49 protein-coding genes (1 of these 49 only partly in view) are annotated in these 57,671 nt (G+C 51.7%); 20 read left to right on the forward strand and 29 right to left on the reverse strand.

What is annotated here, in order from left to right; translation table 11 throughout:
• Nucleotides 1-111: 111 nt before the first annotated feature.
• Both BOC67_RS12425 and xerD read left to right on the forward strand, forming a co-directional pair.
• Nucleotides 112-528: a nucleoside-diphosphate kinase gene (locus BOC67_RS12425; RefSeq protein ID WP_073080495.1), complete on the forward strand. Its 417-nt coding sequence runs from the start codon at nt 112-114 to the stop codon at nt 526-528.
• Nucleotides 529-1,155: 627 nt separating this feature from the next.
• On the forward strand, nt 1,156-2,055 hold the full coding sequence (gene xerD, locus BOC67_RS12430) for a site-specific tyrosine recombinase XerD (protein ID WP_291910649.1): 900 nt from the start codon (nt 1,156-1,158) through the stop codon (nt 2,053-2,055).
• 240 nt (nt 2,056-2,295) lie between these two features.
• Here xerD and BOC67_RS12435 read toward each other — a convergent pair whose 3' ends face one another.
• Nucleotides 2,296-3,207: a hypothetical protein gene (locus BOC67_RS12435; protein WP_291910650.1), complete on the reverse strand. Its 912-nt coding sequence runs from the start codon at nt 3,205-3,207 to the stop codon at nt 2,296-2,298.
• 435 nt (nt 3,208-3,642) lie between these two features.
• Here BOC67_RS12435 and BOC67_RS12440 point away from each other — a divergent pair, with 435 nt between their 5' ends.
• The 4 genes from BOC67_RS12440 to BOC67_RS12455 all read left to right on the forward strand — a co-directional run bounded on the left by BOC67_RS12440 (nt 3,643) and on the right by BOC67_RS12455 (nt 7,227).
• A complete protein-coding gene (locus BOC67_RS12440; RefSeq protein ID WP_291910651.1) occupies nt 3,643-4,059 on the forward strand; it encodes a hypothetical protein in 417 nt (138 codons plus the stop codon).
• Between the two features lie 713 nt (nt 4,060-4,772).
• Nucleotides 4,773-5,579 (forward strand): sensor histidine kinase, encoded by an 807-nt coding sequence (locus BOC67_RS12445; RefSeq protein ID WP_291910652.1) that lies wholly within the window; start codon nt 4,773-4,775, stop codon nt 5,577-5,579.
• Between the two features lie 116 nt (nt 5,580-5,695).
• Nucleotides 5,696-6,355 (forward strand): response regulator transcription factor, encoded by a 660-nt coding sequence (locus BOC67_RS12450; RefSeq protein ID WP_291910653.1) that lies wholly within the window; start codon nt 5,696-5,698, stop codon nt 6,353-6,355.
• A gap of 26 nt (nt 6,356-6,381) precedes the next feature.
• The gene (locus BOC67_RS12455; protein WP_291910654.1) at nt 6,382-7,227 is read left to right on the forward strand and encodes a DUF2911 domain-containing protein; all 846 of its coding nucleotides are present in this window, start codon (nt 6,382-6,384) and stop codon (nt 7,225-7,227) included.
• Nucleotides 7,228-7,309: 82 nt separating this feature from the next.
• On the opposite strand, the gene BOC67_RS12460 is transcribed toward BOC67_RS12455, so the two are convergent.
• The 6 genes from BOC67_RS12460 to BOC67_RS12485 all read right to left on the reverse strand — a co-directional run bounded on the left by BOC67_RS12460 (nt 7,310) and on the right by BOC67_RS12485 (nt 12,941).
• Nucleotides 7,310-8,998 carry a sodium:solute symporter gene (locus BOC67_RS12460; RefSeq protein WP_291910655.1) on the reverse strand — a complete coding sequence of 563 codons (1,689 nt, stop codon included), beginning with the start codon at nt 8,996-8,998 and terminating at the stop codon, nt 7,310-7,312.
• On the reverse strand, nt 8,995-9,126 hold the full coding sequence (locus tag BOC67_RS12465) for a hypothetical protein (RefSeq protein ID WP_291910656.1): 132 nt from the start codon (nt 9,124-9,126) through the stop codon (nt 8,995-8,997). Before BOC67_RS12465 ends, BOC67_RS12460 begins: the two co-directional genes overlap by 4 nt.
• A 63-nt stretch (nt 9,127-9,189) precedes the next feature.
• A complete protein-coding gene (locus BOC67_RS12470; RefSeq protein WP_291910657.1) occupies nt 9,190-9,366 on the reverse strand; it encodes a hypothetical protein in 177 nt (58 codons plus the stop codon).
• A 6-nt stretch (nt 9,367-9,372) separates the two neighbouring features.
• On the reverse strand, nt 9,373-11,859 hold the full coding sequence (locus tag BOC67_RS12475; protein WP_291910658.1) for a PIG-L family deacetylase: 2,487 nt from the start codon (nt 11,857-11,859) through the stop codon (nt 9,373-9,375).
• Nucleotides 11,860-11,950: 91 nt separating this feature from the next.
• Nucleotides 11,951-12,280 carry a DMT family protein gene (locus BOC67_RS12480; RefSeq protein WP_291910659.1) on the reverse strand — a complete coding sequence of 110 codons (330 nt, stop codon included), beginning with the start codon at nt 12,278-12,280 and terminating at the stop codon, nt 11,951-11,953.
• 145 nt (nt 12,281-12,425) lie between these two features.
• Complete coding sequence (locus tag BOC67_RS12485; protein WP_291910660.1) at nt 12,426-12,941, reverse strand: hypothetical protein; 516 nt, start codon at nt 12,939-12,941, stop codon at nt 12,426-12,428.
• A 210-nt stretch (nt 12,942-13,151) separates the two neighbouring features.
• Between BOC67_RS12485 and BOC67_RS12490 the strand changes: the two genes are divergently transcribed.
• From BOC67_RS12490 to BOC67_RS12500, 3 genes are all read left to right on the forward strand, one after another.
• A complete protein-coding gene (locus tag BOC67_RS12490; RefSeq protein WP_291910661.1) occupies nt 13,152-13,694 on the forward strand; it encodes an RNA polymerase sigma-70 factor in 543 nt (180 codons plus the stop codon).
• A 71-nt stretch (nt 13,695-13,765) separates the two neighbouring features.
• Entirely contained in the window at nt 13,766-14,770 is a 1,005-nt protein-coding gene (locus BOC67_RS12495; protein ID WP_291910662.1) for a FecR family protein, read from the forward strand.
• Between the two features lie 21 nt (nt 14,771-14,791).
• Nucleotides 14,792-18,178: a SusC/RagA family TonB-linked outer membrane protein gene (locus BOC67_RS12500; protein ID WP_291910663.1), complete on the forward strand. Its 3,387-nt coding sequence runs from the start codon at nt 14,792-14,794 to the stop codon at nt 18,176-18,178.
• A gap of 111 nt (nt 18,179-18,289) precedes the next feature.
• On the opposite strand, the gene BOC67_RS12505 is transcribed toward BOC67_RS12500, so the two are convergent.
• The 4 genes from BOC67_RS12505 to BOC67_RS12520 form a co-directional block, all read right to left on the reverse strand.
• Complete coding sequence (locus tag BOC67_RS12505; protein WP_291910664.1) at nt 18,290-19,216, reverse strand: aspartate carbamoyltransferase catalytic subunit; 927 nt, start codon at nt 19,214-19,216, stop codon at nt 18,290-18,292.
• 48 nt (nt 19,217-19,264) lie between these two features.
• On the reverse strand, nt 19,265-19,795 hold the full coding sequence (pyrR, locus tag BOC67_RS12510; RefSeq protein ID WP_291910665.1) for a bifunctional pyr operon transcriptional regulator/uracil phosphoribosyltransferase PyrR: 531 nt from the start codon (nt 19,793-19,795) through the stop codon (nt 19,265-19,267).
• A gap of 195 nt (nt 19,796-19,990) precedes the next feature.
• Nucleotides 19,991-20,650, reverse strand: a complete 660-nt coding sequence (locus tag BOC67_RS12515; RefSeq protein ID WP_291910666.1) for an NAD(P)-binding domain-containing protein — start codon at nt 20,648-20,650, stop codon at nt 19,991-19,993.
• A gap of 61 nt (nt 20,651-20,711) precedes the next feature.
• On the reverse strand, nt 20,712-21,464 hold the full coding sequence (locus BOC67_RS12520) for a menaquinone biosynthetic enzyme MqnA/MqnD family protein (protein WP_291910667.1): 753 nt from the start codon (nt 21,462-21,464) through the stop codon (nt 20,712-20,714).
• 36 nt (nt 21,465-21,500) lie between these two features.
• Between BOC67_RS12520 and purB the strand changes: the two genes are divergently transcribed.
• Nucleotides 21,501-22,841 carry an adenylosuccinate lyase gene (purB, locus tag BOC67_RS12525; protein WP_291910668.1) on the forward strand — a complete coding sequence of 447 codons (1,341 nt, stop codon included), beginning with the start codon at nt 21,501-21,503 and terminating at the stop codon, nt 22,839-22,841.
• A 350-nt stretch (nt 22,842-23,191) separates the two neighbouring features.
• Here the strand turns inward: purB and BOC67_RS12530 are convergent, their stop codons facing one another.
• Complete coding sequence (locus BOC67_RS12530) at nt 23,192-23,545, reverse strand: YraN family protein (protein WP_291910669.1); 354 nt, start codon at nt 23,543-23,545, stop codon at nt 23,192-23,194.
• Nucleotides 23,546-23,591: 46 nt separating this feature from the next.
• On the opposite strand from BOC67_RS12530, the gene manA reads away from it, so the two are divergent.
• The gene (gene manA, locus BOC67_RS12535; RefSeq protein WP_291910670.1) at nt 23,592-24,797 is read left to right on the forward strand and encodes a mannose-6-phosphate isomerase, class I; all 1,206 of its coding nucleotides are present in this window, start codon (nt 23,592-23,594) and stop codon (nt 24,795-24,797) included.
• 57 nt (nt 24,798-24,854) lie between these two features.
• Here manA and BOC67_RS12540 read toward each other — a convergent pair whose 3' ends face one another.
• The 5 genes from BOC67_RS12540 to lepA form a co-directional block, all read right to left on the reverse strand.
• The gene (locus BOC67_RS12540; protein ID WP_291910671.1) at nt 24,855-25,805 is read right to left on the reverse strand and encodes an NADP-dependent oxidoreductase; all 951 of its coding nucleotides are present in this window, start codon (nt 25,803-25,805) and stop codon (nt 24,855-24,857) included.
• Nucleotides 25,806-25,847: 42 nt separating this feature from the next.
• Complete coding sequence (locus tag BOC67_RS12545; RefSeq protein WP_291910672.1) at nt 25,848-28,268, reverse strand: AsmA-like C-terminal region-containing protein; 2,421 nt, start codon at nt 28,266-28,268, stop codon at nt 25,848-25,850.
• 161 nt (nt 28,269-28,429) lie between these two features.
• Nucleotides 28,430-28,642, reverse strand: a complete 213-nt coding sequence (locus tag BOC67_RS12550; protein ID WP_291910673.1) for a heavy metal transport/detoxification protein — start codon at nt 28,640-28,642, stop codon at nt 28,430-28,432.
• 29 nt (nt 28,643-28,671) lie between these two features.
• Nucleotides 28,672-30,894, reverse strand: coding sequence for a cation-translocating P-type ATPase (locus tag BOC67_RS12555; RefSeq protein ID WP_291910674.1), 2,223 nt, complete (start codon nt 30,892-30,894; stop codon nt 28,672-28,674).
• 287 nt (nt 30,895-31,181) lie between these two features.
• Nucleotides 31,182-32,981 carry a translation elongation factor 4 gene (gene lepA / locus BOC67_RS12560; protein ID WP_291910675.1) on the reverse strand — a complete coding sequence of 600 codons (1,800 nt, stop codon included), beginning with the start codon at nt 32,979-32,981 and terminating at the stop codon, nt 31,182-31,184.
• Between the two features lie 152 nt (nt 32,982-33,133).
• Here lepA and BOC67_RS12565 point away from each other — a divergent pair, with 152 nt between their 5' ends.
• The 3 genes from BOC67_RS12565 to BOC67_RS12575 are packed head-to-tail and all read left to right on the forward strand — an operon-like array spanning nt 33,134 to nt 35,327.
• A complete protein-coding gene (locus tag BOC67_RS12565; RefSeq protein ID WP_291910676.1) occupies nt 33,134-33,391 on the forward strand; it encodes an acyl-CoA-binding protein in 258 nt (85 codons plus the stop codon).
• Between the two features lie 36 nt (nt 33,392-33,427).
• Entirely contained in the window at nt 33,428-34,651 is a 1,224-nt protein-coding gene (rocD, locus tag BOC67_RS12570) for an ornithine--oxo-acid transaminase (protein WP_291910677.1), read from the forward strand.
• A gap of 34 nt (nt 34,652-34,685) precedes the next feature.
• Nucleotides 34,686-35,327, forward strand: coding sequence for a VIT1/CCC1 transporter family protein (locus BOC67_RS12575; protein ID WP_291910678.1), 642 nt, complete (start codon nt 34,686-34,688; stop codon nt 35,325-35,327).
• Here BOC67_RS12575 and BOC67_RS12580 read toward each other — a convergent pair whose 3' ends face one another.
• Complete coding sequence (locus tag BOC67_RS12580; RefSeq protein WP_291910679.1) at nt 35,328-35,717, reverse strand: hypothetical protein; 390 nt, start codon at nt 35,715-35,717, stop codon at nt 35,328-35,330.
• A 46-nt stretch (nt 35,718-35,763) separates the two neighbouring features.
• On the reverse strand, nt 35,764-37,947 hold the full coding sequence (locus tag BOC67_RS12585; protein ID WP_291910680.1) for a DPP IV N-terminal domain-containing protein: 2,184 nt from the start codon (nt 37,945-37,947) through the stop codon (nt 35,764-35,766).
• Nucleotides 37,948-38,235: 288 nt separating this feature from the next.
• On the opposite strand from BOC67_RS12585, the gene BOC67_RS12590 reads away from it, so the two are divergent.
• The 3 genes from BOC67_RS12590 to BOC67_RS12600 all read left to right on the forward strand — a co-directional run bounded on the left by BOC67_RS12590 (nt 38,236) and on the right by BOC67_RS12600 (nt 39,883).
• On the forward strand, nt 38,236-38,493 hold the full coding sequence (locus BOC67_RS12590) for a hypothetical protein (RefSeq protein WP_291910681.1): 258 nt from the start codon (nt 38,236-38,238) through the stop codon (nt 38,491-38,493).
• Nucleotides 38,494-38,570: 77 nt separating this feature from the next.
• Nucleotides 38,571-39,182, forward strand: coding sequence for a trimeric intracellular cation channel family protein (locus BOC67_RS12595; protein ID WP_291910682.1), 612 nt, complete (start codon nt 38,571-38,573; stop codon nt 39,180-39,182).
• Nucleotides 39,183-39,238: 56 nt separating this feature from the next.
• Nucleotides 39,239-39,883 (forward strand): MarC family protein, encoded by a 645-nt coding sequence (locus BOC67_RS12600; RefSeq protein ID WP_291910683.1) that lies wholly within the window; start codon nt 39,239-39,241, stop codon nt 39,881-39,883.
• 329 nt (nt 39,884-40,212) lie between these two features.
• Here the strand turns inward: BOC67_RS12600 and BOC67_RS12605 are convergent, their stop codons facing one another.
• The 5 genes from BOC67_RS12605 to BOC67_RS12625 all read right to left on the reverse strand — a co-directional run bounded on the left by BOC67_RS12605 (nt 40,213) and on the right by BOC67_RS12625 (nt 47,276).
• Entirely contained in the window at nt 40,213-41,304 is a 1,092-nt protein-coding gene (locus BOC67_RS12605) for an efflux RND transporter periplasmic adaptor subunit (protein WP_291910684.1), read from the reverse strand.
• Nucleotides 41,291-44,527: an efflux RND transporter permease subunit gene (locus BOC67_RS12610; protein WP_291910685.1), complete on the reverse strand. Its 3,237-nt coding sequence runs from the start codon at nt 44,525-44,527 to the stop codon at nt 41,291-41,293. Before BOC67_RS12610 ends, BOC67_RS12605 begins: the two co-directional genes overlap by 14 nt.
• Before the next feature lie 17 nt (nt 44,528-44,544).
• Nucleotides 44,545-45,948 carry a TolC family protein gene (locus BOC67_RS12615; RefSeq protein WP_291910686.1) on the reverse strand — a complete coding sequence of 468 codons (1,404 nt, stop codon included), beginning with the start codon at nt 45,946-45,948 and terminating at the stop codon, nt 44,545-44,547.
• A 48-nt stretch (nt 45,949-45,996) separates the two neighbouring features.
• Nucleotides 45,997-46,356 carry a hypothetical protein gene (locus BOC67_RS12620; protein WP_291910687.1) on the reverse strand — a complete coding sequence of 120 codons (360 nt, stop codon included), beginning with the start codon at nt 46,354-46,356 and terminating at the stop codon, nt 45,997-45,999.
• 113 nt (nt 46,357-46,469) lie between these two features.
• On the reverse strand, nt 46,470-47,276 hold the full coding sequence (locus BOC67_RS12625; protein WP_291910688.1) for a hypothetical protein: 807 nt from the start codon (nt 47,274-47,276) through the stop codon (nt 46,470-46,472).
• A 74-nt stretch (nt 47,277-47,350) separates the two neighbouring features.
• Between BOC67_RS12625 and BOC67_RS12630 the strand changes: the two genes are divergently transcribed.
• Nucleotides 47,351-48,301, forward strand: a complete 951-nt coding sequence (locus BOC67_RS12630) for an aldo/keto reductase (protein ID WP_291910689.1) — start codon at nt 47,351-47,353, stop codon at nt 48,299-48,301.
• A gap of 41 nt (nt 48,302-48,342) precedes the next feature.
• Here BOC67_RS12630 and BOC67_RS12635 read toward each other — a convergent pair whose 3' ends face one another.
• The 4 genes from BOC67_RS12635 to BOC67_RS12650 all read right to left on the reverse strand — a co-directional run bounded on the left by BOC67_RS12635 (nt 48,343) and on the right by BOC67_RS12650 (nt 54,726).
• Complete coding sequence (locus BOC67_RS12635; RefSeq protein WP_291910690.1) at nt 48,343-50,853, reverse strand: LamG-like jellyroll fold domain-containing protein; 2,511 nt, start codon at nt 50,851-50,853, stop codon at nt 48,343-48,345.
• Nucleotides 50,854-51,130: 277 nt separating this feature from the next.
• Nucleotides 51,131-52,156 carry an outer membrane beta-barrel protein gene (locus BOC67_RS12640; RefSeq protein WP_291910691.1) on the reverse strand — a complete coding sequence of 342 codons (1,026 nt, stop codon included), beginning with the start codon at nt 52,154-52,156 and terminating at the stop codon, nt 51,131-51,133.
• A gap of 107 nt (nt 52,157-52,263) precedes the next feature.
• A complete protein-coding gene (locus BOC67_RS12645; RefSeq protein ID WP_291910692.1) occupies nt 52,264-53,445 on the reverse strand; it encodes a hypothetical protein in 1,182 nt (393 codons plus the stop codon).
• 54 nt (nt 53,446-53,499) lie between these two features.
• Nucleotides 53,500-54,726, reverse strand: a complete 1,227-nt coding sequence (locus BOC67_RS12650; RefSeq protein ID WP_291910693.1) for a TCR/Tet family MFS transporter — start codon at nt 54,724-54,726, stop codon at nt 53,500-53,502.
• Nucleotides 54,727-55,016: 290 nt separating this feature from the next.
• On the opposite strand from BOC67_RS12650, the gene BOC67_RS12655 reads away from it, so the two are divergent.
• Complete coding sequence (locus BOC67_RS12655; RefSeq protein WP_291910694.1) at nt 55,017-56,936, forward strand: tetratricopeptide repeat-containing sensor histidine kinase; 1,920 nt, start codon at nt 55,017-55,019, stop codon at nt 56,934-56,936.
• 51 nt (nt 56,937-56,987) lie between these two features.
• Here the strand turns inward: BOC67_RS12655 and BOC67_RS12660 are convergent, their stop codons facing one another.
• On the reverse strand, nt 56,988-57,449 hold the full coding sequence (locus tag BOC67_RS12660; protein WP_291910695.1) for an Lrp/AsnC family transcriptional regulator: 462 nt from the start codon (nt 57,447-57,449) through the stop codon (nt 56,988-56,990).
• 162 nt (nt 57,450-57,611) lie between these two features.
• On the opposite strand from BOC67_RS12660, the gene BOC67_RS12665 reads away from it, so the two are divergent.
• Nucleotides 57,612-57,671: the beginning of a histidine decarboxylase gene (locus BOC67_RS12665; RefSeq protein ID WP_291910696.1), read on the forward strand. The gene runs 1,077 nt beyond the window's last position; only the first 60 of its 1,137 coding nucleotides appear in the window; it begins with the start codon at nt 57,612-57,614; its stop codon lies beyond the right edge, outside the window.

The raw sequence follows: 57,671 nt of genomic DNA on the forward strand, positions 1-57,671 counted from the left end.
GAAAATGAAGTGCGAAGTTCTTTATTTGGGTCAGAATTTCAAAATTTTTTACCACTAAAGAAAATGTAATTACTTTTGCGGCTCAAATCAGTAATCCGGAATAAAAAAACTATGGGTAACAGAACATTTACAATGATTAAGCCTGATGCGGTTGCAAACGGGCATATTGGCGGTATCCTGAACATGATCAACGAAGCAGGTTTCCGTATTGTAGCTATGAAAATGACGCAGCTGTCTGCTGCTAAAGCCGGTGAATTTTACGCAGTACACAAGGAAAGACCTTTCTATGGTGAGCTGGTTGAGTTCATGAGCAGCGGTCACATCGTTGCAGCTATCCTGGAGAAGGATAATGCAGTGGAGGACTTCCGTAAACTGATCGGTGCTACCAACCCTGCGAATGCGGAAGAGGGTACTATCCGTAAGAAATATGCGGAGTCTATCGGTCGCAACGCTGTTCACGGTTCTGATTCCGATGAGAATGCGCAGATCGAAGGCGACTTCTTCTTCAGCGGTCTGGAGAAATTCTAATCTGTAATTACAGGTAAAGATATAGGCCGGCGTCCATAGGGCGCCGGCTTTTTTGGTTTGGGGCAGGTGGTGTGGGATGAGGGAATGGGTGACGGTTGGACGAGGAGGTTATGGCGGTGGTTTAGGGTAGGCTGATGAGGGTCGGCAGTCGGGGTTTAAGCCAGCCGGTATGGGCAGTAATGGATGACTGATGAAAGGTGATTCCAGGCGGTTAGAGCAGGTTCTTCAGTTTCCAAACTGCGACTGGCCACCCAAGTTAAACCTGGAAATAATGAATTCATTTTCAATGACTTTATACCTATTATATGCAGCATCACTTTAATTACTGCAGAAAATTACCGTTATACATTAAAATATTTTTCAATCCAGCATTGTTTTGCAGCCCGTTGCACTCAATTTCCGCTATGGTTCCCGGCAAAAATTGACCAAATTCAATTAAAAATTCAGCAATTAATTTTATTGGTTTATAATAAGTTGCATTAATCTATTTAAACCTAACTATCAAACAATCACTTCACATTAAAAATATTCCACCTGTAAAAAATACCACTACCGTATTTTTCCACATAACTTGCATTTTTACTGCCTGGCCCCTCCTCTTTCAGAAAATGCCCTTATCTTGCCATCATGTGGGAATCATTCCGAAAATTATTCAAGGGTTACCTCCAATTGGAAAGGTCGCTTTCCGCCAATTCCATAGACGCCTATCTCCGGGATGTTGAGAAACTGGAACAATACCTCCTGGCAAACGGCAAGGAAAAACTACGCCCCCAGGATATCACTTTGCAGGATTTACAAGGTTGCGTGCAATGGATTGCACAGCTCGGTATGACTGCCACCTCCCAGGCAAGGATCATTTCAGGAATCAAGGCGTTTTATAAATTCCTGCTCATGGAAGACATGGCTAAAGAAGATCCGAGTCAGCTGCTCGAGGCGCCCAGGCTCCAGCGGAAATTACCGGATGTACTCTCCTTTGAAGAAATTGAAATGATCATCGCCCAGATACAGCTGGACACCCCGGAAGGCCACCGCAACAAAGCCATCCTGGAAACCATGTATAGCTGCGGATTGCGTGTAAGCGAAGTGGTGAACCTGCAAATCACGCAGTTACACTTCGATGTGGGGTTCATCCGGGTATTGGGGAAAGGCAACAAGGAAAGATTGGTACCTATCGGCAAGGAGGCCATGCGGCAGATAGATATGTACCGGCGGAATATTCGTGTACACATGCCCGTTAAGCATGGCCATGAGGACACCCTCTTTCTGAACCGGCGGGGCAGCGGCCTTAGCCGGGTGATGATCTTCCTGGTAATTAAAGAGTTGGTGAAGCTGGCCGGCATAGAGAAGAACGTATCGCCACATACCTTCCGCCATTCGTTTGCCACGCACCTCGTGGAAGGCGGCGCTGACCTGCGGGCGGTACAGGAAATGCTGGGGCATGAAAGTATTACAACCACTGAAATCTACACGCATATCGACCGGGATTACCTGCGGGATACCCTGCAGCGGTTCCATCCCAGGTTTTAAACCGGCGTTCCTCCTTACTACCATTATAATATGAAGTGGCACTTCCACGGAGGGTTTTCAGGAAACGCGTGCCATTAGGATACCTATATTACCCACGGCATACTCCATCGGGCGCCTGTTTGGTAACCGGGCAGTTACTGCCCAGGCGTCATTACATCTCTCCCCCTAAAAATATTTAAACGCGATATAAAAGCGAAGCGGCTCCGTGCATCACGGAGCCGCTCTCAAACATTGGGTAGTTTAATCTTTCACAATAAGCTTTGCATGCGCCATCCGGGCGGGTACGCGGGAGCGGCTGCTGCGGCCGTCCACACGATTGCGCACATGATGGAGCCAGGTGCTGATATGACGGGTAGCCCGGGTAAAGATGCCGGGTTTGTAAATGATATCCAGCTGGGAACAAGGCGCAACGTCCTGGCGGTCCGCCGCCATGGCATGCGATTCGTCCTCCGCCCAGATCAGGTGATCGTGCCGGTAGATTTTGAAATACAGGTCAGGCCCCTGGTTGCTGCGCCCATCGCGGACCAGCTGCAGCCTGCCGGTGTAGAGGTCCCGCCGGGAGAAATGCATGGTATATCTTCCGAATTCGTTGGTATATGTTTCCGCTACCTTTTTACCGGTAACGGCATTGTAGGCGGCTACTTTCAGGTAAGGCTCGCCGCTGTGGCCCGTCTGACTCTTTACCGTACCGGTGATGACCCAGGCGCCGGCTGTCCGGTAGATTTCCGCCCAGGCATCCGGTGGAATGAGGTAGGCGTAGGCCGCCATATATTGTCCGTTCTGTTTTTTCCAATGGGGTACAAGGTAGCTGAGGCGGTAGTTGCGTGACCGGAGGTTACCCGTTTTACCGGGCATCTCATCCAGGCAGAGATTTAATTCCAGGGCTTCGGTGAAGAGGTGAATCTCCTCCCACTGCATGCGGAAGTTACCCATTTCATCCAGGGTAGCTTCAGCAAGGAGGCGGTCCGCCTTCAACAGTACCTCATGCGCCGTAAGCGGACGAAGGTTATTGAAATGCCCCTTGACGATGGTCAGATGGTCGCCGGACTGACCGGCTTCCGGCAGATAGACCCTGATGCGCGCATTAACCAGCGGCTCAATGCAATCGTCGCCAATCAACGCAGAGATGTTGCCAATCAGAAGGTAACTCATAGTTTAAATTTTAAAAAAAGGGGTTAACGAGTTTAACCTAATACTGTTTAAGGGAACAGTAAAACCCTCTGCTAATGCTAACTACAAACAAACATGGTAGAAAGGCCCGTTGCTGTTTTGTGTACTGTCCGTTGATAAAATAGTCCGTCGGTTTAACGACAGTACAAAAATCCGTAAGTTAATCGGGCGAATCAAGCGTTGAACAACTGAATAATGGGAATGCGTATTTATACGCAATTTTATGTCAGTGGTACTATATTATATGATGCGGCGTTTGTGGAGAATGCCGGCGAAAGTCTTTACCAGCAAGGGCTTCCGGTTAACCTGATAAGTTTAAAGCCTTCATCCCGGCCGCTCAGCGATATTGGTAGTGTAAAAATTTATAATAATTTTACCGCAGACTATTTCTAACTCCTAAATCTAAAACTAACGATTATGAGCGCTTCAAAACGCCCTTCCATTTCTGAAGCTGGCGGCTTCATCTCTAAAGAGAGAATGGACACATTGCTCGGCAACTATGCAGCTGAACATGCTGATCAAAAATCTGCCGATTTTGTAAAAGCTATGTGCTTTTCCAAAGACAAAGTACTGGAACTGCTGGCCAGCGACAGAGCTGCCGGCCTGAGAATCTACTACGGTATTCACGTTGATACAGACGGTGATGGCATCAAAGAAAAGAAAATGGTGTTGGTAGCTACTGATGCTGATGGTAACGATATCCTGCCTTCCGGCGCTTCACTGGATGGCGTGCAGTCTAAGGATATGGCATTGATTCTGGATGATGGCTTGCCTTGCCCTAACTACTGCGGCGGTGGCGGCGGTGGCGGTACTACCGACCAACAGCCTGAATAAATACCAGTTACCAAAATAGTCATAAAAGAAAGATAGATTACTTGTGCTTACAATAATGCTCACGGTATTTTGGTGTATGTTGGGGATCGAATTCCTGGTTCTGATCCCCTTCCTATTAAAATACAGACAACTGGACCCTTCTTCGAAATGGATTTTTTATTACATTCTCCTTTCACTCCTATTTTCTGCAGGTTCATACCTGATTATGATGCTGTATAAGAATAACATGTGGTACTTCAACCTGATGCATTTCCTTCAGTTTGTCGTATTGTCCATGTTCTATATGTCATGCATAAAATCCCCCAAACTACGTTACATCATACTCCGCCTGCCTATTGTAATGTTATTTGTTTTTTCCGTCGACTTCTTCCGGATAGATGGAATGAAATTCTATAATTCAGTGTCCACCGGACTTAAAGCTGCCCTCATGATTTTCTATGCTATCTCATTATTCATGCAGCAGCTGAGCGATAAAGAATTGATTGAAAAATCAATATATATAAACTCTTTACCTACATTCTGGTACAATTCAGGATTATTCCTGTACTTTTGCTCGACTATTTTATTCTCAATCAGTCTGAGTCTGTTCCAAAAAACACAGAACGAAAATCCGGACAAAATGGTGCTAGTATCATATAGTATCACATATGCCATCGGCAGTATTTCGATGATCTTGTTTTATATCGGACTAAGCAAGACCAAACTCATGAAGTATGCGGATCACTGATATCATTATTGTGGGGACCACAGTAATGCTGATATTGGCTATTGTGGTAATACTGCTGGTAATGCTCCAACAGAAACAGGTAATTCAACACAAACTGATCATTCGCGATAAAGACCTCCAACTGCAACGGGAACGCCTCGAAGCCATCCTCCAGGGCCAGGAACTGGAACGCAAACGCATTGCCGAAGACCTCCACGATGAAGTGGGCGCGCAGCTCTCCGTCCTGAAGCTCACCATCGGCGGCCTGCAGCCTCTCCTGAAAACAGGCAACGGGGAAACGGAACGGCTGAAGGAAACCAAAGAATTCACTGACACCATTATTCAGCAACTTAGGTTTATTTCACAAAGCCTGCATCCACAAGCCCTCGACAACCTGGGACTGGCCCATGCGCTCGATTCCTTCTGCAACCTGATGAATAAAAACAAACAGGTGGCGATCCATTTCAAAACGCCGGAAAGCACCATCCCGGTGGACCGCTCAAAGGCGCTGCACGTGTACCGGGTGGTACAGGAACTGATCAACAATATCGTGAAGCACGCGGAAGCTACCAGTATTGAAATCACCTATAAAAACACGCCCAATCTCCTGACTGTAGAGGTGGCTGACAACGGGAACGGCAAACTGCTGGATACCCTGAACGAATCAAAGAAGAAGTCGGGCAGCCTGGGACTTAAGAATATAGAGAGCAGACTCAATATCATCAACGGGACGATCAACTATCACAAGCGAAATCCTATTGGAACCGTAGCACAGATCAATGTGGAGAACTATCAGCAATCTGCTCAGAATTAATTGATTCTTATGTAGTTTTATTCTAAATTGCCATCTGATTCATACACCCGGTATGCATCAGTGGGATTTAATAATTCCCGGAACATTAATGTAATTCTCTATAAACTGTCCTTCAGATGACACACCATATAAAAGTGGCAATTGCCGACGATCACAAGATCTTCCGCAGTGGAGTCATTAACACACTTATCCCTTATGAAAATATCAGTGTAATCTTCGAAGCTGATGACGGCCAGCATTTGCTGGACATCATGGAAAAGCAACAACCGGACGTCATCCTCATGGACCTGAAAATGCCCAACATGGACGGCATTGAGGCGACGGTAAAAGTAAAAGCCAAATACCCGGATGTAAAAGTCATCATCCTCACCATGTACGAAGATGACAACTTCATCGTACACCTGGTGGAAAACGGCGCCAACGCCTACCTCCTGAAGAATGCCGAGCCGGAAGAAATCTATGAAGCCATCTGCACGACCTACGACAAGGGTTTCTATTTCAACGAGAATGTAAACCTGGCCCTGCTCAAAAAAGTGCTGCATAAAACCAAGCAGCATGTGAAACCTACACTGAAAAACGAAGTGCAGCTCAACGACCGGGAACTGGAAGTACTCAAGCTGATCTGCAACGAACAAACCACGCAGGAGATTTCAGAAAAGATCTTCCTCAGCCCACGCACCGTGGAAGGCATCCGCCAGAAACTCCTGGAAAAGCTGAACGTAAAAAACAGCGTAGGGATCGTACTCTATGCCTTCAGGAATGGCCTGATCGAATAATGCCACCAATTTTCTCAACATATAACATGAAAACTATCAAAACACTTGCGGTAGCCACCGGCTGCGCAATCGTACTGTACGCAGGCTCCGCTTTCGCCCAGGTTAAAGTACCTGCGCCAAGCCCAAGCCAGACCATTAAACAACAATTTGCACTTTCCAGCGTGGAGCTGAGCTACTCCCGCCCTAACATGAACGGCCGCACCATCCTGGGCGACCTGGTACCTTACGACAAAGTATGGAGAACCGGCGCCAACAGCGCGACCACCATCACTTTCGGCGAAGACGTAAGCTTCGGCGGCAAGGCGGTACCTGCCGGCAAATACGGCCTGGTTACCATCCCGGGCAAACAGTCCTGGACCGTGATCCTCAGCAAAAACCTGAACATCACCAAGCCGGCCGACTACAAACAGGAAGACGACGTAGCCCGCGTAACCGTTACTCCTAAACGTAACGCCGCTGCGCAGCAAACCTTCTCCATCGATTTCCAGAACATCCAGTACAAATCCATGGACCTGGTGATCAGCTGGGATAAATTCAGCGTGCCGGTAGCCATCACTGCGGACATCGACGGTACCATCCAGTCCCAGATCGACGCGGCCATGCAGACAGATAAAAAACCTTACTTCCAGGCGGCTATGTACTATGCCGACATGAATAAGGACCTGAAAAAAGCGGTGACCTACATCGACAAAGCTGCCGAGCAACAGCCGGACGCCTTCTGGGTAATGTACCAGAAAGCCCGCATCCACTCCCTGGTGAAAGATAACGCAGTAGCGAAAGCCGCCGCACAGCAATCATTAGAGCTGGCGAAGAAAGCGGAAAGCGCAGATTATGTAGCGCTGAATACGAAGCTGCTGGCGACGTTGAAATAACCGCTAACATCAAAAAAAGAAAGAGATGCAAACTTAATTGCATCTCTTTTTTATTGGTGGTCTTCGCAGGAAGCAAAGCAGTTTAAACAGGCCTTCTCATAAACGGCTGTATCACTAACGCCAACGCCAGTACGAGCATACAGCCAATGGCATTCAGCCACAGGAACGACACCACTTCCATCCAGAACAGGATCAACACGATCACCTGCGCAATCACCGCCGCCGTGAAAGTAGCCGTCCCTCCTACCTTCTTCAGGTAAAACGCCACCAGGAATATCCCCAGCGTAGTGCCGTAAAACCAGGACCCCAGCACGTTTACCACTTCAATCAGGCTGCCCAGGCCGCTGGCAAACTGGGCTACGGCAATGCAGAAAATGCCCCAGATGAGCGTCCACATCCTGGACATGCGCATGTATTTCTCCGGCGACTCCTCCGACTTATACAACCGCTTGTACACGTCCACCACCGTTGTGGAAGCCAGGGAGTTCAACGCGGCTGCAATACTCCCCCATGCCGCCAGGAAAATAATCGCGATCAGCAACCCTACCAAACCTTTGGGCAGGCTGTTGATCACAAAATGCAGGAATATATAGTTCGTATCATTCGCATCGCCGGCGGGGTCCGCATTTTTAATCAGCGTCACCGCTTCCGCCCGCACCTGCTGGGCCTTGTCCTCCGTGGCCTGCAAGGCCTGCTGCGCCGTAGCGATGGCAGTTTGCTCTCCCTTGTCCAGCGCGGCGGCCAGGTCCTTCACCTGCCGCTGCTTCATCGTACTCAGGGAATTAAATTCATTTTCCAGGCTGGTGAGCGCGGCGCCATGCTCCGTTTTATGCACCCGCGCCAGCTGGGCCTCGTTAAAGAACAACGGGGCTCGGAAATACAGGTAAAATACAAACACCAGCGCGCCAATCAGCAGGATCAAAAACTGCATGGGCACCTTTACCAACCCGTTGATCAGCAATCCCAGCCGGCTTTCCCTGACGGATTTGGCCGTCAGGTAACGGCCCACCTGCGACTGATCCGTACCGAAATAACTCAGCGCCAGGAAGAACCCGCCAATCAAACCGCTCCAGATATTGTATTTATCCTGCCAGTCAAAGTCCGTCACAATCACGTTCAGCTTATTCATCTTGCCGGACACCTGCAACGCTTCCTTCATCCCGATGTTATCCGGCAGCAGATGCACCACCATCCAACCGGCGAGGAACATACCGGCGAAGATGACCACCAGCTGCAGGGTTTGTGTATAGGAAACGGCCCGGGTGCCGCCGGCAACCGTATAGATAATCAGCAGCCCTCCCATGATCAGGTTGGTCCAGTACAGGTTCCAGCCCAGCAAGGAAGAGAGGATGATACTGGGCGCGCAGATGCTGATGCCGGTAGACAAGCCGCGCTGCACCAGGAATAATACCGCCGTCAGCGTACGCGTCTTCAAATCGAACCGCTGCTCGAGGAATTCGTACGCCGTATATACTTTGAGTTTATGAAAAATAGGAACGAAGGTGATGCAAAGCACGACCATGGCCAGCGGCAGCCCGAAGTAGTATTGCACGAACCGCATCCCGTCCGTATAAGCCTGGCCGGGCGCGGAAATAAAGGTAATGGCGCTGGCCTGCGTTCCGATGATAGATAATAATACGATATACCAGGGCATGGACTGGTTACCCAGGAAGTAGCTTTCCATGCTTTGTTTACCGCGACTCTTCCAGACACCATACAGGATGATGACGGACAAGGTAGCTATCAGCACTATCCAGTCTAATGAACTCATGAAAATGTTTTGGTGAAGAAATAGAAGAGGATAATCAGCAACGCCAGCCATGCCACCACCAGTATGTACCAGTGGGTCCATGACGGAAATAACGGTGGCCTCTCTTCCTGCAAGTGTTTATCTGGCATGGAATAGTGGAATTACAGGTTTAATATATTCAGCAGGATGGGCGTACAGGCCCATCCCTGAATTTAATCGTGGTGGCTTTTACTCCACATCGCTCCCGTGAGCAAACCCAGGCCGATACCGATGATCAGGCCGATATGGATTCGCTTGATCTCAAACCCGATGACGAGTCCGAGGAGGATGCACATCACCGCGGCTATACGGAGCCGCGGCCGTTTTGCTTTTACGTCTTTATCACTCATGAGCCATTAACCCTTTTTTGCAGAGATCAGATTTACAAACAGGCGGTACGCTCCCGGTACTCCCGCCGGCAGCTGCCGGAAGAAGGAAAGGGAAGTATATACATACCTGCCTTTGCCATAGTTGGCAACCAGGGTGGAACCGTCCAGTGGCGACTCCCCTTTGTCGTTCATGGCAAATAATTTAGTGTACGATTTGTCGGCCCCGTTGGTATAATACAACCCGATTTCCTGTACCCAGCCTTTAAAATCGCTGGTCGTAATGTCGTTCGGGTAATGCAGCACTGGGTCCGCCGGATTCAGCAATTTCACCGCGGCATCTTCCTCCGTTACCCTGTCGCGCGACAGGCTGAAAGGATATGGCCCCAGGTTATTCATCACCAGCGGCGAATTTACGTTATACTGCACCAGGTAAGTACCGCCATTTTTCACGTAGTCCATCAGTTTACCCTGCCAGAATTTCATCCGGGGGTTCACGTTATAGGCCCTTACCCCGGCGATGATAGCGTCGAAGCGGGAAAGGTCCCCGTACATAATATCTTTCTCGGTCAGCTCTGTTACGTTATACCCTACCTGTCGCAATGAGGCCGCCACCATATCCCCTGCGCCGGGGATATAGCCGAGGTTATTGCCGTTGTGCTTGAGGTCTACCGTTACCAGCCGCGCCTGCGCAGGCGGAAACAGCGTGATCACGGGGATGTGGTCATAGCGGATATGCTGGATGCCTTCCGTATATACCTTCCCGTTATGACTCATCTGCACGGCAAAGGTATCTACATGGTTGCCGTTGCCGGCTTTTACGGGCGAGAGGGAGAAGGTGAACTCCTGCTCATCCCCTTTCTGCGCAAACCCGTAAGGGATGGAGGCAGGCTTGCTGACGAAGCCGGCAGGGAGTTTCAGGGAGATGTCCCCCTTCACGCCATCGGCCATGGCCTGCATTTTCACCGTTACCGGCTGTGCGGTATTGCCCGTGAAAATAAATACCTGGTTGGTGAGGTTGCCTACCACCGGAGGAGCCACTACTACGGGTTCGTAGAGTTCGCCCTTTACGGGGTCGGTATATTTATACTGCAAGGGGCGGGAGATGGTAAAGTCCGCGCCGCCAATAGTCAGTTCAATGGTAGCCTGGAGCGCCGGGATGTTTTCCGGGTTGCCCACCAGCATGGGATCTGTGATGGTATAGGTACCGAGGGGATGCGGTGCCGACAGCCAGTACGGCTGGGAAAACGGCGTGTTTTCCGGCACGGTCACCGGGTTGTTGAAAGTAGTGAGCTTATTGTATTCCAGGGATTGCGCGCCGGCGGCATTGGGTAACCCCGGCAGGTCAATTTTTTTGATGGCAACCGGGATGTTGCTGCGGTTGATCAGTTGTACGGTGGTATTCATTTTATACCCTGGCACAACGGTGTTGGAGGCGCTGTAGGCTTCCGCCCAGATGCCGGCGCAGGCAAAGATGAGCTGCTCGGTTTCTTTCAGCTTCAGGTTGCGCCAGTAGCCATCCGGCAGGGCCAGTATGGCTTTGCGGATGTTCAGCAGGGCGGGCACGGAAGCGGCGGGGTTGTCCATGTTATAGGCGGCGATGGCTTTATCTACCAGGTCGCCAATGGCTTTACCGCCTTCCACACGGCTCCAGGACTGGTTTACGCCGTCCAGCAGGGACTGGGTGGGATTAGCGCCTTTGATGGTCACAAAGTATTCGTAGGAGCTACCCCTGCCCGCAGGTACGCCAAAGCCCTGGCTTTTGTGCTGGGAGCGGGATTCGGAGGCGATTTCCCCAAAGCCCTTACCTAACAGCGGGTTGAAGACGCCAACGTCAATTTTAAACTGATCGTCGGAAATGGTATTGTTGGAGCCGAAGTTAAACGTGTTCCAGAGCAGGCGTTTGGCTTGCCAGGGTTTAACTTTCGTGAGTTGTTCCGGTGCGTATTTGGGATCGGCGGCCAGCTCAAACGCTTTGGCGGCGAGCATGGCGGAAGCGGTATGGTGGCCGTGTCCGGCGCGGCTATCCGCCGGGAAGCGGCAGATGATGACATCCGGCTGGAATTTGCGGATGATCCACACCACGTCTTTGGTAATTTTTTTTGTATCCCAGATGGAGAAGGTTTCCGTTGGGTTCTTGGAGAAACCGAAGTCCTGCGCGCGGGTGAAGAACTGCTCTGCCCCGTCGATCCGGCGGGCGGCCAGCAGTTCCTGGGTGCGGATGAGCCCCAGGAGTTCACTTTGTTCGTTCCCTACGAGGTTTTGGCCTCCATCGCCGCGGGTGAGCGAGAGGTAGCCGGTTCTATAGAGTTTTTCTTTGGCAAGGTAGCCCAGCAGCCGGGTATTTTCGTCGTCGGGATGGGCGGCGAGGTACAGGACACTGCCGAGGGTATCCAGCTTTTTTAACTGCAGTTTGATGTCGGCGGCATTCCATACGGGTGTTGGCTGGCTGAAGGCGGCCTGCCCGGCTGCCAGCAGCAGCAACAGGGCCAGCGCGGTAAAGATTCTTTGAATCATGTCCGGTCAGAAGGTTTACAGATCTTCAAAAATAGTAATTAATCCAGGCGCTCAAAATGAAATGGGTTGAACGGCAGGTTTTATAAATGAATTATTTCTTAAACATAAAATATACGGCGCCAACCAGGAAGAGGAAGGAGATCAGGTAGTTCCACCGCAGCGGTTCCTTGAGGATAAATACCGCGAAGATGGCGAAAATGGTAAGGGTGATCACCTCCTGGATGGTTTTGAGCTGGAAGCCGCTGAAGCCTTCCTGGTAGCCGAGGCGGTTTGCCGGCACCATGAAGCAGTATTCGAAGAATGCGATGCCCCAGCTGAGCAGGATCACTTTCCAGAGGGCGGTTTCCGTATGTTTCAGGTGACCATACCAGGCGTAGGTCATAAAGGAGTTCGAGATGATAAGCAGTAGTATGGTGCGCATGTGTTTACTTTTCCAGTTGCGAATATACCTGATAAACTGCTGAAAAGAAAAGAGGCCATTTCAGGAATGAAATAGCCTCGTGGATCAAACCAATAGGGTTCTCTGTTAGGATGAGTGTGTTGTTGGTTGCTAGTATCTTTATTAATTACTGTTCAAGTTTAATTTCACCGATGTCGGTTACTTTACCATCTTCTACTTTAACATCTTTCACCTCTGCATTTTTATAAGGCGCTTTACCTACTACAGTGATGGTATAAGTACCGGCTTTAGCGCCAGGGATGGTAAATGTACCCTGGGAAACGGCTGCTTTCAGTTTATCGGCGCCGTTTACCGCTTCTACTTCGGTTGCTCCGTCTGCGGGACTAATTTTACCGGTGATTGATCCGGCTTCCACAGCGCGTAATGAATCTGTACCTTTGAGGCTGTCTACGCTTTTGAGCGAATCCAGACCTGCGATGGAATCGATACGGCCTGCCACAGAATCCAGGCTAACGACTACGCCGGTACGAATAGCTGCGGTGTCTGCACCTGCCAATGAATCAATTGAAACTACAGCGATACTGTCAGCTCCTTTTACCGGTGTAGCGGTCGCGCTTTTGAAAGCAGTCATTCCGAGAACCATTGCGGCTAATGCGAACATTCCTGTCATTGTTTTTTTCATGGCATTACAATTTTGATATGGTTAAAAATAATGATGACTCTAATTGGCATCCAATCCGTTGTGCATGGTTTTTGCTTTATTGCACTCTTGTTGGTGGCCGTATATTAACAATACACCCGAAACATCACTTACCATTAGTGAAGAAAATGTTAAAGTGAAAAAAAGATATAATCATCTATCTTCGCACCGGCGGAAACAAACGATCAGCCCATGTTGCAACTGAGTAATGAAGAAATAGTAAAAGGCATCAGGATTAGAAACAAAGATGTATTTGAGGCTGTCTTTAAACAGTTCGCACCCTCTATGTATAATATAGCGGTGCGGTATGTAAAAGATGAGGATACTGCCAATGATATGGTACAAGATGTGTTCCTCAACTTGTGGAAGAATGCGGAAAACCTGGACGAACGGGCGCCTATCCAGCACTACCTCGCCAGGGCCACCGTCAATACCTGCCTGAACAGCATTAAAAAAGAACAACGCAGGGAAGCCTACACCAAAGAGCAAATGCATACGGCTACCCCGGCGGAAACCACGCATCAGCTCCTCGAACATAAAGAACTGGAAGCCCAATACCGCTATGCGCTCGAAAAACTGCCCGACCAATGCCGGCGCGTTTTTGAAATGAGCCGGTTTAAAGGCCTCTCTCCTACGGAAATTTCGGAACAACTGGACATATCTATTAATACCGTATATGCCCACCTGACCACCGCCCTCAAAAAACTCCGGGTTGTACTTATTAATAAACAGTAACCCGCGCCGAAATTTTTTTTTAAATTGACTAATGGTAACAAGCCCCCTGGTTGTATTATCAATAAGTAGCCATGAATAGCAAAACCGACATAGATATTGTGATCCGTTACCTGGAGAATCCGGAGAACGAGCAGTGCAAACGCCTGCTGAACGACTGGATTCAAGAGGACCCGGCTAATCTCGACATTTTCCTGGACATGAGGGATATGTGGAATGGAGATCCCCTCCCTGCCGCATCCGCCTTCGATACTTCCGGGCAATGGTCGAAGTTTAGTAACGCTGTAGACATGCTCCCGGTAATGCCGGCTGAAATCAAAACGCCCGTAGCGGACGCTGCCCCGGCAGCTACGCCAAAGGTCCGCAAAATGCCCGTGCGCTACTGGTGGGCCGCCGCAGCCGTGGCCGCTATCGCCGTATCCATGGTGTACCTGGGCCCGGGCAAATACAAAACCTACGCCACCCATCAGCAGATCGACAGCGTTAAGCTCGCCGATGGTTCCATGGTGTACCTCAATGCCAATACCGTGGTGAAAGTGCCCAGGGATTTTGGCAAAACCGCCCGCAGCGTGACCATCGCCAAAGGGGAAGCCTTCTTCGACGTGGCACAGCAGGAATCGCAGCCCTTCACCGTAGACGCGCCGGATGTAGCCATCCGCGTACTCGGCACCTCCTTTAACGTGAAGTCCGCCGATAAGGACGTGAAAGTTTTCGTGCAATCCGGTAAGGTAAGCGCAGCCTATAAACATTCGGAGAAAAAAGTCATCCTGACGCCAGGCCTGGAAGCCAGCCTGCAACACAATGGCAACGACATCCAAACGACCGAACACAAAAAATCCAATAATATCCTGGCATGGAAAACCCGCTGCCTCGTTTTTGACGAGAGTCCGCTCAATGAAGTAGCGGCCGCACTGCAGGACTATTACCATGTACAGGTGGATATCAAAGATCCTAAACTGGCGGATGCCAGACTGCTGGCCACTTTCCGTGACCTGCCGCTGGACGAGGTGCTTGACATCATCAGAAAAGCATTACAGATCAACATTAAACACGAGAATAACCTGGTAGAATTTTACTAATAGCCCTGCAGATTTCTGCTTATGCAGCAAACTTTTTCTCAGGCGCTACGCTCAGTTACCAGGTTAAGCCTGTCGTCTGCCCTCTTTTTCGTTGTTATCCTGGTATTTGCCGCTGTCAACACAGTGGCCCAAAATCCCGTTCCCAAAAACGTCACCCTCCAATACCGCAACGCCAGCCTCAAAGCGGTGTTACGCGATATAGAAAAGCAAACGAAATACACTTTTGCCATCTCCTCTGATGAACTGGAAAACAGAAGAGGCGTTACCGTTAAGGTCCATAACGCGCCCTTAAACACCGTACTGCCGCTGCTCTTCCCCGCCTCCCGCTACTCCTTCGAGATCCGGGACGGCCAGATCATCGTCATCCCTGCCGGCGCCGCTCCCAACGCGGCCCTCACGCCCGGCAACGCCGGACCGGCCTACAACGGCAAATGGACCGTCACGGGGATGATCACCGACGGCATGCAGCCGCTCAGCGGCGTGTCCATCCGGGAAACCGGCACCCAGAACGGGACGGCTTCTAAAGAAGACGGTACTTTCACCGTGGACCTGGCGTCCGGACAAGCCACCCTCCTCGTTTCCCTCATCGGGTTTCAGCCTAAGGAAATCACCGTGCGCGACAGGCACGCCATCAATATCATCCTCCAGCCAGACCTCAAGAAGCTCAACGAACTGGTTGTCCTCGGCTATGGGCTGCAAAAGCGCGCCAATATCACCGGGGCTATTTCCCAGGTGGAAGGCAACCGCCTCAAAAGCAGGCCCGTGCCCAATGTGATGGCAGCCCTGCAGGGCACTGCCACCGGCCTGGTGGTAACCCGCAGTAATGGCCAGCCCGGCAAGGAAGGCTTCAACGTACAGGTACGCGGGGTGACCGGCGGTAGCAGCAATGCCCCGGTGATCGTGGACGGCGTGCCGGGATCCTTGTCCGTCCTGAACCCGGATGATATCGAGTCCGTCAGCATCCTCAAAGATGCCGCTGCCGCCGCTATCTACGGCGCCAGGGGCGCCGGCGGCGTGGTGCTGGTGACCACCCGCACGGGCAAGCCGGGCAAACTCTCCGTCGACTTCAATACCCTCGGCGGCTTCGAACGGCCTATCCGCCTGCCCCAGCGCCTCTCCTCCGCTACCGACGCCTACCTGGAAAATATTGCCGCCGGCAACGCCGGACTGCCGGAACCCTGGCAGCCCGCAGAGCTGGAACTGCTCCAGCAGGGCAATAAATACATCATCGACCCGAACCACCCGGATGATTACAAGTACTACTACAACTACAACCAGTTAGCATTGCTAACAAAAGATAAAACGGCCGTTCAGAACTATAACCTCTCCGTAAAAGGCGGTTCTGAAACCAACCAGTTTACGGGTTCCGTCGGCTACTTCGGCCGCCAGGGCCTCTTCGCCGTCGGGCCGGATAAAACCAGCCGTATCAACGCCCGCTTCAGCCTCAACAACCGGTTTAACAAGCACTTCAGCCTGGAATCCCGGATGTCCGTCGCGCAGAGCAACACGCTCTCGCCCGCGCAGGTAGTGGAAGGCCCCTACGGCCTGCTGGCAGGCCTTTACAGGGGGCCGGGGAATGTGCCGGTATTTGTGCCGGAAACGAATCATTACGCCTATGGCGGCGCGCCGGTGTATGCCATCCTGCAGGACGGCGGCAAGCGGGAGGAAAGAAATAATTATATCGATGCGGTGTTTACCCTCCGGGCGGACAGCCTGGTGAAAGGCCTCACCCTTCGCCTGATCTATAGTCCGCAAAAGCAAACCTTCCGGGACGACCTCGGCCGGCAAACCGTGCCCCTCTGGAACCGGGTAGCCCCCGTGGCCAGCGTGCAGGAAAACAATATGCTGCAAAAAAACCGGATGGAAGCCAAAGGCGGCAACCTGCAACTCCTGGGCGATTACGAAGCACGGCTACACGAAAAACACATGCTTCACCTGCTGGGCGGCATCACCCAGGAAACGTACAACACCACGCAAAATACGCTGGCCTCCTACGGCATCAGCCCGGAAGAGATCAATGCCGCCCGCTTTAACGGCAGTCCGCAATACAGCCGGCAGCTGGCCATTACCGGCTCGCTGACCTCCATTTTCACCAAGCTGAATTACAATTTCGATAACCGCCTCCTGCTGGAAGCCAACGTCATTGGGGCGCGGCTGTACCAGGGCGCTAACTTCTACCCGTCCGTTACGCAGCTGAAAGTGTTTCCATCGTTTTCCGCCGGGTGGCGACTCAATAACGAAACCTGGTTCTACGAGGCCCTGCCCTTCTTCAACGAGTTTAAGCTGCGCTGGTCCTGGGGGCAGCTGGGCAACGTGAACAGCTGGAATACCATCAGTACGGACGAGCGTTACCAGACGTTTACCTTCGATCCGTCCACGGCCCTTCAGCCTTTTGTGTTCCATAATCCGCTGCCGCAGCCTACCGGCTGGGAAAATATTGCGGCGAGCAACTTCGGCTGGGACGCCGCGCTGTTCAAAGGCCAGCTCTCATTGTCTGCCGATTATTTTATCCGCTACAACCGCGATATGCAAATCCCCCGGCTCACTTCTTCCGCCACCGGCGCCTGGCCCCTAAGCTACCACGAAGGGGAAATGCGCTCCGAAGGCTGGGAAATCAACGCCGGCTGGAAGAGCAATACTGCAAAGGCTTTCAACTGGTACCTCCACGCCAATCTCCTGCACAATAAAAATAAAGTCCTGAAAAGCGAAGGCGTGTTCGCGCAGCCAGGCTGGAACCAGGGCGTACCCGGCTATGCCTATTCCTCCCTTTTCGGATACCAGGCGGAAGGCTACTTCCATACGGAAACGGAGGTACGCCAGCATGCCTGGCAAAGCGCGCAAACGGCGCCGGGAGATATTAAGTACAAGGACATCAATGGCGACCATATCATCGACAACCGGGACCTCGTGTACCTCGGCACTACGGACCCCCTGTATTCCTACGGCGTGGATGCAGGCATCAGCTGGAAAGGCATTGAGCTGTCCGTATTTTTCCAGGGCGTGGGCAACCGCCGCGTGATGCCCGATCCGCGGTACAACCTGCCATTTACCACCGGCTGGCAGGAACCCTGGAGCATCAACCAGGATTTCTGGCGGCCTGAAAATCCTGACGCCGCGTTTCCCCGGTTGTACAAGGGCCCTAACGGCAATACCTTGCCAAGCAGCCACTGGGTGATGAATGGCGCATATATACGGCTGAAAAACCTGCAGCTGGGCTACTCCCTGCCGCCGGCCGTGCTGAAACACTTATCCATAAAGCAATTGCGGATCTACTTCTCCGGGCAGGATCTCTGGGAAACGAACAACATGAAGATTAAGTACTACGACCCTGAACAAGCGGGAGGCTATAACGGTAACGTATATCCGTTCTTCAGATCCTACACGCTGGGCCTGAACGTTTCGTTCTAAACGTGGCGTTGGCATGGCCCGCGCGCTATTACAGCGGAGGACGTTTCCATAGCGCATAAAAAAGGTTGGCATCTCCCGACACCAACCTAAAATTTATTTTTTAAAAAAAACTTATGCTTGTTTGCCTGCCAGCAGGTACAACGCCGCCATGCGAATGGCTACGCCGTTTTCCACCTGGTCAAGGATAATGGAGTGGCCGGAATCCGCCACGTCGGAACTGAGTTCCACACCGCGATTGATAGGGCCGGGGTGCATGATCACGATCTCTTTCTGCAGGCTGTCCAGCAGCTGGCGATTGATGCCGTATGCGATGGAATATTCACGCAGGGAGGAGAACAGCGGCGTGTTCTGACGTTCCAGCTGAATGCGCAGCACGTTGGCGACATCGGCCCACTGCAGCGCCTCGCGGATATCGTAGGTAACGTTGACGCCCAGCGCAGTTTCCAGGTACTTTGGAATCAGTGTGGGAGGCCCTACCACGGTCACTTCCGCGCCGAGTTTCTTCAGGCAGTAGATATTGGAAAGCGCTACGCGGGAGTGCATGATATCCCCGCAGATGGCGATTTTGCGGCCTTCCACGCTACCGAGCTTCTCTTTGATGGAGAAGGAATCGAGCAGCGCCTGGGTGGGATGTTCGTTGATCCCGTCGCCCGCGTTGAGGATGGGAACCTGGATGTGTTTGGCCAGGAAATGCGGCGCTCCGCTGGCGCTATGGCGCATCACGACCATATCCACTTTCATGGACAGGATGTTGTTGACCGTATCGATCAGGGTTTCACCTTTTGATACAGAGGAACCGGAAGCGGAGAAATTGATGGTATCCGCGCCGAGTCTTTTTTCAGCAAGCTCAAATGAAATACGTGTGCGAGTAGAATTCTCGAAGAATAAATTGACAATCGTGGTATCGCGGAGCGTAGGAACTTTCTTAATGGGCCGTTGTAAAACCTCTTTAAACTCCCTGGCGGTTTGAAAAATAAGTTCTATATCCTGACGCTGCAGATCGCGAATTCCGAGTAAGTGTTTTACAGAAAGTGACATTAATGTGCAAATATAAAGGATGAAACCTGAATTGTAAAATCCGAATTGCTAATCAACCAGAATAACTTCGTCTTTACCATCTCTCTCTTCCCACAGTACCTTAACTTTTTGCGAGATAAATGCATCAATGGTCCGGCCTGTATAATCGGGCTGGATCGGCAGCTGCCGGCTGAAACGGCGGTCGATCAGGGTGAGCAGCTCTACTGACGCCGGGCGTCCGAAATCCAGCATGGCATCCAGGGCCGAGCGGATGGTGCGGCCGGTGTACAACACGTCGTCAATCAGGATCACTTTTTTGTTCTCTATAGAAAAATCGATGCTGGTTTCATTCGGAACATGTAAACCTTTTCCTTTGTTGAAATCGTCGCGGTAAAAGGTAATGTCCAGCTTACCGTACTGTATTTTGGCCTCAGGAAGCAGTTTGCGGAGGGTGTTATAAATCCTGTCAGAAAGAAATACGCCGCGCGGCTGCAATCCAATCAGCACGGTCTGCTCAAATTGCAGGTGATTTTCGATCAACTGGTGACAAAGCCGGTCTATCGTAATAGACAATTGTTTCCCGTTTAGTATGGTTTTCAAAACACTATGTTTTAGGGGCCAAAAATAACAATTAATGAGGCTTATAAAAAGTGAAATCAGGGATAATTGGGGGGAGAGATAAAATTTTTCAGCGGTGCAGGCCCCGTCAGGGCCCTAATGGCGCGGGGAGGCTGCCATGAAGGACGGCGCCGCCTCAGGCAAGGCTGCGCGTTACAGTTCGGGGCAGCCGCTCCGCTATTTCTTCAATAGTTTAAACGCATGGCCACGGCTGTTGTTGAGGAAGCCATACGCCGTCCAGATGACGGAAAGCGGCTCGATGTTGCGGGACATTTCGATGCGGCCTACATCGGCTACATCATCCCAGCCCATTTGCTTCAGGAGGTCCGTCACGAGCTGTTTGGCTTGTGCGCTGTTGCCGGCAATGAACATGGTGGGAGTGCCTTCTTCGAACTTTGGTTGGAGCATGTGTTCGTGCCCGATGCAGCTGAGGGCTTTGACCACGCAGGCATCGGGAGGCAGCCAGGCCTGGATTTGCTCGCCGGCGGAGTGTTTGTGCCCGATCATGAGCGTCAGGCGGCCGAATTCATCGGGGCCTTTGCCATCCACCGGGTTGGTGACATCCACTACGATCTTGCCTTTAAAATTCCAGATACCTGCTGCTTCGATTGCTTTTTGCGTGCCCGTCCAGCTGGTGCAGATCAGGATCATTTCGCCGAATTCGGCGGCATGGCGGAAAGTGCCGATGGCCGCACGGTCGCCCTGTTGTTTGGCCCATTGCTGCAAGGCTTCCCGCGCCGGATTGCGTGTGCCGACGGTAACGTGGTGCCCAGTGTGAATGAGGCCTTTACCGAGGGAGAGTCCTACCGGACCGCTACCCAGTATGCCGATCTTCATAGCCCGTAATGATGTTGGGTGAACTATGAAGTTAAGCAAATCCTGCTAAACCAAAAATTCGTTAGCCCTGCTGTTCTGCCAGGAGGAAGCCGAGGAATTTCTGCATGCCCTGGCGCTTGGCCGGCGTGAGCGGGTAGCTGATGTTTTGCACGTAATAAGTGGTGAGGTCGTACACGTCGTACGGGTTTTCCGCCACTACTGCGGGGATGTTCTGCATACCGATGCCGGTGGCGTTGTTGAACTCCGCTACAAAATCGGCCGGCAGCTGTTTGTTGGCAATCCATGCCGCAAACACGAAAGGCAGGCTGGTAAAGCGCATCCAATGTTCCGCCAGGTCGTAGATGAACGGGGATATCTTACGTTGTTTCAGGGCCCTGTCCCCGATGACGAGGCCGGCGTCCGTACCTTTGATGTTGGCTTCATAGTCGCCCGTGGTAGATACAAACTCCACGTCCAGCTTCCAGTATTCGCGTACCAGCACCTTGAGGAGGGCCACTGAGGTACGGCTCTGGTAATCCAGGTATATTCTTTTTATGTCATGTAAGGGTACCTCGCTGTATAAGCATACGGAGGCAACCGGCCCTTCTGCGCCGATGCAATAGTCGGCGATAATATGGTATTCTTTTAATTTAGGTATAATGGCCACTGGCACCAGCGCTACGTCCACCTCTCCATCAATCAGCTGCTGGGCGATCTTAGCCGGGTAATCCATCGACAATTCCATCCTCTCCATCACCGGATGATTCCTGAATCCATACAATAAAGGCTTAGTATTCAAATAACTTACTGCCGCTACTTTTACTTTCCGTTCCAATTTCTGTAATTTTGAAGCTGCAAAAGTAACTAAATTATGCAATTACAACCATTAACTGCCATTTCTCCGCTGGACGGGCGCTATCGCAAGCAACTGGACGAGCTGGCCAATTATTTCTCTGAATTTGCGTTGATCCGTTACCGTGTGATGGTAGAGGTGGAATATTTTATTGCGCTCGCAGAGCAGAAATTATTTACACTGCCAAAGGCCAAAGTGCCTGCACTCCGTAAGATCTACCAGGAATTCACGATTGAGCATGCCCAGCTTATCAAGGACACGGAGAAGATCACCAACCATGATGTGAAAGCAGTTGAGTACTTCCTGAAAAATGAGCTGAAAAACCTGGGCCTGGAAGACAAACTGGAATGGGTACACTTCGGTCTTACCTCCCAGGATGTGAACAATACCGCTACGCCCCTGTTCTGGAAAGATGCCATCGAGCATGTGTACATGCCGGCGCTGGCCAACCTCGTACTCGAGATCTCCAAAATGGCGAAAGACTGGATGAAAGTGCCGATGCTGGCCCGCACCCACGGTCAGCCTGCCTCTCCTACCATCCTCGGGAAAGAGATCCTCGTATTCGTGGAACGCCTGGAAGGCCAGATGAAACTGCTGGGAGATATTCCTTTTGCAGCGAAATTCGGCGGCGCTACCGGTAACTTCAACGCCCATTACGTAGCATTCCCTAAAATCAACTGGGAAAAATTCGGGGAGAAGTTTGTGAACAACACCCTCGGCCTGCAAAGGATGAAATACACCACGCAGATTGAGCATTACGATAACATCGCCGCCCAGTTTGATACCCTCAAACGCATTAATACCATCCTGATAGATTTCTGCCGCGATATCTGGACCTACATCTCCATGGATTATTTCAAGCAGAAAATTAAAAAAGACGAAGTGGGTTCCTCCGCTATGCCGCATAAAGTAAACCCGATCGATTTTGAAAATGCGGAAGGTAACCTGGGTATTGCCAACGCCGTGTTCGAGCATCTCAGTGCGAAACTGCCTATCTCGCGCCTGCAGCGCGATTTAACGGATTCCACTGTACTCCGGAACCTCGGTGTTCCGTTCGGTCATACCATCCTCGCTACCAAATCCATTGAGAAAGGATTGTCCAAACTGATCCTCAATGAAGCCAAACTCAATGAAGACCTGGAAAACAACTGGGCGGTAGTGGCAGAGGCCATCCAAACAGTACTGCGCCGGGAAAATTACCCGCAGCCGTATGAGGCGCTGAAAGCGCTTACCCGCGGTGGTGGCGCGATTAACAAGCAAAGCATGCATAAGTTTATTGATGGCCTGAAGGTGAGCGCTGCGCTGAAGAAGGAGCTGAAGGCTATCACGCCGCATAATTATACGGGTATCTGGAAATAATTTTTTCCGGGTTTCGCTGGCGAAGAGATAAAGCGGATGCCGGCGGCGGGCAGGGAAAGGTTTCCTGCTTGCTGCCGGCATCTATGTGAATACGGGGTTCCTATGGTCAGGTGCTACCATTGGCCTACCTCAAAATAAAAAGGCCCGCTCGCAGCGGACCTTCAATGACTCACGAAAGCAATGCAGACAACGCGAAATAATTATTGCCTGTTGTTTTGTATTAATAAGGTGATAGGGTTAATTTTTATTATTACAACAAAGATATGATCCGCCATCGAATTAATTAAATATTATAGGCGTGTTTTTTGTTAAGTGTTAGTTAACGTGCAAACACTGTACAGGCAAGGCTTTCAGCAAACGTCCCGGAAGTGCGATAACGAATGCGTACCGTCCCTGTGGAGCACGATGGCAATGATGTCAAAACGTATCGCCGCGGGATGCAGGTCATATCTTTCCATATAGCTTTCCGCAGCGGCGTGTATGTGGCTTATCTTTTTGTGATCTACTGCCTCTTCCGGGAAACCGAATTTATCGCCGGTTCTTGTCTTCACCTCAATAAAAAACAGTTGCCCCTGCTGCTCGGCGATAATATCCAGTTCATACCTGCCGGACTTCCAGTTCACCGCGCGGATAGCGCAATAGCGCTGTACGTATGCCTGCGCCAGCTCTTCTCCCCGTTTACCGGTTTTGCCGCGTGTGTTCATAAATATCTATTATTTTTGCTCATCTTAACAAACCGAGTTACTCGATATGAAACTATTCAGACTGGACGGAAAAGTTCAACACTATGCCTGGGGCGGACATGATTATATTCCTGCACTGCTCGGAATTGCGGCAACAGATAAACCCAGCGCGGAATACTGGATGGGCGCACATGAAAGCGCGCCAAGCGCCATTGCTACCCCTGAAGGTACTGTGCCTTTAAACAGCCTGATAGCACAAAATCCGGCGGCCACCACCGGTGAGCAGATTTGGAATACATTCGGCCAGCTGCCTTACCTGTTCAAAATACTGGACGTGAAAGATATGCTCTCCATCCAGGTACACCCGACGAAAGCAGAAGCGGAAAAAGGCTTTGCCCGCGAAAACGCCGCCGGCATCCCGCTGAATGCGCCTGACAGAAATTATAAGGATGCCAACCATAAACCTGAAATCATGGTGGCCCTCAGCGAATTCTGGCTGCTGCATGGTTTCCTGCCGGATGCGCCCCTGAAAAAAGTATTGAAAGACACGCCTGAGTTTACCTCACTGGTAAGTATATACGAAGCGGAAGGTTATTTCGGTTTATATAAAACCGTGATGGAAATGCCACAGCAAATGGTGAACATCCTCCTGCGTCCGTTGGCGGAAAGAGCCATCCCGCTGTACAAGGCAGGCAAGCTGTCAAAATCCGATCCTGCCTTCTGGGCGGCGCGCGCCGTGCTGAACGACGCTGCCGGCCTGGATAAACTGGACCGCGGCATCTTCTCGATCTACTTCTTTAACATCATGCACGTGCAACCAGGGCAGGCCGTGTTCCAGGATGCCGGCATCCCGCACGCCTACCTCGAAGGCCAGAACGTAGAACTGATGGCTAATTCGGATAATGTGCTGCGGGGCGGACTCACTCCCAAACACATCGACGTGCCGGAACTCCTGAAGCATACCCGTTTTGAAGGCGTGCATCCGAAGGTGCTGACGGGCGAAGTAAGCGCGGATGGCCTGGAAAGGATTTATCCTACCCCGGCGCCGGATTTTGTGGTTAGCCACATCACCCTACAATCCGGGCAAACCTATCGCCATGCGGCCAATGCGCCGGAAATCCTGATCGTAATGAGCGGCAGCGCCACGATTAAAGGGGAAGAAACCATTGCCCTCAGCAAGGGACAATGCGTGTTTGTAGCATTTGGGGCCACTTACGAAATTACTACTGATAACAGTGCAGAGTTGTATAAGGCAACGGTACCTGTAAAATAAGTAACAGCGCTGGCGTTGCTGTGATGGCAGCGCCAGCGCAATATTTTAAGAGATCTTTTAGGAGATCATAATCACTGTTTTCCCCTTTCCTCTTCCATGGCGACTTTGAATAATCGCCTCCGGCACCTGTTCCAGGGTAATTTTTGTTTCCACCGGCACTACCAGCTCTCCGCTGTCGATGATCTGCGCCAGTTTATCCAGCGCTTCCGGTGAACTCTCCGTTTCAAAATTTCCGCCGTGCAGGCCTTTATCCTTTATTTCCTGCTCATCGGCAACAAATACCGTGGTATAGGCGCCGCCACCGGGTTTGAGCAGATCCAGGTTTTTACTGAAACCGGCGGCATGGCTCACCAGGTCAATGATGCCGTGTATGCCATCGGGATATAATTGCCGCACCTGTTCAAAAATCGGGGCATCCTCGTAGTTGATGGTCACCGCCGCCCCGAGGGATTTCATGCGCCGCGCCCCCGCCCCGTCGGACACGGTGGCAATTACCTTAATCCCTTGCAAGGCTGCCAGCTGCACGGCATAAGAGCCTACGCCGCCCGTTGCGCCATAGACCAGCAGCAGGTCGCCTTTATGGAGGTGCAGTTTATCCAGCAGCTGCTCAGCCGTCATCCCGGAGGTAGGCACTGCGGCCGCCTGCGCGGGGTCCGCCTTTTGCGGTGCAAACGTGATGCTGGCCTTTTCCGGCACCACCACGTATTCGGCAAAGCTGCCTTCCCCAATGGGAGAATGGATGAACTGACCATATACCTTGTCGCCCTTCTTAAACCTGGTAACGCCTTCCCCTACTTCCTCCACAATACCGCAACCATCCACGCCAATGATCATGGGAAACTGATGCTTCATCTGTCCGTCCAGGATGCCGTCAATCATCTTCCAGTCAAACGGGTTCAATCCCGCTGCCAGCATTTTCACTACCAGCGCGCCTTTACGCGCTGCCGGCTTAGGCAGGTCCATTACCTGGGGCTGAGCTTTAAATTTTTCTATAGCAACCGCTTTCATATGCTAGTAATAAGTTTCATTAAATATAACCATTTGTTGGCGCTAGTCATCATTTCCTTTCCCCATTTTAATTTTCACTTTACCGTCCGGCCCGGACACGGCGTGCAGGTTGAGGATAATGCCTTTGCGGCTGCGGCGGTACCGCTCCGCTTCGTCCGCAATAGCGGTGTCTTTATTGGGATTGCGCAGCGGTATCTGCATTTGAATATTGGTGCCGCCGCCGATGCCATACACCCCTTGCAGGTCGATGTTGACCGCGCTGGACGCAATGCGCATCTGCGGGATAATAACCTTGCCGTTCTCGACCCGGAAGGTGTTGTTGAGGTTATCGAAGGTAATGCTGTCCAGCCGGCGTTTCTTAAAAATGAAATTGCCGATATCCGCCAGCGGGCCAAAGTCCACCAGCGCGCCCTTGCGCATGGCCAGCTGTATGGTACCGTTGATCGAGCGTTTGGCCAGCGTGCCATTGTCCAGGATATTGCCTTTGATATTGGTGCGCACCGTGGCGGTGCCTTTGATATTTTTATGGGTGAGCCCATCCATACCGAAGTTATCGAAGGCGTAAAACAGCTGGGACATGTTTACATTCACAAATCCTGCGGCCACATCAAAGAAGTTGTTGTTCCCCTGCTGATGTACTTTTCCTTTCATGTTGAGCGTACCGCCGGCCAGTTGCAGCCCGATGTTGTTCAGCAGTATATCCGAGGCCGTTAGTGCCATCACCGCCTTTACATTTTGCGCCGTGAAATGTTTATAGGTGGTTTTATCCAACTGCACGTTCATGTTTACGTTGCTGGCGGCCAGCACTTCGTCCAGCTGGGCGCCTACCCTGCTCATTTTCGCTTTGCGGTTGGCCCGGGCTTTCTTTTTGCTTACCCTCGGGCTGAGGTAGGATTTAAATTCATTCAGGTCTACGAGCGGACTTTTGATATTCCAGTCCAGCACAATTTTTTCCGGCGCCGTGAAATAAAAGTTCAGCACATTTTTCATCTGCCCGTTCATAAACAGGCTGCTGTTGCCGGATTGCAGCCGGATGTTTTCCAGCAGCAAGTCCTGCCCGGTAAAACGCAGGGTGGCATTACAATTTTTAAAGTTCAGCGCGCGGGGCGTGTAACTGAAGGCGGCGTTGCTTACCTGTACTTCCCCCAGCAGCGATGAGGGGGTGGGATCATGCTTCATCAGCGGCCCGGTGTAATTCAGGTCCGCCACGGCGTTGCCGGCGGTAAATGTCAGCGGCAGCTCTTCGGACTCGTTGAGGTTCACCAGCGGGAAGGAAGAGCGGAAATGCCCGCGCAGCAATGGTTCCTTCAGGTTCACCACCCGTATGGTATCGGCTTTCACCGGCACGTTGCCGAAGGAAGCGCTGAGGTTAAAAATATTTACGGCGGAATTAGCGTCCGTATGGTCCGTGATGGGTAAGACCTGGTTATTAAAATCACCAGTAAAGCTACAATTGGTCCATTGCCCCAGGGAAGTATGCAGGACGTTATTGGTGGTTTTCCATCGTACCACCACCCGTGGCGTGTCCCGGAATTTCATATGTCCGTCCAGGTTAGCCACGGCATCCATCGGTTTTTCCAGGGAAATCATATTCAGCTTGCCGGAAATATTCGGGGGCAGCCAGGAAGCCGCCTCTTTCAGCAGCACCTGGTTGGCGGTAATTTTCAGGGAGAAGGATGGCGGCTTTTGCGCAAATATAAACTGACCGCCTATCAGCACCGGCTGATGATCGATCCGGATTTCCTGTTCCGGTATTTGCAGGACTTTCGACTGCTTGTTAAACGTAACCTGCAGCGGCATTTCCATCAGCTTATCCTTCAGGTAACTGCCTTTCTGCGTGTTAAATTCAAAATGCTTACTCAGCATATTCAGGTCCAGCGCTATCTTCAGGTCCTCCCCCTGGCGTTGCATCCTGCCGGAGAGGCGTTTGATATCCAGTTCAAAGCGTTTGAACTTTTGCTGGTTTTCTATGATGAAGGTGATGTTTTGCAGGAGGAGATGGCCTACGTCCGCATCTTTGGAGGATTTCCTGTGGGACGGGGATTTCCGTTGCAGTACGCTGGTATTGGTATAGCCGCTGGAATCGGTAAACAAACATATCTTGCCGTCTTCCACGATGATCTCCTTAACATCCACATGTTTGCGGAGGATAGACCACGTATTGAGGCGGATGTAGACTTCCTGTACATCCAGGAGGGGGCGTTTGTGAACGGGGTACAAACTGTCCTGCAATTGTACGTGTTTGAGGCCAAGAGAGATGTTAGGGAAATTCCTGATCAGGCTGGGTTCCATATCTTCCACCAGGATTTTGCCTTCTATTCTGTCGTTGATCTGGGCGGTCACCTGTTCCAGGAAGGCGGCCTTGTTGGCCCTGATATACAGCGCCAGCCCAAGGAACAGTAAAAATATCAATGCAATCAGGGACCCCAGGATAATTAATGTCAGCCGAAGCCATTTACGCATGCTAATGCTTTTTAGGATTAAAACGTTTTATAGGTCCGGGATGTTCGCTACGGACGGAATATTATAGACATGAATCCTGCCAAATCTTTCCGCGGGGGGTATAAAACAACGGAGCAGATGCCAAGGCATCTGCTCCGTTGTTATGTTATGTGGGGGTGATACTAGAGTTGTTCTGCGGTAAACCCGGCTTTCTTTACGATGGCTTCGATTTCCGCAGCGTCGGTATCTGTTGCTTTTACGGTGAGTACTTTTGCAGGATCTGTTGTATCTACTTCCCAGTGGGTGATGTGCGCTGTTTTATTCAGATGAGGCGTTACCGCTGCTACACATCCGCTGCAATTGATATTCGTCTTGAATTTGTACGTTGTTTCCATATTAGTGTTTATTTAAGGTTTATGTTGAATTAGAGTGTACTCCATTTGAGGCGAAGGCTGTTGCTCACTACTGATACAGAGCTGAGCGCCATGGCCGCTCCGGCGATCATCGGGTCCAGCTGGAATCCGTTGATGGGATACAGTACCCCGGCGGCCAGCGGAATGCCAATTACGTTATAGATAAAGGCCCAGAAGAGGTTTTGCCTGATCAGCTTCACCGTTTGGCGGGAAAGGCGGATGGCTTTTGGCAGTTGCAGGAGGTCGGAAGAGATTAAGGTCATCCTCGCCACATCCATGGCGATATCCGTACCTTTTCCCATGGCGATGCTCACATCTGCCTGCGCCAGGGCGTGACTGTCGTTGATCCCGTCTCCTACCATCGCTACGGTATGTCCTTTTTGCTGCAGCTCTTTCACGAAGGCTGCTTTTTCGGAGGGCAGCACGCCGGCTTTATAATGTTTGATACCGGTTTTACCGGCTACGATTTTCGCGGTCTGCGCATTGTCGCCCGTGAGCATATACACGGCCACGCCCATTTGCTGCAGTTGCGCTACCGCCGCTGCGGAGGTATCTTTCAGCTTATCCATGATGGCGATGACGGCGAGGGCTTCCTGCTGGTTTGCAAACCAGATCACCGTGGCGGCATCGTTCAGCCAGGCATTGGATTTGGCTTCGAGTACAGCCGGTACCGTTACCTTTTGTTCGTTGATATAAGTACGGCTGCCGATGTAGTATTGGCGGCCTTTATAAGCTGCCTGTACGCCTTTACCGGTCACGCTTTCAAAGTGATCGAGCTGCACCGGTTTTACCGCCTGCATGTATTTCACCACCGCGGAAGCCAGGGGGTGTTCGGACTGCTGTTCCATGGTAAAGAGTACGGAGGCCAGTGTAGCGGCGTCGGTATGGGCCCATTCAATGCCGGTAACCACCGGTTTACCTTCAGTGATGGTACCTGTTTTATCCAGTACGATGGCGTCCACTTTATGGGCCAGTTCCAGGCTTTCGGCATCCTTGATCAGGAGGCCGTTTTCAGCGCCTTTACCTACGCCTACCATGATAGCTGTTGGCGTGGCCAGGCCCAGTGCGCAGGGGCAGGCAATCACCAGTACGGTGACCATAGCGAGGAGGCCCTGGGTGAAGCCGTTATCGCCGCCGAAGATGATCCATACGATCATGGTCAGTATAGCGATGCCCGTTACTACCGGCACAAAGATGCCTGCGATCTTATCTACCAGCTGCTGCACGGGGGCCTTGCTGCCCTGGGCTTCCTGCACCAGTTTGATGATCTGGGCCAGCATGGTATCGCCGCCTACTTTGGTGGCTTTGAAGCGCAGTACGCCTTTCTGGTTGATGGTGCCGGCAAATACTTCAGATTCTGCTTCTTTCAGCACGGGCAGCGGTTCTCCGCTGATCATGCTCTCGTCGATATAGGAGCTGCCGCTGGTAACGATACCGTCTACCGGCACTTTTTCCCCGGGTTTAACGAGGATGAGGTCTCCCACTTGTACCTGCGCCAGCGGCACTTCCAGGGTTTCGTCATCACTACGTATAACCGTTACCGTTTTAGGCTGCAGGCCTATCAGTTTTTTGATGGCGGAGGAAGTGTTGGACTTGGCTTTTTCCTCCAGCAGGCGGCCCAGCAGGATGAAGGTGATGACTACGGCGGCGGCCTCAAAGTACACGTGGGCGTGCAGTCCGCGGCTGTGCCAGAAGTCCGGGTTCAGGGTGTTGAATACGCTGAAGATATAGGCGATGCTGGTGCTGAGCGCCACCAGTGTATCCATATTGGCGTTGCGGTGCCTGGCCTGGCGCCATGCGTTGAAAAAGAACTGCCGGCCAAAAACCAGCACCACTGGGGTAGAGAGGGCCCACATGATGTAGTTGGCGTAGGGTATATCCATGAAGAACATGCCGATGATCACCAGTGGCACGGAGCATATAATAGACCAGAGCGCTTTTTGTTTGAGCGTCCGGAACTGTTGCTGATGGAGGTCTTCCAGGGCTTCTGCCGCTTCGGGGCTCTCGTCGGTAATGAGGTCGTACCCGATGGACTGTACGGCGGATTTCAGTTGTTGCAGGGTTACCTGTGCGGGCTCAAATTCCACGGTTGCGCTGGAATTGGCGAAGTTCACGCCAGCATGGATAACGCCGGGCGTTGCGCTGAGCATTGATTCGGCGCTAACGGCGCAGGAGGCGCAACTGAGGCCGGTAATAGGAAATGTCTTCTTTATGATCTGATCCGTTGCTTGCATATGATTTGAATTAACAATACAAAGGTCGGTCAGATGCAGGGCGGAACTGTTACAGAACTTTTATAATGATTTATATAATTTTTCGGGAGGGGAATAGTGGATAGGGCTTTTAGGTTCCAGGTTCCAGGTACCAGGAGGCAAACAGTGGCAGGGCTTTTAGCCGGCAGGTACCAGGAAGCAAACAATGGCGGCCTGGTGGATAGGGCTTTTCGCCTCCGGATATCCGGGCGCAAAAAAGGGCGCCTCTTGCATGGGAAGCGCCCTGTGATATCTCATGACGGTATCCGCTACTCGTCCAGCTTCAGTACGGCAAGGAATGCTTCCTGCGGTACCTCTACGTTTCCGATCTGGCGCATACGTTTTTTACCTTCTTTCTGTTTCTCCAGGAGCTTACGTTTACGGGAGATGTCGCCGCCATAACATTTTGCGGTTACGTCCTTACGCATAGCGGAGATGTTTTCGCGGGCCACGATCTTGGCGCCGATGGCTGCCTGGATGGCGATGAGGAACTGCTGGCGTGGCAGCAGCTCTTTCAGTTTTTCGCAGAGCTTGCGGCCGAAGTCCTGCGCGCGGCTGCGGTGGATCAGGGCGCTGAGGGCGTCCACTTTATCCCCGTTGAGGAGGATATCCATTTTCACGATATCGCTTTCGCGGAAGCCGATTGGCGTATAGTCAAAAGAGGCGTACCCGCGGGTTTGGCTCTTCAGTTTATCATAGAAGTCGAACACGATCTCCGTCAGCGGCAGTTCAAACATCAGCTCTACGCGGGTGGTGGTCAGGTAGCTCTGGTTGAGCAGGAGGCCGCGTTTGCCGAGGCAGAGGGTCATGATGTTACCGATATAGTCCGGCTTGGTGATGATCTGCGCGCGGATCCACGGCTCTTCAATGCGGGACATCTTGGTAGGGTCAGGCATTTCGGCCGGGTTGTTCACCACGATTTGTTTGTTCGTATCCTTGGTGTCGTAGGCGATGAAACCTACGTTTGGCACGGTGGTGATCACGGTTTGGTTAAACTCGCGTTCCAGGCGTTCCTGGATGATCTCCATGTGGAGCATACCGAGGAATCCGCAGCGGAAACCAAAGCCGAGGGCCTGGGATGTTTCCAGTTCGTAGGTCAGGGAGGCATCGTTCAGCTGCAGCTTGTCCATACAGTCACGCAGCTCTTCAAAGTCCTCCGTTACCACGGGGAAGATGCCGGCAAATACCATCGGTTTTACCTCCTGGAAGCCTTTGATGCCTTCCAGGCAAGGGTTGGAAGCCTTGGTGATGGTATCCCCCACTTTTACTTCCTTGGCGTTTTTGATACCGGTGATGATATAACCTACGTCCCCGGTATGTACCTCGTTTTTGGGTTCGAGGCCCAGTTTGAGGATACCTACTTCATCGGCTTCATACTCTTCGCCGGTGTTTACGAATTTAATTTTATCGCCTTTCCTGATGGTACCGTTGTACACGCGGAAGTACGCGATGATACCGCGGAAAGAGTTGAATACGGAGTCGAATATCAGGGCCTGCAGCGGCGCTTCAGGGTCGCCTTTAGGGGCGGGAATGCGTGTTACGATCGCTTCGAGGATTTCCTCGATACCGATACCGCTTTTTCCGGAGGCCAGGAGGATGTCTTCGTCCTTCACACCGATCAGTTCGATGATCTGGTCTTTCACTTCCTCGATCATAGCGCCTGCCATATCAATTTTGTTGATCACAGGGATGATTTCGAGGTCGTTATCCAGGGCCAGGTAGAGGTTGGAAATGGTTTGGGCCTGTATGCCCTGGGCAGCGTCTACCAGCAGCAGGGCGCCTTCGCAGGCAGCCAGCGCGCGGGATACTTCGTAGGAGAAGTCAACGTGGCCGGGGGTGTCAATCAGGTTAAAAGTATATTTTTCACCGTTTTTGGCGGTATAGTTCATTTGGATGGCGTGGCTCTTAATGGTGATCCCTTTTTCACGTTCCAGGTCCATGTCATCCAACACCTGCGCCTGCATGTCACGGTCAGAAATCGTTTTGGTGTACTCCAATAAGCGGTCAGCCAGGGTACTTTTACCGTGGTCAATATGGGCAATGATACAAAAATTGCGAATATTCTTCATATGATGTTTTACTGGTCCAATGTCCGATCCGATTCAGTACCGGCCATTTCAGCCCGCAAAGGTATTAAAATTAGTTGGTTTATTTGGTGAATGTTTAATTTATTAGCACCTTAGTAAAACAACACCTATTTCCTCATCAAAAAAACAGGATTATGGAACTCGCACAACAATTTGAAACTGCTGTAGCAGAGAGCAAAACATTAGCTGAAAAACCCTCCAACGAAATCCTATTGCAGTTGTATTCCCTTTATAAGCAGGCAACTGAGGGGGATGTTAGCGGCGAAGGGCCATCCAATCCGTTTGATTTTGTGGCCAAGGCCAAACACAATGCCTGGGCGGAGCTGAAAGGCAAGTCCAAAGAGGATGCCATGAAGGAATATGTAGCGCTGGTACAGCGATTAAAAGGATAATTACACTAATTTTGCATCATGATACCCACTAATACAATGACCGAAAGAACCCAACATTTTCTGGAGCTGGAAGAACAGTATGGCGCACATAACTATCACCCGCTGCCAGTGGTTTTAGATCGCGGCAAAGGGGTTTTCCTGTGGGATGTTGATGGCAAACAATATTATGATTTTCTCTCCGGTTACAGTGCGGTCAACCAGGGGCATTGCCACCCGGCAATTATCGCCACCCTGGTAGAGCAGGCGCAGAAGCTGACCCTGACTTCCAGGGCTTTCCATAGCGACCTGCTGGGGGAATATGCACAATACATTACCAGCTATTTCGGATACGATAAGGTCCTGCCGATGAACACCGGCGTGGAAGCCGTGGAAACGGCGCTAAAACTTTGCCGCCGCTGGGGTTACCAGGTAAAGGGCATCCCGGCCAACCAGGCAAAAATTATCGTATGCGGTCATAACTTTCACGGACGTACGCTGAATGTGATTTCCTTCAGTACCGATCCGGATGCGCGCAATAATTTCGGCCCCTACATGCCGGGATATGAAGTTATCCCGTTCAACAACCTGCCGGCGCTGGAACAGGCCCTGCAGGATAAAAATGTGGCCGGCTTCCTCGTAGAACCCATACAGGGCGAGGCCGGCGTGGTAGTGCCGGACGAGGGCTACCTCTCCAAAGCTTTCCAGTATTGCAAAGACGCCAATGTGCTCTTCATCGCCGATGAAATCCAGACCGGCCTGGCACGTACCGGTAAAATGCTGGCCTGCGATCATGAAAATGTACGCCCTGACCTATTGATCCTCGGGAAAGCCTTATCCGGCGGCACATTGCCGGTGAGCGCCGTTTTGGCGGACGATGAGATCATGCTTACCATCAAACCGGGGGAACATGGTTCTACCTACGGCGGCAACCCGCTGGCCTGTAAGGTGGCGATGACCGCCCTGGAAGTGCTCAAAACGGAACGCATGGCGGAAAATGCAGCCGCTATGGGGCAGTTATTGCGGCAGGGTTTACTGGATCTGGCGTCCCCATATATCACGACGGTGCGTGGCAAAGGCTTACTCAACGCGATCGTGGTGAAACACGATGACCCCGATGCCGCGTGGGACTTATGTCTCTCCCTAAAAGAAAACGGATTACTGGCTAAGCCAACCCATGGCGATAAGATCCGCTTTGCGCCTCCCCTGCTGATTACGGCAGACCAGGTGAAGGATTGTGTAGGGATTATCCAACGCAGCCTGGAAGCGACTTTCCATCGCTAATAACCTAATTTACATACGCTGAAAATTTTAATACATGGCGGCCAGCCACAAAGCCATCCGCAGCTCCGGATGGAAAACAGATTTACTGATAGGGTTCCCGGACGGTTTATTCCTCCTCTTCTTTTCCACCCAGGTGATCCAGGGATTCCCCATTGAGGTACAAACCTTTTATAACATCCAGCTGACGATCTGGCTCATCGGGGCCGTACTGGTGATGTTCAGCGCATACCGGGCCAACCGGGGCGATTTGCAGCACGACAATCCCCTGCTGACGCCTGAAGAAAAAAGGAAGCTGGAAAAACTTGATATCAACGATGCCACCATCGCGCATATCGCCGGCGAAATGCAGAAGGACGCCGATTTGTGGGAACAAACACTCGCGACGGAAAATGTGAAGGAATCTACGTTTAGCCATGCCCGTGCCATCCGCAGCGCTGTTATGACCGCTGTATTTTTCCTGGCCGGCGGCGCCTTATCCGTATGTCCTTACCTTGCGAACGAAAACTTTCCGGCGGCCTCCAAAACCAGTATGATGCTGGTTTTCCTGGGGCTGACTGCATTCAGCTTTTTCAAAGCCCGTATTACAGCACAACGCCCATTACCGATAATCATACGTTATTGGTTAATGGGCGCCGGTGTATTATGCGGAGCATGGATACTCCTTAAGATATTCTAGCTATTTGTCCGTCCGCGTTAGCAGCACAGACACGAAAGCGATCAACGCTGCCGCGAAGGAAACATATAATGCGGGATGGGTTTGGGGGCAGATGCCGATTTCGCATCTTCCAAAGATCATCATATTCCGGAACGTCCACGCGAGCAAAAATCCGCATACAAACAGGTTTACCCTTAACACCCACTTCTTCCTGAGCGCAAACAGGATCAGGGCCGCTGCAGCCAGGAAAATATTCAATTTGCCAGGTTCTCCGTAGTTGGAACCTACTGTGTTCACACCGGTAAACACCATGTGTTTGAGGTGACTGTCATTGATTTCAGACCAAGGCAGGAATGCACAAATGATTACTGCCAGCGATGCAACAATACCAAATATCCTGGTTTTCGCCATATCTCTATATTTAGGGATGCGAAGGTAAAGAATAAATACCTATCTGCTACCTTGCTCCCGGAGGACAATTTAATTTTAAGAAATCCGTGAACAGGGTGGACAAGTGCTCCCGTGTGCCCTCTCCTTCCGAAATACTGTGCGTGCGGTTAGGATAAGCCATGAACTGGAACTGCTTATTATAGCGCACCAGCGCGTTGATCATCATCTCGGAATTCTGGTAATGCACGTTATCATCCCCCGTACCTTGGATTAGCAGCAGCTTACCCTGCATTTGCGCCGCGTAGGTAATGGGCGAGCCTTTTTTATAGGCTTCCATATCCTCCCGGGGCAGGCCGGTATAACGCTCCTGGTAAATATTATCATAGGTGAGCAGGTTGGTCACCGGCGCCACCGCTACGCCAGCGGTAAACAGGCCGGGATACTGGCAGAGCATATTCAGCGTCATGGTGCCGCCGCCGCTCCACCCCCAGATCACGGACCGGGTGGAATCGAGGAAGCGGTATTTTTCGAATAATGCCCTTGCAGTCAGCGCCTGGTCCCGGGTATCGATCACGCCTATTTTGCCATAAATGCTTTTGCGCCATTCGCGGCCTTTCGGCAGCGGGGTGCCCCGGTTGTCGAAACAGACGTACACGTAACCGTCTGCCGCCATGCTGCCTTTGTACAGCGGATCTTCCCCGGCATAGTAGTTATCCAGCGTCATGGCCATGGCCGGCCCGCCGTACACGGTAAATACCACCGGGTATTTTTTGGAAGGATCGAAGTTATCCGGTTTCACCATGTAGCCGTCCATCGGCACGCCGTCCGCGGTGGTGATGCGGAGGTATTCCATGTTTTTGCCGCGGCCGGTGTAGCGTTTGAGCGCGTTGGCCATGGCGGAACTCAATACCGGCGCTTCGCGGAGGTCGATGAATTCAGCCGCCGGCCTTACCAGTTTGTAGCTGGAAAAGGAATGCGCCGCCCAGAGGCTATAGGGCGATAATTCATATTTATTGGTACCCTCCAGCTCCCGCGGCGTGAGGCGGGTGGTATCGCCGCCATTCAGCGGAATACTGTAGAGGTATTGTTGTACCGGGTTATAGGGAGAGGCGTGGAAATATATTTTGCCGCTGCCCTGATCGGCCCGGAGCAATTTGATGACGTCATAATCGCCGGGGGTGAGCAGCGTGGACTTTCCATCCGCCAGGGAAATGCGGTACAGGTGGCGCCATCCGTCCTGCTCACTGAGCCAGAGGAAGGATTTGCCATCCGGCAGGAAGTCCCACCCTTTGATACCATTATCATCCCAGGCGCTTTTTACATCGATCCAGGCTTTATCGGTTTCTGTATAAATGGTGCGGGTGCTGCCGTTATCGGCGCGGCAAATCATGATCTTACTTTCGTTCTGCCTGCGGTTCAGCTGCTGGATAATCAGCTCATTGGTACCGGGTATCCACTCCATGCGGGGAATGTAATGCTGGCGGTTATCCCCGGGAACGTTCATCCAGGTGGTGCGCGCCGTCTGGATATTGACTACGCCTATTTTAACGGCGGAGGGGTCCTGACCGGCCACGGGGTATTCCACGGGGATGGTGAAGGAATAGATGGAATCCGTGTTATTGATCATGAGGAAGTCGCGCGTTTTGGTGGCATCTACCTGCCAGTAGGCGATGGACTTGCTATCCGGGCTCCAGCGGAAACCATCCCGGCAATCCAGCTCTTCTTCATACACCCAGTCGAAAGTACCGTTGATAAAACGGCGGCTGCCGTTGGTGGTCAGCGGTTTGATTACGCCGGTGGAAAGGTCTTCCAGGTAAAGGTTGGAGCGGCTCACGTAAGCGGCGTACCTGCCGTTGGGCGAGAGCTTCGCAAACATGAGTGTAGCCGCAGGCAGGGTTTTACCCAGCTGGCGGAGCTTTTTGGTCCGGAGGTCCAGCAGCCAGTAATCGCCTTTGGTTTCATAGCGCCATACCCGTTGGGTATTGGTAAAGAGCAGTACCTGCTGTTCATCCTGGGAGAACTGGAAAGACTTTATTTCCAGCGGCTGGGATGCGCCGGCGGGTTTGAGTAATTCCATGGGCACTTTCACGGTGAGGGTACTACCGTTGCAGGGCACGTAGGCGATGCCTTCTTCGCGGATCTCATAATAGGCTTTGCCATCAGCGCTCCACGTAAAATCCGGGCCGGGCTGGGCTTTCAGGATACCGGCCGCTCCATGCAGCAGCAGTATCAACAGGGCTATTTTCTTCATTGTCAAACAGAATAAGTTGCAATGGTAACTAAAAAAATAAGAACAATGCGAACAAAAGGGGGAACGTGATGTTAAATGAGGCGGAAACCTGGTAAGGTATAAATATTTTGACCTATTTTTTATTATGTGGATAAAAAAACATGTGTAATTCAAAAATATTCATAGGTTTTTATCTATTTTTATGCAAGAAATAACAATTAAATAATGAGTATCAGGGGGTTATACCTGTAGGGCGCCCGTTTGACCAGCTCAGTTACAAATTATCCTGTTAGAAAAACCATAATAGTTATGATTCAAGTTACACTGTCTTACAAAAACCGTGAATTCGTACAACTGGAAGATTCCTTCCTGGCGCAGATTGCAGAGAACACCAAAAAGCTGCTCTATGCTTTGCTGGAAGATATATACGATCTGCTGATCCAGGAGAAGGGCCGTTTCCGCATCAACCTCGACAATCATCCCAAAATTGAAGTAGAAGGCTTCAGCAGCGGATTGCAGGACCAGATTGAGCGCACTCTCCGCGGCGAATACGATTACGATTACTGATCCACGAAAACATTTCCGCTGTTGTATGCAAAGCGTATAACTATTCTATAAATTGCAGCTAAATCTAAGAACAGCGGATGCATCTTACTTTTATTCACGTCCTGGAACTACTGGGAACATTTGCTTTTGCCATATCCGGCGCTACTGCCGCTATCAACAAATCATATGACGTGATTGGTTTGCTCACCTTATCGTTTGTAACGGCGATAGGCGGGGGAACCATCCGGGACCTGCTCATCGGCGCTACGCCTGTAGCCTGGATGCAGGATGAATTGAGCAATACCGCCATCATCATTGCTGCTATTATTGCTGCCTTATTTTTCTCTTACGTAAAGCGGCTACACCAATGGCTCACCGTTTTTGACGCCATAGGCCTTGCTATGTTTACCGTTACGGGTATCAACAAAGGTATGGCCGCGGGCCTTCCCATGCCTATCTGCGTGGCGCTCGGCGCAATTACGGGCACCTTCGGCGGATTGCTGCGGGATGTGATCAGCGGCGAACAACCGATTTTATTTACCCGTGAAATATATGCCGCCGCCTCCATTGCCGGTGGCACCATCTATGTGGCGGGCACTTACTACAATGCCGACCCGGATGTGATACAGAGTATATCCGTGACCGTTATAGTCGCGATACGATTGATCAGCCTCCGTTACAACTGGCAGCTACCGCGGCTTCGCGGATAATTCCCCTGCGGAAATTCCTTCTTCTCTACATAACATAAAATTCCTATATTGCTGTTATGAGGGAAATCTTTGATAATTATTTTGCTTTTGCCACAACGGTGTTCATGGGATTATTCGCGATCGTCAATCCCATTTCTTCCATTCCGGTATTCCTGGAACTCACGTCCAACATGGATAAACCGCAGCGGAAAAATATTGCCACCAAATCCGTATTGATTGCGTTTTGTATCATCGCCGTTTTCAGCGTCGCTGGCAAACTGATATTCCATGTATTCGGGATCACCCTCGCTGCCTTGCGGGTTACCGGCGGTATCCTTGTTTTTGTGATCGGGTACGAGATGGTGCGCGGCAAAGAGGAGGATAAGCATAATCCCAAACTGGGCGATCAGCCCGTTAAGGCGGATCACGGTATCAGCGCGGCTATCACGCCGCTGGCCATGCCGCTTATGGCAGGCCCCGGCACCATCACCACTGCTATGAGCTACTCCGCAGCGAAGGACGTTTATCATCTCGCCATTGTAATGGGCGTATATGCATTGATATGTTATATCACTTACCTGCTGTTTCTTGCGGGCGATAAAATTGTAAATATCATCGGCACCAACGTCATGATGGTGATTACGAAAATGATGGGATTAATATTGGCTGTGATCGGCGTACAGATGCTGGCACTGGGTGCAATGGAACTTTTCAAACTTTAATTTTTTTTCTTGCCGCGATAAAACAATTTGATTTTAGCTGGTGTTATTTAAGTATAAATAAGGCTTATAAAAATAGAAGTATCGACCCCTACCCGGTCAATCTGTAATCTTCAGCATTCCTTAAACTTAATTATAAACATAAACCGTCATTGAAAAATGGCGCTAAGATATTTTTTCGATTAACAACAGGTAAAATCCGTTATTGATTACTAGGTGGATGTTATCGTTCCCTTTTTTTAATTGGAACATAAAAAAAAATCAATATAGACGGAACAGTTAGCAGAAAAGCCGTCCCGATTCTTCGGGACGGCCGGTTTTTTATAGCAGCATTATTGAATCGTTTCTCCCTCCCGGATGTCGTCCGTTGCATTTGCAACTACCTGGTCGCCCGGATGCAACATGCCAAAAATTTCCGTAGAATCGTTATGATGATTGCCTTCCTGGATATCTACCCATTTTGCTTTTTTATCTTTTACCACTACAACGTATTTTTTTTCGGTAGAGGCGACCACCGCAGATGCCGGCACGACCATGGCGCCTGAAGAGCCGCTCACCGGTATATTCACTTCGGTAAACATGCCTGGTTTAAGCCGGCGGTTTACATTCAGCACATCTATCTCCACGGCTTCGGACCTGTATTTATCGCTCAGCGTACCTGCCTGCCTGGAAATTTTTCCTTTAAAGTTTTCCCCGGGGATGGCATTCACTTTAAACGTTACCTCCGCTCCTTCCTGCAGCTGCGCGCTTAGTATCTCCGGCACCTGCAATACCAGCCTCAGTTTATCTTCCTGTTCCAGCATGAGCATGGGCTTATCGTCCGTTTTAGTTGCAGGTCCAACCAATGCGCCGGGATGAATATTACGGGCGGTAATCACGCCGTCGAATGGCGCGGTAACGGTCAGGTAATCCTTCATGGCTGCGGCAGCGGCCAGGTTGGAACGCTCGGTGTTCATCAATGCGCTGTCGGCCATCATCCTGGACCTGGACAATGCTAAATCATGCGGCGCAATAGTGCCGGGCGTTGCGCTGGTGGCCAGCATCCGCTCGTAATTATCCTTAGAGGCGGCAAACAGCGCGGCGGCCTGGTGGTAGCGCGACTGTGCCGCGAAGTATTGCTGCATCACTTCAGGGGCTTCCAGCTGCAGTAACAGCTGCCCTTTCTTTACGCGACTCCCCCTGTCTACCGCTACTGTTTTAACGAAGCCGTTGATGCGCGGGTATATACTCACCTTTTCAAACGCTTCCAGCGCACCGGGCAATTGAATGGAAGAAGCCAGCGGCTGTTGCGCCACGGTGGCCAGCTGGTAGGTTTTGGCAGTATGCCTGTTCGATTTCGCCTGCGGCTCCGCGTTGTGGCAAGCGCCTAAAAGCAATACCGATCCTGAGATAATAAGCGTATGGAATATTTTATATGGTTGCATGCACATTATTTTTAGTTGAATGAGAAACTTTCTTTTCGCCCGGCATCAGGGAAGGCGATTGATAGCCGGCCTTGCGTTGCGCGAAGGCGTAGATCAGCGGGAGTATGAGCAGGGCAGCCAGCGTGGAGGCAATCAACCCGCCGATCACCGCGCGGCCCAGGGGCGCCGTCTGATCACCCGCCTCCCCCAGCCCGGACGCCATGGGGATCATACCCGCCACCATAGCCAGGCTCGTCATCAATATCGGGCGAAGGCGGATACCCGCGCTTACTACGGCAGCCTTGCCGGCATCCCGGTATTCCAGCCGCAGTTTTTCCGCGTTGGTAACGATGAGGATCGCATTGGCGACGGATACGCCGGTAGACATGATCATACCCATATATGATTGCAGGTTGAGCGTAGCGCCGGTGAGCAATAAAGCGATCAGCGAGCCTGCGATTACAGCAGGAACGGTGGTCAGCACCACGAGCGATAAGCGCATAGACTGGTAGTTGGCGGCCAGCAGCAGGAAGATCACCAATACGGCGATCAGCAGGCCGGATTGTAGGCTGTCCAACGTTTCCACCAGTAAGCTGCTGGCGCCCTTTATTTCCGTTTTCAGTCCTTTAGGCGGCTCGCCTGCATCGTGGATGGCTTTTTGCACAGCATCTGTTGCAGTGGCCAGGTCCATTTTGTGAATGTTGGCACTAACGGTGACGAACCTACGCGGTCCTGAACGGTCCAGCTGCCCGGGCATTTCGCCCATGCTGAACGAAGCCACATCGGATAGTACCGGCCTTGCCTGCCCTTTCACGAGCGGGATCTCTTTTAAGTCCGAAAGGGATGCCATATTGTATTCCGGTATCTGCACCTGTACCTGGTAGGTGTAAGCGACTTTTTCATCCAGCCACTGGTTCTTTTCCGTAAACCGACTGGAAGAGGTAGATGCCGTGATAGAACGGGCCACCTGGCTGATGTCAAGTCCCATCTGCGCCAGTTTAAACCGGTCGATATTGATATTGATCACGGGGAAATGCAGGGGCTGCGCTATTTGTACATCCCGCAGGTAAGGTACCTGTTGCAGGTTACGGACAATCTTCTTCGCATAATTTTCAATCTGCTGAATATCCTTTCCGGCCACCCGCACTTCGATGGGGTTGTTAGCGCCCTGGCTCATGATCTTCTCCGTGAGGTCAATCGGTTCAAAGGAAATACGCGAGTGAGGAAACAGGCTGTCCACCTTGCTGCGCAGGGTTTCCTTCAATGCGTCCATATCCGTTTTATAATCTTCGTCGAGGTTCACCTGTAATACCGCTTCGTGTGTACCGCTGTTGAAGACGTAGAGATTACTCGTACCGTAACTGCTGGGAATGAGGCCCACATAAGCGGAGCTGATGGCGACGTGCCCGTTCGTGGTTTCGTCGATCAGGTTGAGCAGCTGATGCACCCTGGCCTCCGTCCTTTCCAACCTGGTGCCGTCGGGCTCGCGCAGGCGCACCTGGAACTGGCTGCCGTTTACATGCGGCATCAGGTCCTTGCCGATGTACCAGTAACAGGCGCCGGCTACCGCCAATGCAAGCACCAGGTATATGCCCATGATCCAGCCTGCCCGTGACTTCCATTTGTCCAGCCATCCCATGAATCCTACCTTAAACCGCTCGAATCCCTTCAGTTCCTGCGCATGCGCAGTTTCATAGTCCACCTCTTCCGCTATTTCAGCTACCTCCGCATCATCCAGGGCGAGGCTGTGATGCGCATGCTGATACTTCTCCGCTTTCAGCCACCAGTTGGCAATCACCGGTACCAGCGTTTGTGCGGCAAAGTAGGAAGCGATCATTGCGAAGCCAATGCTCAGCGCCAGCGGCAGGAACATGGCTTTAGGCACGCCGGTCATGATAAAAGACGGCGCAAATACCGCGAGGATGCAGAGTAAGATGAGCAGTAAGGGGAATGATATTTCCTCACAGGCATCGTATATCGCCTGTTTTTTGGACTTGCCCATTTCCAGGTGCTGGTGGATATTTTCGATCGTAACGGTGGCCTGGTCCACGAGGATGCCGATGGCCAGCGCCAGTCCGCTCAGGGTCATGATATTGATGGTTTGCCCGCTCAGTTGCAGGAACAACACTGCCGCCATCACCGCCACCGGTATGGTTACCACCACCACCAGGCAGCTGCGGAGGTCCTTCAGGAACAGTAATACCATGAGGCCTGTGAGCAGGGCCCCGAGGATGCCTTCCGTCATAAGGCTTTTCACGGCGTTGATCACGAAGACAGACTGGTCAAATTCGTAGCTGAGTTTCACATCATCCGGCAGCAGGGATTGCATTTCCGGGATGCGTTGCTTCAGTGTTTTCACTACGTCCCAGGTGCTGGCATCCGCCGTTTTTACGACGGGGATGTAAACGGAGCGTTTTCCATTGACGAGGGCGTAATCGACTGTCACATCCGACCCATCTGTAACGCGGGCTACGTCCTTAATAAAAATATTGGAGTTGCCGTTGCTGGTAATGGGGATATCGCCGAAGTCCGCCACTTCCTTTTCCAGGCTGTTCAGCGTGGTGACGTACATGGTGTTGTTGATGCGGATATTGCCGGAGGGTGTCATCAGGTTATTTTTCGCGATAGCTTCCACCACCTGGTCGGCGGAGAGGTTGAAGCTGCGCAGCTTTTGCGGGTCCACGTTCACTACCACAGAGCGGGAGTTAGCGCCGAAAGGCGGCGGGGCGGATAGTCCCGGCACGGTCGAAAACATAGGCCTGATGCGGGTCCCCGCCAGGTCCGCCATTTCTTTCAAGGTGCGGGTAGGACTACTTAGCACCAGCTGCCCTACCGGCAAGGAAGAGGCATCGAAGCGCACTACCTGTGGCGGCAGCGCGCCCGGCGGGAAAAACTTCATCGCGCGGTTCACCTGTAAAGCCACTTGTGCAGAGGCTTCCGCCATATCCGTATTTTCATAGAAAGTAAGTTTGAGCATGGTGAGCCCTTGAATGTTCCTGCTGGTAATATTTTTCACTCCGTTTACGTAGAGGAACTGGTCCTGCAGGCGGGTGGAGAAAAATCCTTCCATCTGTTTGGCGGACATCCCTCCGTATGGCTCTATCACGTATATCGTGGGGAGGTTGAGTTTGGGGAAGATATCGATAGGTATTTTGAATACCGACAGCAGGGCAAACAACAGTACACCCGTAGTGATAATTACCACGGCCACTGGTTTCTTTAATGCTGAAGTTACTAATGACATAATGATCTCAGTTAAGGTTAGTGTAATTCCGGCAACAGCGCCTGCAAGGTATTACCGGCGTAAGCGGCTCTGAACAAGGCTTTCCAGGCAGCGTCGCGGGCCTGTATCAAATCCGTTTCCGCGCGGTTCAGAAGAAAGAGTGCGTTGGTCACTTCAATGATGTTGGTAAGGCCGGCTTTGTACAAGGCCGTCTTCTGCACGGCGGCGGCCTGCGCGGCTTTGAGCTGGGAAGGGATTTCCGCCAGTCGCTGTTGGGCCATGGCGATGTCCGACTGCGCTTCATCCATGGCCTGCTGCAATTTCACGGTCATGGTTTCCTGTTCTTTTGCGGCGGCATCGGCGGCAAAGCGTTGTGTAGCCGCTTTTTCGCGGGTACGTTTTAAGTCCGTGAAATTATAGGTGATGCCGAGGCCGAGGAGGTAGTTATACCTTTTATAGCCCAGGCCACTCCAGAGGTTTTTATTATAGTAATCGTTGAATTCGCCGCTGGAGCCGCGCATCCAGCCGGCGGCCATTAATTGCACCTTTGGCAGGTTGGCTTTGCGGATCACTGTTTCCAAGGCCTTTTGCTGTTCGTATTGCGACTGGTAGAATTGCAGCAACGGGTGCGTTGCAGCAACGGCCTGCTGCGGCGCAAAGCGCGCGAGTAGCCCTTCCAGCTTAGCTTCGTTCAGCGTGTCAGCAATGATCCTGGCGCTATCGATTCCCGTAAACGCCGCCAGTTCGATGCGGAGGCGGTTGTACTGCCCGTTTATCTCCAGGAGGTTGAGTCGCGCTTTGGAGAGTTCTGCCGCTGCCACGGCGCTGTCGACACCGGGTTTAAGGCCGTATTTCACCGTGGCGTTCACCGCCCGTTGAATGGCTTCCGTACGTTTGATATTATCAGCGGTTATTTTTTGCAGCGCCGTTAACCGCAGTAGTTCCAGGTAGTCCTGGATGATGGCGATCGTCAATTGGTTGCCGGTGTTGGCCAGATCGGATTTGCGCGTGTTCAATGCCGCGCGTGCAGCTTCCGTCCGGCTGGCGTATGCGCCGAAGTTGTAGACCTCCCATTGCATCTGCGCCATGGCGATGTTGCCGCTCATGAGCTGATTATTATTTTTTTCGCGGATACCGCCGGAGGTGGATGGGATCATGCCCATGGTGAAGTAGGAACCGTAGATACTATTGTCTGTCCCTACGTCCAGCTGTTCATGCACCCGCAGGGCCGGGTACCAGTCGTGTTTTACATCTGTCAGGTTGGCTTCTCCTGACTTTATCTGCGCCTGTTTGGCCTGCATGGCCGGGTAATGTTGTAGCGTGCGGGATATAGCCAGGTGCAGCGAAAAGCTGTCCGCTGGCTGTTGCGCGAAGCCATGGCTCGCGGTAAGCAGGCAAAGGCATACCGCATAGCAATGCTTCACGAAGTTATGTTTGCTCATAAAATCGTCTGATTACTAAAAAACAAAAAAGAATAGCATGTATATGGATCAGGCTAGAGGCGGGCCTCTCCAGCTACGAAGCGGGGTGAATACTTCGTGGTAACAGGGGCGTAAAAATCCGGTGGCGCGGGCAACGTAAATGAAGCGGTCCCTCAGCGTAATGTAGCCGATGTTACAGGGATGGTCGCTATAATCGTTCAGCCCAACGGGGCGGCGTTTATGCCGGGTAAGGGTGGATTTGAATTTTTCGCCCTTGATTTTGGGCGCTACGAAAGGATGTTGGGAAAGCAGGCTGGCGGTGAGCGCAGGAATCTTTCCTCCGGGCACGGCAATATTGCCTTCTTTGCCGGAAGGCAATAGAATACTGGCAAGGACAAAAATTATAGCTAACCTAACAACAACTTTCACAACCCTATGGAATTATGAACCGTTAAGTTATTAAAAGTTTATCCAAGGCTTAATACCGTTTGTAATATTTAATTCGATTTTAATGATTTAGGCAGCCCCCCGGCTTTTTCCCATTAGTAAAGATATACCAGGCATAGCGCGCGGAGCTTTTTACCGGCGCGGGCGAGCCGGCCATCCGCCGTAGAAAGGCAGGTAAAAGCCTGGTATTCGTCCAGCACAGGCCCGAGGGCCACAATGCGGAGTTCATATTCTTCCAGCTGCCTGTTTACAAAATCCATGCAGGCCTGCGCGAAGTCCTCCGCCGTTACAATCTCTTCGTATTCCTCTTCGGTAGGCACATCCAGCACGATGCCTTCCTGTTGGAGAGGTTCCAGTTCGTTGAGGGCGTAGATGCCTGTATCCGTCAGGTCGGACCATTCAAACTCCGCCAGGTTGCCGCTGTTTTGCAGGGCCACAGCCAGCTCCTCCCAAACGGCATGGGGCTGGGGTTTCACGAAGGCTGGCAGTTCGTCCGTTAAGGCGGCGGCGGTATCTTCATCAAAGATATCGAGGTAGAGCTGCGCCAGGGTTTGCCTTGCATTACCGCTCTGCTGCAGCTTTTCGGCAGCCTTGATGTCGTGTACGAGGGTATCCCAGCGGCTTTGCAGTTCCTCCTGGTCTTCCTCCGTCATTTCATCCGGAATCATTTTTGCGTTATCGTCTGTTATATTTTCCAGCGCATATTTATGAACATGGAGGGTATCCTCTGTAAAGTATAACTGGTAAGTGGCATAGTTGGTAAAATTGGTACCGATCACCACCTTGTCAGGAAAAATTTCATGCGTTACATTTTCGCGGGCGTCCAGGATGGAGCTACCGTTGATCTTACCATACGTGGAAGTGATGTGCGCGAAGTCCGCAGCGGATATATTAAGTGTCATATGCATTCGAATAAACGCCCAAATTTAGTTAAATTAGGGGGAAGCTCAACCGGAATAAACTTAAACTATCAGATATGGAAAAACGTAAATTAGGAAACTCAGGACTGGAAGTAGCCCCGTTGGCATTTGGCGGAAATGTTTTCGGATGGTCAGCAGATGAAAAGACTTCTTTTGCACTGCTGGATGAATTTGCAGCACAGGGCTTTAACCTGGTAGACACGGCGGACGTATATTCCCGCTGGGCCCCGGGCAACAAGGGCGGCGAGTCGGAAACCATTCTCGGGAAGTGGATGAAGGCACGCGGCAATCGCGATAAAATGATCATTGCTACGAAAGTTGGGGCGGATATGGGAGAAGGCATCAACGTGAGTAAAGCGTATATCCGTAAGCGTGTGGAAGATTCCTTGCAGCGCCTGCAAACGGATTATATCGACCTCTATCAGACCCATTACGATAATGAGAATACTCCTGTGGAAGAGACCCTGGAAGCTTATGACGAACTGATTAAAGCCGGTAAAGTGCGCGCTGTCGGGGCTTCCAATATGAGCGCCGCCCGCCTCCTGGCGAGTTTGCGCGCGAGCGACCAGCACGGGTTGCCCAGGTACCAGACTTTTCAGCCGGAGTACAACTTGTATGACCGGGAAAAATATGAACAACAGTATGCCGACATCTGTGTGAAGGCAAATATTGGCGTCATTAACTATTATTCCCTTGCCAGCGGTTTCCTTAGCGGGAAATACCGCTCCGAAGCGGATGTAAATAAAAGCAGCGCACGCGGGCAAAAAGCGCTCAGTTATCTCAGCGCGCGTGGCATTAAGATCCTGGAAGCGCTGGATAATACAGCCAGGAAGCACAACGTAACGCCATCGGCTATATCGCTGGCCTGGCTCCTCACCCGCCCTGCCATTGCAGCGCCTATTGCCAGCGCTACCAGTACGGCCCAGTTGCAGGAGTTGATAAAGGGCGTACAGCTCACGTTGGATAAGGAGGATGTAGATTTGCTGAATAAGGCGAGCGCCTATTAAAATAATTAAAGGGAGTGATGGTGTGTCACTCCCTTCTTTCTTTACTGCTGCACAAATATCTTTACCGCACTGTGCGCTCCGCTGGCGTGCAAATCCAGGAAATATACGCCTACCGGCAACTCCGGCACATCCAGCGCCAGCTGCTGCCTGCCTTTGCGCAGTTGCTGCCGGTACACTTTCACGGGTTGCCGTTGCAAATTATATAGCACCAGGATGGCAGCTGCCTCCTGCTTCGCTTCAATATTCACCCGCATGTTTTTAGCCACCGGGTTTGGCGCAATCGTCATCATGACAGCGGATGCCGCTTTTTGTTTAGCGGCGGAAAGCGGCGCTACCGGCGGTATCCAGCTGCGGCCATCCAAATGCCAGGCGGTATCGATATCAATTCCCAGGAAATCCAGGCAGCTCACCGCCATATCCACCTGCCGGGGCGTGTTGTTAAATACGCCATAGGTAAACGTCGTATCAGGCGCGGGGGATTGCCAGTTGGCAACACCGGTTATCGCCGCATTGTTGCCGGCGTTTAGCCCGTCCAGCAGCGTATTGCCTCTGCCTTCGTGGCCCGGCCAGTAACCCACGAGGCTGGCATAGTCCGGATGGGAAGCCGTGATAGCTGTATTTTTCCAGCTGTTGATCACCGCTGCGCTCAATACTTTATTCCAGATACGGACATCCGAAATATTGCCCTGGAAGGCGTAACCATAGGCGAGGGTACCATCCTGCCCGATAGCGAACGGCAGTCCGGACGCGATGCTTTTTTTCACCGCCGTCATAGGCGTGGCGCCCGTCTGCACGCCGTCTACATAGGTAGTAAGGTTACCGCTGCGACTCACCGTAAACGCCAGGTGATGCCAGGTGTTGGTCCCCAGCGCGCCGCCATTCAGGTCTACCCTGCCGGAACCATCTCCTATATTGACTTTCCAGCCGCTGGACGTCAGCGCCATCACGTAACCTTTGTTGGTACCGCTGGCCCAGTTCTTATCTGAAAGTATCGCCGGATCGCCGGACCAGTTGGCGATTTTCACTTTACATTCCATCGTGAAATCGCTGTTATCAAACTGGTAGTTGAGCGCGTTTAACGGCCTCGCATACGCCGCACTGAAGTTCAGCGCTGCCGGCTGGGCTACCGCGCCTTGCCATACAGGCGTACCCGTTATCGTGCCGTTGCTGCCGCCTTTTGCATTTACCCAGGTGGCGCCGCTGCCCTCGTCCCCTTTGAAATAGGTGAGCAGGTTGGCGTAGGAAGGATGAGCGGCGGTCACAGGTTGCGACATCCAGGTGATCAGCTCCGGCTCTGGCAGCGCTTTATTCCAGATCCGTACTTCCGCGATGCTGCCGTTAGGGTGATAGCCATAGGCAAGCGTACCGTCCTGCCCTATGCCTAAAGGCAGGCCACTGCTGACATCCCCGATGGCGGTCATAGGCTTGCTGCTAATCAGCGTGCCATCTTCGTACATGCTGATATTGCCATTCCGTTTGCAGACGATGGCCAGGTGATGCCAGCGGCCATCGGCAATGATGTTGCCGTTCATATCTACCCGGTGCGCGCCGTCTCCCACGTTCACTTTCCAGGAGTTGCCGTTTACGGCAGATAATACAAAGCCTTTGTTGAGGCCATTGGCCCAATTCTTATTGGAGAGGATGGCCGGGTCGCCGGAGAAGCCCGGACTGAGCTTCACCCGGCACTCAATGGTGAAGTCTGTAGCTGCGCCAAAGTTATAAGGCGTGCCTGGCGCCTGTACAAAAGCGCCATTATCAAAAGAGAGATATTGGCCGCCCATGTTAAAGCTCACCACCTGCTTTGAAATTTGCGCAGGCGTAAAGCGGGCGTTGGAAAATACGGAGAAGATATTCCTCTCTTCGAAGGAGCTGCCGCCGTGGCCCGCCATGTTCCCGCCATGGTCCGTGGTAACGGCCACCAGCCAGTCCTCGTTGGCATAGTTGGGGCGGCTCTTCAGCGCCGTCAATATATTTTTGATATAGCCATCGGTTGTCTGTATGGCGTTAATATATTGGGAGACGTTAGGGCCGAAGCCGTAGGAATGTCCCGCATGATCAACATCGTCAAAGTCCACAAAAAGCACATCAGGATTATTGTTCGCGAGTTCCGCTACCGCGTTGTTTTTAACGTCCAGGTCCGTCGTTACGTTGATTTCAGCGTCTACATTGTTGACGATATAGGTATTGATAGGCGCCCAATGCGCGACGGAAACCGTGCGCCGGGCGGGTGTCAGATTTTCCACCCTTTCCAGGAAGGATTTGTACACCGCATAGCTGGAACCGGAAAAGGAGTTATCCGCCACGCCGGTTTTATTGCGCCAGACGCCGGTGAGCATGGCGCTCCAACCGACGGCGCTCCAGGTAGGCGTTTCCGTTAGTGCGTCGAAACTGTAGACGGAATTGGCGATCAGGGAGTCCAGCGTAGGCGCGTTGGCGGCGATCACCGCATCGTGGCGGCAGCCGTCGATGCCGAGTAGCAGGACTTTCCTGGTTTGTGAAAAGGATAATTGGGCGCAGAGCAGGCCCATGCTCAGGACGTAGATTTTTTTCATTGCTCGTAGGGTTTAATTAACAGACCCTACTAATATATATACAAAAGTTTAGAAAAACTAAACCCTTTTTCCTGTTGGAAATTTGAACAGGAAAAAGGGTTGAGCATGAAATCATTAGCGGTTTGGATGCTGAACCGGTTTTATTACAGGAACCAGGCAACCCCTGCATAATGGCATCAATGGACACTAGTACAGGGCAACTCCCGCCTTATTATAGTAACCAGGCAACGCCTGCATAATGGCATCAATGGACACAAAAACAGGGCCCCCCCCCCCCTTACAACCTGAACTTCAGCCCTGCGTTAAAGCCCATACCGCCGATATTGATATATGACTTCAAATCGTTGGCCGGCGCATTATCATTCTTATAGTAAGTTTTAGTTCCCTGCTTCCTCACTTCGGTATTGGAGTTTTTGTCGAGCGTGGTAACGTAGTCCGTATTTCTTTCCGCCACGCTGAGGTCATTGAGGCCACGGGTACTCAGCACCTGCAATGCAGCGCCGGTGCTGCCATTGATGGCAGTATTGGTTTCTTCGTATTTGGTGACTTCCTTGCTTTTACTTTTCACCGGTACGTTGCGGTATTCGGTTTCCACGAAGACGTCTATCCGCGGGGATACATTGATGCTCACACCCAGGGCGCCCTGCATACCGATGGTCACATTGGGCTTAACTTCTTCCTGGCGGTGGATCACTGTTTTCACCATGGTGCCCGGAGGCAGCGGCAGGCCGGCAGGCGGATTGGATATCTGCAGCGCGTCTGTTTCGATGTACAGGCGTCCCCAGAGCGGCAGCACAACGCCAAACCTTACATAGGGATTTACTTTTTCCAGTCCGGGACTGAATACAAAGCTCGGCGCAAAGTCAACAGCGTTTACATGTCCCCGTGAGGTGATACTACCCAGCACCTGCCCGGAGCCTACGACGGTAGTCAGGCTGCGTGTCATCAGGTTTTTAGAGCTGTGAAAGTAGTTGAAGGTTCCTTCGATGGCGATGTACCTGTTGATGTTATAACCGACGCTTAAGCCGCCCCGTACGCCTTGCCCGTAGGAGCCTGTCAGCACTTTCCTGCTGATGGTATCCAGCGGATTGGGATTGGCAGGATTATACTGTGTGTGGAGGTCCTGCGGCGGGTATGGGCCCACATTGGGAAACTGACCGGGCGTAATGCTGAAGAAATAACCACCGCCTACTTTGAGATAAAATTTTGAATGCGGGGCGCGGGAAGATCTGTCCTGCGCATAAAGGGTACTGGAAACAGCCAGCAAGAGGGCTATTGCTGATAACAGGATGGGTCGCTTCATAAACATGGTTTTGGTGATGTGTTACTGACTGTAACTTTCTTACAGCCTATTGAAAGTTAATCAATTGTTAGCACATAACAAGCGACCGATCCTGATAATTTGGCGGATTAAAACGCTTCAGCCAGAGAGAGATAGAAACCGCTCTGCCGACCTTCGCCTGGGCGCTTCTCTCCCACGGCATAGTCTAAACGAATGGTGAGTTTGGAGCTTTCGTCATAGAACCAGCGGATACCGCCACCGTAGCTGGGCTTGAAGCCATCGAAATGGAAGTCCTTATTGCGGTACACGGCGCCCGTGCCGGCAAATGCCGCCAGGGCGAATTTAGGATGCAGGTCTACAAACCATATTTTGATACGGATCTTCGGGTCCACCAGGTAGCGGTATTCCGTTTGCAGGGCCAGGTAGTTCTGATCCCGGTAACGGCCGGTATAGTAGCCGCGCATGATCAGGTCGTTCCCCATTTCAGGCAGCTGGTAGAAGGGTATCTGGCCGCCCTGGATGGTGTTGAAATAACCGTTGAAGCCAATAGTGCTTTTTTTCCCGAAGGAGAAAAACTGGGCGCCCTGCGCTTCTATGCGTGTCAGCTCTTCGGAGCTGAGGAATTTAGGCGCGAAGGAAACGTTGAGTTTCAGCCAGGTGCCTGTGCGGGTATAGTTTTGGTTATCGCGGTTGTCGAATATCCCCGTGAGCCCGAGGAATGTCACATGTCCGCCGGTTTTACCGGTGAGTGACATGGATTCATATATCCCTTTATGATCCTCGCTGCTGTAGGAATCGTTCTGGTATAACGCCGTTGCCCCTACGTAAAAATTACCGCTGATGCGGCGTTCAGCTTCTACCTGAAACTTATAACGCCTGTTATTCAGGAGGGATTTATCGGAAGCGTGGGTCGTATCTCCCAGGCCATAGAAGTACATGGGAAAATCGTGGTACCGGAAATTGCTTTTAAAATGCCAGCGGTTCGCCCTGGTCCAGATATTCGTTTTCAGGTCGATCTTGTACTGATTTTCCGTGGTGATGGAGGGGATCAGGTTGATCGTAGAATTCCTCGTCAGGGGATGCGGATCCCTGTTATCCGTATAAAACGAATACAGCATCGCCGCTCCTATTTCCAGCCCTTTTTCCTGGGAATAGCCCAATACGGGCAATGGAAAGAAACTACGTTTACGCAATACCGTATCCTGGGTACCGAACAACGGGCGCTCCCGTTTTGCAACAGAGTCCTGTTGCGCATTTGCACTGATTACCGTTCCTGTCAATATAGCCGCAGCAAAAATTCTTCTGAACATAGTTTGCAAATGTAACGGGAATTCGAAACATGCAGCATATTGAATGGCAGGTTTTTAGGAAGACGCCGGCGCATGCGTTTTCTTAAACGACACGATGGCCAGTATGATACTGGGCACCAGCAATAAAGCGCCCGTCAGGAACGGCGCGCCGGGGAAGTAAACCGGGGCGCTGGCCTTGGTGAAAAAGGTAAATATGCTCGTCATCATCAATGGGCCGAAAATCATCGTCAGGCTGACCAGGGACGTCATAGCCCCCTGTAATTCGCCCTGCTCCGTTGCAGGAACCTGGTTGCTCATGATCCCCTGCAGAGCGGGTCCGCAGATACCGCCGAGGCAGTAGGGCACCAGGTACACAAACATCTGCCACCCCTTACCTGCAAAGGCAAACAAGGCCATGCCAATGGCGTACAACGCCAGCCCTACGATCACCGCCCGCTTCGCGCCCATCTTTGGAATGATGATGCGGATAAGGCCGCCCTGCACCAGGGCTACCATGAGCCCTACGAACATGAGAGAATAGCCCACCCATTGCTCCGTCCATTTGAATTTTTCCATGGTGAAAAACGACCAGGTAGACTGAACAGCAAAGTTGGCTACATAGATGAGCAGCAGGGAGAGGATCAGGCCGGAGATCACCGGGTATTTGCGCAGGTGCGTCAGCGCGCCGAAGGGATTGGCCCTTGACAGCTCGAACGGACGCCTGTTTTGCAGGGCTAACGATTCCGGCAGTACGAAGAGGCCGTATAAAAAGTTCAGGAAGGTTAAGCCGGCGGCTGCCAGGAAAGGCACCCGGGGCCCCCAGTGGCTGAGCGCCCCGCCCAGGCCCGGGCCTATGATAAAACCGAGGCCAAAGGCCACGCCGATCATACCGAAATTCTGGGCCCGCTTATCCGGGGTACTGATATCTGCAATATAGGCTGCGCCGGTACTCATACTCGCGCCGGTTACGCCGGCCAGTATCCTGCCTACAAAAAGCAGGGCGATGTTGGGCGCCCAGGCCAGGAAGATGTAATCCAGGCAGAAGGCGGCCAGGCAGGAGAGCAACACCGGCCTGCGGCCGTAAGCGTCGCTGAGTCCGCCGATGACCGGCGCCATGAAAAACTGGGTAATCGCATAGGCAAAAGTAAGCCAGCCGGACCACCAGGAGGCGCCGCTGAGGCCTTCCCCGGTAAGGTTTTCAATCAACTTGGGCATCACCGGGATGATAATACCAAATCCAATAACGTCGATCAGCAGGGTAACGAAGATGAAGCCCAATGCCGCACTTTTCTTAACAGCCATGTGCAGGACAAATTTTTTGCAAAATACAAATGGAATTGTATATCAATGTATCATGTCAAAAAAAATATTAACGGGGTCCGCCCCGGCGGAAATCCGTTTTGTTTGATCACGTATTATGATTATTTTTATCTCAATTTCATGTGGGACGCGCCCCAAACCGGTCCACCATCTGCCAACATTAATCTCTTGCTATGCTACCGGCCAATCCTTTGAAAAGATGCCTTCTGATCCCTCTGTACGTACTGTTACTGACACCTGCCGCCTATTCGCAGTCAACCCCGACAGATTCATTGGAAACTGCCCTGCATCAACATCCGGAGCCGGACGAGGGCCGGGCCGATTTGCTCAATACCACCAGCAGGAGTTATTTCACAAAGAACCCCGTAATAGCTGAAAAGTACGCCAAAGAGGCATTTGCCATCAGCCTGCGGCTGAATTATACCAAGGGAAAAATATGGGCCCAGCGCAACCTGGCGCTGGTAGAAAATACCCGGGGCAACCTGGACAAGCAGATGCAGCTCACCCTCAGCTCCCTCAAGCTGGCGGAAACGATGAACGACGAGCATACCCTCAGTATCCTGTACAATGACATGGGCAACATTTTCACGGAGCAGAACAGCCCGCGGGACGCGTTGGTGTACCTGCACAAATCACTCGTCATCAAAAAGCAGTTACGGGAAGCCCCTGAAATCAGTAAAACCCTCAATAACATCGGATCTGCATACCTGTCCTTGCACATACTGGATTCCGCCCTACTCTACCTGCGCGAGGCGGAAGACATCAAGATATCTCTCAACGATCAGCGCGGCCTGGCGTACACATACGAGAACCTCGGCCTCGTAGCGATGCTGCAGCAACGGTTTGCAGATGCGCTGCGGTATCATGAGCTCTCCTCTGCCTGCTACCACCAGGCCGATAACCAGCTGGGTATTGTAAAGTCCAGCCTGAACCTGGCGGAAGTGCAAACCTTCATGGGCAACTATGCCGATGCGGAAAAGAACCTCGCCCATGCCTACGAGGTAAACAGTAAGCTGAAGAATGTGAAGAACGATATGATCTATTACAAGATCAGGTATGAGCTGGATAGCGCCCGGAAGGACTACCAGGCGGCGTTCCATCACTTCAAGGCGTTTACGGACCGGAATATGGCCTTCTTCAACCTGGAGAAGAGCCGCCAGATATCCCGTTCGCAGGAAAAATATGAAGCGGAAAAGAAGCAAAAGGAAAACGAGCTGTTGAAGAGGGAGCAGCAGATACACCTGGCCACCATACAGCAACAGCGCATCCTGGTATTATCCGCCTCGCTGCTGTTTGTGATCCTGCTCATTATTACGTTTATACTGTACCGTATGTACAAGCGCCAGCAGGTGCTGACCAAAGCGCTGAACAGTAAGAACCAGGAAGTATCGCTGCAGAACCATATCATCCTGGAGCAGAACACGACGCTGGAAAGTTTGAACCAGGTGAAGGATAAGATATTTTCTGTGATCAGTCACGACCTGCGCTCGCCCCTCGCCATCCTGGAAGGATTGCTGTTTTTGCTGAAGGATGAAAAGATAGACCCGGAGCAGTTCCGCTACTATACCGATGAGTTGTGGCGGGATGTAAAGAACACCGCCTACATGATGGACAACATGCTGCAATGGGCCAGCAACCAGATGAAAGGCATTGGCGTGAAGGCGGACGATTTTGACCTGACGCTGCTGCTGAACCAGGAATTTGAGCTGTTACAAACGCTGGCAAGGCAAAAAGACGTATCCCTGCATCATGAAATAAACGGGGCTGTGCTGGTATATGCCGATCCGGAGATGATCCGCATGGTGCTGCGCAACCTGATCAACAACGCTATTAAATTCACGCCGGGCGGGGGCCGCATTACGGTGAGCGCCCGGATTGATAAAACCTCCGTGGAGGTGATGGTCCGCGATAACGGCACCGGCATTCCCCTCGAAAACCAGCACCGGATTTTCTCCAATATCTACTACTCTACCAATGGTACCCGCAACGAAAAAGGCTGTGGGCTTGGCCTGCACCTCTCCAAAGATTTCGTGGAGCGCAACAACGGGCGCATCTGGTTCCACAGCACGCCTGGCAGCGGCAGCAGCTTTTCCTTTACCGTCCCGCTGTCGGAAGAAACCGAGGCTAACGTACGCGGGTACACGCTGATTTTGCAGAACGGGGGTTCGAACGGGATGAGCGTATTGCGGTAGGCGTAAGCGCTGAGAGGCGTACCGCTTTTGTAAGTAATCCCACCACCTACACTACAGCTCAAACGCCGTCGTATGCTTAATCTCCGTCATCACAAACGAACTATGCACCTGCGCGATATTCTCAATCGTAGCCAGTTTTTGCGTGATGAAATGCTGGTAGCTTTTCATATCGTCCACCACTACTTTCAACAGGTAATCATAGTTACCCGCCAGGTGAAAACATTCCATTACTTCGTCCAGCTTCATCACGGCCGCTTCAAATTTACGCAGCAGCGGCAGGGAATGCAGCTGCAGGGATACGTTGCAATATGCCATCAGCGTCTTCCCTACCTTCTCCGGGTCCAGCAGGGTGACGTAGTTACGGATGATACCCAGTTTTTCGATTTTTTTGAGCCGCTCGTAGGTGGGCGTAACGCTAAGCCCTATACGATGCGCAATTTCCTTTGTATTTAGCTTGGCATCCTTTTGCAGCAATGTCAAAATTCGCTTGTCCGTATGATCGAGTGTATCCATGGTAGTATGATTTTTCTGCGGACGGCATTTATATCTCCCCAAAAGAGAATAAAAAAACTGCCCGAAGGGCAAAAATAGTATTTTTTTACTACTTATTATGTACATGTAGATATACAGCGTTATATAATACTACATTCGCAGTATCATACACCTGTAATTACCATGAATAGTAGATTTGGATTGTCGCCGGCTGACGCAACGCAGCTGGAAGCGCTGCTCCGT

The sequence above is a fragment of the Chitinophaga sp. CB10 genome, assembly GCA_001870995.2.
In the GTDB taxonomy this organism is placed as follows: Bacteria; Bacteroidota; Bacteroidia; order Chitinophagales; family Chitinophagaceae; genus Chitinophaga.

Bases quoted from the DNA above. Each gene is read 5' to 3' on its own strand.
- BOC67_RS12465 (WP_291910656.1), bottom strand. From the start codon at position 9,126: ATGCCAGATAAACACTTGCAGGAAGAGAGGCCACCGTTATTTCCGTCA.
- BOC67_RS12455 (WP_291910654.1), top strand. From the start codon at position 6,382: ATGAAAACTATCAAAACACTTGCGGTAGCCACCGGCTGCGCAATCGTA.
- BOC67_RS12480 (WP_291910659.1), bottom strand. From the start codon at position 12,280: ATGCGCACCATACTACTGCTTATCATCTCGAACTCCTTTATGACCTAC.
- BOC67_RS12640 (WP_291910691.1), bottom strand. From the start codon at position 52,156: ATGAAGCGACCCATCCTGTTATCAGCAATAGCCCTCTTGCTGGCTGTT.
- BOC67_RS12460 (WP_291910655.1), bottom strand. From the start codon at position 8,998: ATGAGTTCATTAGACTGGATAGTGCTGATAGCTACCTTGTCCGTCATC.
- rocD (WP_291910677.1), top strand. From the start codon at position 33,428: ATGACCGAAAGAACCCAACATTTTCTGGAGCTGGAAGAACAGTATGGC.
- BOC67_RS12445 (WP_291910652.1), top strand. From the start codon at position 4,773: ATGCGGATCACTGATATCATTATTGTGGGGACCACAGTAATGCTGATA.
- BOC67_RS12500 (WP_291910663.1), top strand. From the start codon at position 14,792: ATGCAGCAAACTTTTTCTCAGGCGCTACGCTCAGTTACCAGGTTAAGC.
- BOC67_RS12605 (WP_291910684.1), bottom strand. From the start codon at position 41,304: ATGCAACCATATAAAATATTCCATACGCTTATTATCTCAGGATCGGTA.
- BOC67_RS12555 (WP_291910674.1), bottom strand. From the start codon at position 30,894: ATGCAAGCAACGGATCAGATCATAAAGAAGACATTTCCTATTACCGGC.
- BOC67_RS12470 (WP_291910657.1), bottom strand. From the start codon at position 9,366: ATGAGTGATAAAGACGTAAAAGCAAAACGGCCGCGGCTCCGTATAGCC.
- BOC67_RS12650 (WP_291910693.1), bottom strand. From the start codon at position 54,726: ATGGCTGTTAAGAAAAGTGCGGCATTGGGCTTCATCTTCGTTACCCTG.
- BOC67_RS12550 (WP_291910673.1), bottom strand. From the start codon at position 28,642: ATGGAAACAACGTACAAATTCAAGACGAATATCAATTGCAGCGGATGT.
- BOC67_RS12610 (WP_291910685.1), bottom strand. From the start codon at position 44,527: ATGTCATTAGTAACTTCAGCATTAAAGAAACCAGTGGCCGTGGTAATT.
- BOC67_RS12425 (WP_073080495.1), top strand. From the start codon at position 112: ATGGGTAACAGAACATTTACAATGATTAAGCCTGATGCGGTTGCAAAC.
- BOC67_RS12540 (WP_291910671.1), bottom strand. From the start codon at position 25,805: ATGAAAGCGGTTGCTATAGAAAAATTTAAAGCTCAGCCCCAGGTAATG.
- BOC67_RS12565 (WP_291910676.1), top strand. From the start codon at position 33,134: ATGGAACTCGCACAACAATTTGAAACTGCTGTAGCAGAGAGCAAAACA.
- BOC67_RS12595 (WP_291910682.1), top strand. From the start codon at position 38,571: ATGCATCTTACTTTTATTCACGTCCTGGAACTACTGGGAACATTTGCT.
- BOC67_RS12495 (WP_291910662.1), top strand. From the start codon at position 13,766: ATGAATAGCAAAACCGACATAGATATTGTGATCCGTTACCTGGAGAAT.
- BOC67_RS12635 (WP_291910690.1), bottom strand. From the start codon at position 50,853: ATGAAAAAAATCTACGTCCTGAGCATGGGCCTGCTCTGCGCCCAATTA.
- BOC67_RS12660 (WP_291910695.1), bottom strand. From the start codon at position 57,449: ATGGATACACTCGATCATACGGACAAGCGAATTTTGACATTGCTGCAA.
- BOC67_RS12490 (WP_291910661.1), top strand. From the start codon at position 13,152: ATGTTGCAACTGAGTAATGAAGAAATAGTAAAAGGCATCAGGATTAGA.
- BOC67_RS12575 (WP_291910678.1), top strand. From the start codon at position 34,686: ATGGCGGCCAGCCACAAAGCCATCCGCAGCTCCGGATGGAAAACAGAT.
- BOC67_RS12545 (WP_291910672.1), bottom strand. From the start codon at position 28,268: ATGCGTAAATGGCTTCGGCTGACATTAATTATCCTGGGGTCCCTGATT.
- BOC67_RS12435 (WP_291910650.1), bottom strand. From the start codon at position 3,207: ATGAGTTACCTTCTGATTGGCAACATCTCTGCGTTGATTGGCGACGAT.
- BOC67_RS12450 (WP_291910653.1), top strand. From the start codon at position 5,696: ATGACACACCATATAAAAGTGGCAATTGCCGACGATCACAAGATCTTC.
- BOC67_RS12485 (WP_291910660.1), bottom strand. From the start codon at position 12,941: ATGAAAAAAACAATGACAGGAATGTTCGCATTAGCCGCAATGGTTCTC.
- BOC67_RS12600 (WP_291910683.1), top strand. From the start codon at position 39,239: ATGAGGGAAATCTTTGATAATTATTTTGCTTTTGCCACAACGGTGTTC.
- lepA (WP_291910675.1), bottom strand. From the start codon at position 32,981: ATGAAGAATATTCGCAATTTTTGTATCATTGCCCATATTGACCACGGT.
- BOC67_RS12515 (WP_291910666.1), bottom strand. From the start codon at position 20,650: ATGAAGATCGGCATACTGGGTAGCGGTCCGGTAGGACTCTCCCTCGGT.
- manA (WP_291910670.1), top strand. From the start codon at position 23,592: ATGAAACTATTCAGACTGGACGGAAAAGTTCAACACTATGCCTGGGGC.
- xerD (WP_291910649.1), top strand. From the start codon at position 1,156: ATGTGGGAATCATTCCGAAAATTATTCAAGGGTTACCTCCAATTGGAA.
- BOC67_RS12505 (WP_291910664.1), bottom strand. From the start codon at position 19,216: ATGTCACTTTCTGTAAAACACTTACTCGGAATTCGCGATCTGCAGCGT.
- BOC67_RS12580 (WP_291910679.1), bottom strand. From the start codon at position 35,717: ATGGCGAAAACCAGGATATTTGGTATTGTTGCATCGCTGGCAGTAATC.
- BOC67_RS12615 (WP_291910686.1), bottom strand. From the start codon at position 45,948: ATGAGCAAACATAACTTCGTGAAGCATTGCTATGCGGTATGCCTTTGC.
- BOC67_RS12590 (WP_291910681.1), top strand. From the start codon at position 38,236: ATGATTCAAGTTACACTGTCTTACAAAAACCGTGAATTCGTACAACTG.
- BOC67_RS12645 (WP_291910692.1), bottom strand. From the start codon at position 53,445: ATGTTCAGAAGAATTTTTGCTGCGGCTATATTGACAGGAACGGTAATC.
- BOC67_RS12440 (WP_291910651.1), top strand. From the start codon at position 3,643: ATGAGCGCTTCAAAACGCCCTTCCATTTCTGAAGCTGGCGGCTTCATC.
- BOC67_RS12630 (WP_291910689.1), top strand. From the start codon at position 47,351: ATGGAAAAACGTAAATTAGGAAACTCAGGACTGGAAGTAGCCCCGTTG.
- BOC67_RS12585 (WP_291910680.1), bottom strand. From the start codon at position 37,947: ATGAAGAAAATAGCCCTGTTGATACTGCTGCTGCATGGAGCGGCCGGT.
- BOC67_RS12530 (WP_291910669.1), bottom strand. From the start codon at position 23,545: ATGAACACACGCGGCAAAACCGGTAAACGGGGAGAAGAGCTGGCGCAG.
- BOC67_RS12475 (WP_291910658.1), bottom strand. From the start codon at position 11,859: ATGATTCAAAGAATCTTTACCGCGCTGGCCCTGTTGCTGCTGCTGGCA.
- BOC67_RS12625 (WP_291910688.1), bottom strand. From the start codon at position 47,276: ATGACACTTAATATATCCGCTGCGGACTTCGCGCACATCACTTCCACG.
- purB (WP_291910668.1), top strand. From the start codon at position 21,501: ATGCAATTACAACCATTAACTGCCATTTCTCCGCTGGACGGGCGCTAT.